Annotated in this window: 55 protein-coding genes, 2 tRNA genes and 2 pseudogenes (1 of these 59 only partly in view); 36 read left to right on the top strand and 23 right to left on the bottom strand. The window is 48.5% G+C overall.

Going from position 1 to position 57,671, the window contains the following annotated elements:
- Positions 1-103: 103 nt before the first annotated feature.
- Both tnpA and M2277_RS16970 read left to right on the top strand, forming a co-directional pair.
- Positions 104-573, top strand: a pseudogene (tnpA, locus tag M2277_RS16975) (IS200/IS605 family transposase).
- A gap of 572 nt (positions 574-1,145) precedes the next feature.
- The gene (locus tag M2277_RS16970; RefSeq protein WP_006209126.1) at positions 1,146-1,334 is read left to right on the top strand and encodes a hypothetical protein; all 189 of its coding nucleotides are present in this window, start codon (positions 1,146-1,148) and stop codon (positions 1,332-1,334) included.
- 92 nt (positions 1,335-1,426) lie between these two features.
- Here the strand turns inward: M2277_RS16970 and M2277_RS16965 are convergent, their stop codons facing one another.
- The 3 genes from M2277_RS16965 to M2277_RS16955 all read right to left on the bottom strand — a co-directional run bounded on the left by M2277_RS16965 (position 1,427) and on the right by M2277_RS16955 (position 4,315).
- Positions 1,427-2,632 (bottom strand): MFS transporter, encoded by a 1,206-nt coding sequence (locus M2277_RS16965; protein ID WP_006209127.1) that lies wholly within the window; start codon positions 2,630-2,632, stop codon positions 1,427-1,429.
- Between the two features lie 110 nt (positions 2,633-2,742).
- Complete coding sequence (locus tag M2277_RS16960; RefSeq protein ID WP_063479000.1) at positions 2,743-3,360, bottom strand: TetR/AcrR family transcriptional regulator; 618 nt, start codon at positions 3,358-3,360, stop codon at positions 2,743-2,745.
- A gap of 190 nt (positions 3,361-3,550) precedes the next feature.
- The gene (locus tag M2277_RS16955; protein ID WP_036638018.1) at positions 3,551-4,315 is read right to left on the bottom strand and encodes a polysaccharide deacetylase family protein; all 765 of its coding nucleotides are present in this window, start codon (positions 4,313-4,315) and stop codon (positions 3,551-3,553) included.
- Positions 4,316-4,500: 185 nt separating this feature from the next.
- Here M2277_RS16955 and M2277_RS16950 point away from each other — a divergent pair, with 185 nt between their 5' ends.
- The 4 genes from M2277_RS16950 to M2277_RS16935 all read left to right on the top strand — a co-directional run bounded on the left by M2277_RS16950 (position 4,501) and on the right by M2277_RS16935 (position 6,235).
- Entirely contained in the window at positions 4,501-4,686 is a 186-nt protein-coding gene (locus M2277_RS16950; protein ID WP_280755228.1) for a hypothetical protein, read from the top strand.
- A gap of 153 nt (positions 4,687-4,839) precedes the next feature.
- Positions 4,840-4,925, top strand: a tRNA-Leu gene (locus M2277_RS16945).
- Between the two features lie 208 nt (positions 4,926-5,133).
- A complete protein-coding gene (locus tag M2277_RS16940) occupies positions 5,134-5,820 on the top strand; it encodes a uracil-DNA glycosylase (protein ID WP_040680506.1) in 687 nt (228 codons plus the stop codon).
- A gap of 19 nt (positions 5,821-5,839) precedes the next feature.
- Positions 5,840-6,235: a hypothetical protein gene (locus M2277_RS16935; RefSeq protein ID WP_006209132.1), complete on the top strand. Its 396-nt coding sequence runs from the start codon at positions 5,840-5,842 to the stop codon at positions 6,233-6,235.
- 97 nt (positions 6,236-6,332) lie between these two features.
- On the opposite strand, the gene M2277_RS16930 is transcribed toward M2277_RS16935, so the two are convergent.
- Both M2277_RS16930 and M2277_RS16925 read right to left on the bottom strand, forming a co-directional pair.
- Positions 6,333-7,409, bottom strand: a complete 1,077-nt coding sequence (locus M2277_RS16930) for an AI-2E family transporter (protein WP_036637956.1) — start codon at positions 7,407-7,409, stop codon at positions 6,333-6,335.
- A 100-nt stretch (positions 7,410-7,509) separates the two neighbouring features.
- Complete coding sequence (locus tag M2277_RS16925; protein ID WP_036638025.1) at positions 7,510-7,848, bottom strand: L,D-transpeptidase; 339 nt, start codon at positions 7,846-7,848, stop codon at positions 7,510-7,512.
- 176 nt (positions 7,849-8,024) lie between these two features.
- On the opposite strand from M2277_RS16925, the gene M2277_RS16920 reads away from it, so the two are divergent.
- The 11 genes from M2277_RS16920 to M2277_RS16870 all read left to right on the top strand — a co-directional run bounded on the left by M2277_RS16920 (position 8,025) and on the right by M2277_RS16870 (position 29,717).
- Complete coding sequence (locus M2277_RS16920) at positions 8,025-9,848, top strand: cache domain-containing sensor histidine kinase (RefSeq protein WP_063479003.1); 1,824 nt, start codon at positions 8,025-8,027, stop codon at positions 9,846-9,848.
- Positions 9,841-11,352 (top strand): response regulator transcription factor, encoded by a 1,512-nt coding sequence (locus M2277_RS16915; RefSeq protein ID WP_036637960.1) that lies wholly within the window; start codon positions 9,841-9,843, stop codon positions 11,350-11,352. Before M2277_RS16920 ends, M2277_RS16915 begins: the two co-directional genes overlap by 8 nt.
- 127 nt (positions 11,353-11,479) lie before the next feature.
- The gene (locus tag M2277_RS16910) at positions 11,480-12,958 is read left to right on the top strand and encodes an ABC transporter substrate-binding protein (protein WP_006209136.1); all 1,479 of its coding nucleotides are present in this window, start codon (positions 11,480-11,482) and stop codon (positions 12,956-12,958) included.
- 139 nt (positions 12,959-13,097) lie between these two features.
- Entirely contained in the window at positions 13,098-14,027 is a 930-nt protein-coding gene (locus M2277_RS16905; RefSeq protein WP_164481452.1) for an ABC transporter permease, read from the top strand.
- 53 nt (positions 14,028-14,080) lie between these two features.
- Positions 14,081-14,977: a carbohydrate ABC transporter permease gene (locus M2277_RS16900; protein WP_036638029.1), complete on the top strand. Its 897-nt coding sequence runs from the start codon at positions 14,081-14,083 to the stop codon at positions 14,975-14,977.
- 26 nt (positions 14,978-15,003) lie between these two features.
- Entirely contained in the window at positions 15,004-17,301 is a 2,298-nt protein-coding gene (locus M2277_RS16895) for a glycoside hydrolase family 3 N-terminal domain-containing protein (protein WP_063479004.1), read from the top strand.
- A gap of 3 nt (positions 17,302-17,304) precedes the next feature.
- Positions 17,305-20,427 carry an alpha-mannosidase gene (locus M2277_RS16890; RefSeq protein ID WP_280755227.1) on the top strand — a complete coding sequence of 1,041 codons (3,123 nt, stop codon included), beginning with the start codon at positions 17,305-17,307 and terminating at the stop codon, positions 20,425-20,427.
- Positions 20,428-20,449: 22 nt separating this feature from the next.
- On the top strand, positions 20,450-21,769 hold the full coding sequence (locus M2277_RS16885) for a glycoside hydrolase family 125 protein (protein WP_280755226.1): 1,320 nt from the start codon (positions 20,450-20,452) through the stop codon (positions 21,767-21,769).
- A complete protein-coding gene (locus M2277_RS16880; protein ID WP_280755225.1) occupies positions 21,766-24,906 on the top strand; it encodes a beta-galactosidase in 3,141 nt (1,046 codons plus the stop codon). Before M2277_RS16885 ends, M2277_RS16880 begins: the two co-directional genes overlap by 4 nt.
- A 21-nt stretch (positions 24,907-24,927) precedes the next feature.
- Complete coding sequence (locus M2277_RS16875; RefSeq protein ID WP_280755224.1) at positions 24,928-27,663, top strand: alpha-mannosidase; 2,736 nt, start codon at positions 24,928-24,930, stop codon at positions 27,661-27,663.
- Between the two features lie 137 nt (positions 27,664-27,800).
- Positions 27,801-29,717 (top strand): beta-N-acetylhexosaminidase, encoded by a 1,917-nt coding sequence (locus M2277_RS16870; RefSeq protein WP_280755223.1) that lies wholly within the window; start codon positions 27,801-27,803, stop codon positions 29,715-29,717.
- Between the two features lie 67 nt (positions 29,718-29,784).
- On the opposite strand, the gene M2277_RS16865 is transcribed toward M2277_RS16870, so the two are convergent.
- Positions 29,785-29,946 carry a hypothetical protein gene (locus M2277_RS16865; RefSeq protein ID WP_006209143.1) on the bottom strand — a complete coding sequence of 54 codons (162 nt, stop codon included), beginning with the start codon at positions 29,944-29,946 and terminating at the stop codon, positions 29,785-29,787.
- 152 nt (positions 29,947-30,098) lie between these two features.
- Between M2277_RS16865 and M2277_RS16860 the strand changes: the two are divergent.
- Positions 30,099-30,483: pseudogene (locus M2277_RS16860) on the top strand (VOC family protein).
- 50 nt (positions 30,484-30,533) lie between these two features.
- Here the strand turns inward: M2277_RS16860 and M2277_RS16855 are convergent.
- A complete protein-coding gene (locus tag M2277_RS16855; RefSeq protein ID WP_228030151.1) occupies positions 30,534-31,001 on the bottom strand; it encodes a L,D-transpeptidase in 468 nt (155 codons plus the stop codon).
- A gap of 469 nt (positions 31,002-31,470) precedes the next feature.
- On the opposite strand from M2277_RS16855, the gene M2277_RS16850 reads away from it, so the two are divergent.
- A complete protein-coding gene (locus tag M2277_RS16850) occupies positions 31,471-32,256 on the top strand; it encodes an ABC transporter ATP-binding protein (RefSeq protein WP_006209146.1) in 786 nt (261 codons plus the stop codon).
- A gap of 1 nt (position 32,257) precedes the next feature.
- Positions 32,258-33,889, top strand: coding sequence for a hypothetical protein (locus tag M2277_RS16845; protein WP_280755222.1), 1,632 nt, complete (start codon positions 32,258-32,260; stop codon positions 33,887-33,889).
- A 56-nt stretch (positions 33,890-33,945) separates the two neighbouring features.
- Here M2277_RS16845 and M2277_RS16840 read toward each other — a convergent pair whose 3' ends face one another.
- The 6 genes from M2277_RS16840 to M2277_RS16815 form a co-directional block, all read right to left on the bottom strand.
- A complete protein-coding gene (locus M2277_RS16840; protein ID WP_063479012.1) occupies positions 33,946-34,239 on the bottom strand; it encodes a hypothetical protein in 294 nt (97 codons plus the stop codon).
- A gap of 168 nt (positions 34,240-34,407) precedes the next feature.
- The gene (locus M2277_RS16835; RefSeq protein ID WP_280755221.1) at positions 34,408-35,544 is read right to left on the bottom strand and encodes a M20 family metallopeptidase; all 1,137 of its coding nucleotides are present in this window, start codon (positions 35,542-35,544) and stop codon (positions 34,408-34,410) included.
- Between the two features lie 16 nt (positions 35,545-35,560).
- Complete coding sequence (locus tag M2277_RS16830; RefSeq protein ID WP_006209151.1) at positions 35,561-36,379, bottom strand: ABC transporter permease; 819 nt, start codon at positions 36,377-36,379, stop codon at positions 35,561-35,563.
- Positions 36,376-37,239: an ABC transporter permease gene (locus M2277_RS16825; RefSeq protein WP_280755220.1), complete on the bottom strand. Its 864-nt coding sequence runs from the start codon at positions 37,237-37,239 to the stop codon at positions 36,376-36,378. The genes M2277_RS16830 and M2277_RS16825 overlap by 4 nt, the downstream gene beginning before the upstream one ends.
- Positions 37,240-37,242: 3 nt before the next feature.
- The gene (locus M2277_RS16820; RefSeq protein WP_280755219.1) at positions 37,243-38,343 is read right to left on the bottom strand and encodes an ABC transporter ATP-binding protein; all 1,101 of its coding nucleotides are present in this window, start codon (positions 38,341-38,343) and stop codon (positions 37,243-37,245) included.
- Positions 38,344-38,379: 36 nt separating this feature from the next.
- Positions 38,380-39,480 (bottom strand): extracellular solute-binding protein, encoded by a 1,101-nt coding sequence (locus M2277_RS16815; RefSeq protein WP_148247814.1) that lies wholly within the window; start codon positions 39,478-39,480, stop codon positions 38,380-38,382.
- A gap of 230 nt (positions 39,481-39,710) precedes the next feature.
- Between M2277_RS16815 and M2277_RS16810 the strand changes: the two genes are divergently transcribed.
- The 6 genes from M2277_RS16810 (at position 39,711) to M2277_RS16785 (ending at position 43,219) form a co-directional block, all read left to right on the top strand.
- The gene (locus tag M2277_RS16810) at positions 39,711-40,466 is read left to right on the top strand and encodes an IclR family transcriptional regulator (protein WP_036637990.1); all 756 of its coding nucleotides are present in this window, start codon (positions 39,711-39,713) and stop codon (positions 40,464-40,466) included.
- Between the two features lie 717 nt (positions 40,467-41,183).
- Positions 41,184-41,861: a hypothetical protein gene (locus M2277_RS16805; protein ID WP_006209156.1), complete on the top strand. Its 678-nt coding sequence runs from the start codon at positions 41,184-41,186 to the stop codon at positions 41,859-41,861.
- Complete coding sequence (locus tag M2277_RS16800; protein ID WP_280755218.1) at positions 41,803-42,351, top strand: accessory gene regulator ArgB-like protein; 549 nt, start codon at positions 41,803-41,805, stop codon at positions 42,349-42,351. Before M2277_RS16805 ends, M2277_RS16800 begins: the two co-directional genes overlap by 59 nt.
- The gene (locus M2277_RS16795; protein WP_280755217.1) at positions 42,329-42,469 is read left to right on the top strand and encodes a cyclic lactone autoinducer peptide; all 141 of its coding nucleotides are present in this window, start codon (positions 42,329-42,331) and stop codon (positions 42,467-42,469) included. Before M2277_RS16800 ends, M2277_RS16795 begins: the two co-directional genes overlap by 23 nt.
- A gap of 281 nt (positions 42,470-42,750) precedes the next feature.
- A complete protein-coding gene (locus tag M2277_RS16790) occupies positions 42,751-42,957 on the top strand; it encodes a hypothetical protein (RefSeq protein ID WP_006209159.1) in 207 nt (68 codons plus the stop codon).
- Positions 42,947-43,219 (top strand): hypothetical protein, encoded by a 273-nt coding sequence (locus tag M2277_RS16785; RefSeq protein ID WP_006209160.1) that lies wholly within the window; start codon positions 42,947-42,949, stop codon positions 43,217-43,219. The genes M2277_RS16790 and M2277_RS16785 overlap by 11 nt, the downstream gene beginning before the upstream one ends.
- A gap of 107 nt (positions 43,220-43,326) precedes the next feature.
- On the opposite strand, the gene M2277_RS16780 is transcribed toward M2277_RS16785, so the two are convergent.
- Complete coding sequence (locus M2277_RS16780) at positions 43,327-43,491, bottom strand: hypothetical protein (protein WP_006209161.1); 165 nt, start codon at positions 43,489-43,491, stop codon at positions 43,327-43,329.
- Between the two features lie 24 nt (positions 43,492-43,515).
- Positions 43,516-43,725: a DUF5316 family protein gene (locus M2277_RS16775; RefSeq protein ID WP_006209162.1), complete on the bottom strand. Its 210-nt coding sequence runs from the start codon at positions 43,723-43,725 to the stop codon at positions 43,516-43,518.
- A gap of 327 nt (positions 43,726-44,052) precedes the next feature.
- Here M2277_RS16775 and M2277_RS16770 point away from each other — a divergent pair, with 327 nt between their 5' ends.
- Positions 44,053-44,547 carry a hypothetical protein gene (locus tag M2277_RS16770; protein ID WP_280755216.1) on the top strand — a complete coding sequence of 165 codons (495 nt, stop codon included), beginning with the start codon at positions 44,053-44,055 and terminating at the stop codon, positions 44,545-44,547.
- Between the two features lie 277 nt (positions 44,548-44,824).
- Here M2277_RS16770 and M2277_RS31665 read toward each other — a convergent pair whose 3' ends face one another.
- Both M2277_RS31665 and M2277_RS16760 read right to left on the bottom strand, forming a co-directional pair.
- Positions 44,825-45,595 carry a hypothetical protein gene (locus M2277_RS31665; protein WP_348537787.1) on the bottom strand — a complete coding sequence of 257 codons (771 nt, stop codon included), beginning with the start codon at positions 45,593-45,595 and terminating at the stop codon, positions 44,825-44,827.
- 403 nt (positions 45,596-45,998) lie between these two features.
- Positions 45,999-46,071 (bottom strand) — tRNA-Val (locus M2277_RS16760).
- A 135-nt stretch (positions 46,072-46,206) separates the two neighbouring features.
- Here M2277_RS16760 and M2277_RS16755 point away from each other — a divergent pair.
- Both M2277_RS16755 and M2277_RS16750 read left to right on the top strand, forming a co-directional pair.
- On the top strand, positions 46,207-46,470 hold the full coding sequence (locus M2277_RS16755; RefSeq protein ID WP_280755215.1) for a hypothetical protein: 264 nt from the start codon (positions 46,207-46,209) through the stop codon (positions 46,468-46,470).
- A gap of 353 nt (positions 46,471-46,823) precedes the next feature.
- Positions 46,824-47,267 (top strand): GNAT family N-acetyltransferase, encoded by a 444-nt coding sequence (locus tag M2277_RS16750; RefSeq protein WP_006209172.1) that lies wholly within the window; start codon positions 46,824-46,826, stop codon positions 47,265-47,267.
- A 96-nt stretch (positions 47,268-47,363) separates the two neighbouring features.
- Here the strand turns inward: M2277_RS16750 and M2277_RS16745 are convergent, their stop codons facing one another.
- Together M2277_RS16745 and M2277_RS16740 are read right to left on the bottom strand one after the other, a co-directional pair.
- Positions 47,364-47,597, bottom strand: a complete 234-nt coding sequence (locus M2277_RS16745) for a DUF3892 domain-containing protein (RefSeq protein WP_063479015.1) — start codon at positions 47,595-47,597, stop codon at positions 47,364-47,366.
- A 64-nt stretch (positions 47,598-47,661) separates the two neighbouring features.
- The gene (locus M2277_RS16740; RefSeq protein ID WP_036636527.1) at positions 47,662-48,399 is read right to left on the bottom strand and encodes an MBL fold metallo-hydrolase; all 738 of its coding nucleotides are present in this window, start codon (positions 48,397-48,399) and stop codon (positions 47,662-47,664) included.
- 249 nt (positions 48,400-48,648) lie between these two features.
- Here M2277_RS16740 and M2277_RS16735 point away from each other — a divergent pair, with 249 nt between their 5' ends.
- Together M2277_RS16735 and M2277_RS16730 are read left to right on the top strand one after the other, a co-directional pair.
- Positions 48,649-49,203, top strand: coding sequence for a hypothetical protein (locus tag M2277_RS16735; RefSeq protein WP_006209175.1), 555 nt, complete (start codon positions 48,649-48,651; stop codon positions 49,201-49,203).
- A 90-nt stretch (positions 49,204-49,293) separates the two neighbouring features.
- The gene (locus tag M2277_RS16730) at positions 49,294-49,605 is read left to right on the top strand and encodes a DUF1292 domain-containing protein (RefSeq protein WP_006209176.1); all 312 of its coding nucleotides are present in this window, start codon (positions 49,294-49,296) and stop codon (positions 49,603-49,605) included.
- Positions 49,606-49,669: 64 nt separating this feature from the next.
- Here M2277_RS16730 and M2277_RS16725 read toward each other — a convergent pair whose 3' ends face one another.
- Together M2277_RS16725 and M2277_RS16720 are read right to left on the bottom strand one after the other, a co-directional pair.
- Complete coding sequence (locus M2277_RS16725; RefSeq protein ID WP_063479016.1) at positions 49,670-51,145, bottom strand: aminotransferase class I/II-fold pyridoxal phosphate-dependent enzyme; 1,476 nt, start codon at positions 51,143-51,145, stop codon at positions 49,670-49,672.
- Between the two features lie 260 nt (positions 51,146-51,405).
- The gene (locus M2277_RS16720) at positions 51,406-52,029 is read right to left on the bottom strand and encodes a DUF1054 domain-containing protein (protein ID WP_280755214.1); all 624 of its coding nucleotides are present in this window, start codon (positions 52,027-52,029) and stop codon (positions 51,406-51,408) included.
- A gap of 264 nt (positions 52,030-52,293) precedes the next feature.
- Between M2277_RS16720 and M2277_RS16715 the strand changes: the two genes are divergently transcribed.
- Positions 52,294-52,890: a hypothetical protein gene (locus M2277_RS16715; protein ID WP_006209179.1), complete on the top strand. Its 597-nt coding sequence runs from the start codon at positions 52,294-52,296 to the stop codon at positions 52,888-52,890.
- 198 nt (positions 52,891-53,088) lie between these two features.
- On the top strand, positions 53,089-54,498 hold the full coding sequence (gndA, locus tag M2277_RS16710) for an NADP-dependent phosphogluconate dehydrogenase (protein WP_006209180.1): 1,410 nt from the start codon (positions 53,089-53,091) through the stop codon (positions 54,496-54,498).
- Between the two features lie 22 nt (positions 54,499-54,520).
- Here the strand turns inward: gndA and M2277_RS16705 are convergent, their stop codons facing one another.
- Positions 54,521-54,853, bottom strand: a complete 333-nt coding sequence (locus M2277_RS16705) for a hypothetical protein (protein ID WP_280755213.1) — start codon at positions 54,851-54,853, stop codon at positions 54,521-54,523.
- 219 nt (positions 54,854-55,072) lie between these two features.
- Between M2277_RS16705 and M2277_RS16700 the strand changes: the two genes are divergently transcribed.
- Complete coding sequence (locus tag M2277_RS16700) at positions 55,073-55,576, top strand: shikimate kinase (RefSeq protein WP_040680510.1); 504 nt, start codon at positions 55,073-55,075, stop codon at positions 55,574-55,576.
- Between the two features lie 111 nt (positions 55,577-55,687).
- Here the strand turns inward: M2277_RS16700 and M2277_RS16695 are convergent, their stop codons facing one another.
- A complete protein-coding gene (locus M2277_RS16695) occupies positions 55,688-55,996 on the bottom strand; it encodes a rhodanese-like domain-containing protein (protein ID WP_006209183.1) in 309 nt (102 codons plus the stop codon).
- A gap of 169 nt (positions 55,997-56,165) precedes the next feature.
- On the opposite strand from M2277_RS16695, the gene aroA reads away from it, so the two are divergent.
- Positions 56,166-57,458, top strand: coding sequence for a 3-phosphoshikimate 1-carboxyvinyltransferase (gene aroA / locus M2277_RS16690; protein ID WP_148247739.1), 1,293 nt, complete (start codon positions 56,166-56,168; stop codon positions 57,456-57,458).
- A 50-nt stretch (positions 57,459-57,508) separates the two neighbouring features.
- Positions 57,509-57,671, top strand: partial view of a CoA-binding protein gene (locus M2277_RS16685; RefSeq protein WP_006209185.1) — the 5' end (the start) only. 260 nt of this gene lie beyond the right edge of the window; 163 of the gene's 423 nt are visible here — the first part of the coding sequence; the start codon lies at positions 57,509-57,511; the stop codon falls past the right edge of the window.

Genomic DNA, 57,671 nt, shown 5'->3' with positions numbered 1-57,671 from the left:
GGGTTCAGGAAAGCTTATTGCTATGAGTAAAATTCCCTTGAACTTCATGATAAGATGGTGCCGGTCTGAGGGCCGCATCATCAAGATCAAGGAGGACAAGGGAATGGATAAAAGCAGTCTAGCACATACACGATGGAACTGTAAATACCACATCGTATTTGCGCCGAAGAACCGCAGGCAAGTGATTTATGGGAAATTAAAAAGAGAAATTGGGAAAATCATTCGAGAGTTATGCGAGCGCAAAGGAGTAGAGATTCTGGAGCGGAGGCATGTGTAGATCCTATTCACATGCTGATGAGCATACCACCGAAGTTGAGTGCATCGGAGTTTATGGGATATTTAAAAGGAAAAAGTTCACTCATGATCTTCGATAAATTTGCAAACCTGAAGTACCGATATGGAAATCGGCAGTTTTGGTGTAGAGGATATTATGTGGACACAGTAGGACGAAACAAGAAAGTGATCACCGAGTACATTCGGAATCAACTAACAGAAGACAAGAACTACGAACAACTCACGATGAAAGAACTGTTCGACCCGTTTACGGGTGAGTCGGTAGGAAAGGGCAAATAAAAAAGCCCCTTTGAGGGGCAAGCCTGAGAATACCCGCGGTTGGCAGACTTTCAATGCGCCTTATAGGCGCTTGCTAGTACCATGCCCTTATAGGTCTGATGGAAGCCACCGGCTAAGCCGGTGGTTATGACTTGCTGTTTATATGGCTGCAGCCATAAATGATCATAGGTCGAGCGTGCTGCTTGGTATCAGTTTAACCATCTGATGATCAAGCGGGGGATATAAAGTACAACATCGAAGATCAAGGATATAACACCACCGGAATGCTCTAATTGGGTTCTTCCCAACTTCTTCATACTTCTTGTGCACCTCCATTTTGTAAGGGTTGTTGCTGCTGCCTTAGTTCTTCGTTTGTCACGAATGACGAATCAGATCATCATGTTTTCACGAAAGGTCCTTTGAAACAATACGCCCAAATCTCTCCGTGGTTTCAACATGTTCTCCTTGGGGAATTTGTAATCGCAGGCGACTTGCGTTACATTTTAGAGGAGCCGTTAAAGACCAGACGTAATCCAAGGGCTGCGGCTGGTTGGTATGTCAGCTCATTTTAGTACATAGGACGGGGGATCATAGTGTCAGAATGGGTATTGAATCAGTCCTGGGGACTGCCTGTGTTGCTTGCCTTTTTGGTGATTGTATTCGTGTTTGAATCGAGAAAAGCCTTCAAGGCTTATAAAGAAAAAAGACGCTTCGAGTTGGGCTGGGCACTTTTATTTGCGCTTGTGGCTCTATTGGCAATCATTGTCCTGGTGGCTTATTAAAATACATAGCAAAACAAGCGCCCGTCAGATGCTGACGAGCGCTTGTTCCATGTTATAAAGATATAGCGGTAGGGGGATCGTTTCCCTGTTCGTCAACGTTCATTCATGACGGCTTCGGTAGCGGACCAGGCTCTGCCGGCACGCATGGCCAGGAAGAAGCAGAGAATGAGCACGATGGAGGCAGCGATGTACGGATAATTGATATCCAGGTCAAACAAATACCCGGCCACAAGCGGGCCTGCGATATTTCCAAGGCTGGTGTAAGCGGAGTTTAAGCCGGCAACATAGCCCTGTTGGTCCTTGGCCAGCTTGGACATTTGCGTACCGATAGCAGGACGCAGGATGTCAATCGACAGGAACACCAGGAAGGTTACGAGGAATATCAACCAGTACTTATGCACAAACAGAGTTAATAGTATACATATCCCCGCGGTTAACAAACTGAGTGTGATGACTCTTTTCTCCCCAAACCGGTTCAGGATCCATCCGAATATTGTGGCCTGCACAACGGCGCCGGCAATCGAACCAAACGTTATGATCATGGCAATATCTTTGGGGGTAAAACCGAATTTATGATCCACGAACAATCCGAACACAGTCTCATAATTGGCAAGACCGAAGGAGAGAACAAATACAATGACCAAACTTAAGAAATAGGGCTCTCTGAAGGAACGCGCCAGCTGGAGAAACAGACTCTCCTTCTTCCGTCCCAGTACGGTAGGCGCTTCTTGTTTGGCTGAAGATTCGGGCAGCAGAATTAACGTTACCAAGGCAGCGATACCGCCCGCGACCGCGGCTGCATAGAAGGGAACCCGGATCCCAAACTCAGCAATGAAACCCCCGATTCCCGGCCCGATAATGAATCCGGTGGTAATCGCAGCATTTATGAAGCCCATGCCTCTGGCACGCTCCTCATTAGAAGTCACGTCAGCCGTGTAGGCCATAATGGCAGGCATGATGAGTGCGGCGCCTATGCCGCCAAGCATTCTGGCTGCAAACAGCAGCGTCGGCGTGCTGGCAGCCCCGAACAGCCATTCCGATAAGGCGAATACAATCATACCGGAGATGATAATTTTTTTACGTCCTACGGAGTCGGACAAGCGGCCCGCGAGTGGCGAGAACAGCAGCTGCGTTAATGAAAAAGCAGCCACGAGCATGCCCACGGTACTGCCGTTAATATTAAGCTCCGTCATATAGGTGGGCATAATGGGTATGACCAGACCGATACCGGTAAAGACTAAAAATATATTGAACATGAGGAGCAGGATCGCTCCATTATTACGCAGCAGTAATGACATGATGATTCCTCCAAAAATAAATGACGATCCAACGTGTTGTCGTGATTTACATGTTTATATAATTGCATACTGAACGTTCGGTTTGTAACATTCCACAAAAAATGGAAAGTTTATCTGCCGTTATTCATGCCAGGTTTCTTGGCGATACCATACAAGAGCACACGAATGGCGGAATGATAAAGCGCGAGCACATTGTCGAGCTTAGCCATTTGAGACATCTGGCTTAAACCCGCGATCAAGCTTTCAAATATAATCGAGAGATGCTCCACGTTATGGTTCTCAAATTCACCCTGATCAATCCCTTGCTGCAGCAATTTCTGATTAAATTCGAGTCGATTCCGAATGATCTGGGTAATCCGCTGTTCCACATCCTCGCTCATACTCTCGTTGCTGTTCAGAAATTCATCCAGTGCTTTGGAGAACGGGTGGTTCAAATCATCAAACACCAATTGATCAGCGATGCCGTACAATTTGTCCGTGATGGTGGTATATTGATGTTCTTTGCTGCTCCACTTTTGCTCCCATTCCAGATCCCATTCCTCGATGAGATACAGAAACAGCCCTTCCTTGCTTTTGAAGTGGTAGTAAATGTTACCCTTACTGCTTCCTGTTGCTTCTACGATTTCCTCAATCGAGGTCGACTTGTATCCTTTTTGCATAATGAGGGCTTTGGCCGCTTCAGCGATGCGCCGCTTGGTGTCTTCGCTCTGCTGTTGTTTTTTGTTCATTAGCGCCCCCCTTATACGTATAGATATTGTCATTATTTTTCTATACTGAACGTTCGTTCTGTATCTTATCAAATGGATTTAAAATATTCAAGTGGGAGTTTGAATGTCCGAAATAGCGAGAAATCAGCTGATAAAAAATAACCGTTACCTCCTGCAGGTAGCGGTTATTTTAGCATTGCAATGGGATGAATCAGTGGTTTACTTCAATAAACTTATGCGATTTATCATGATAGGAGAGCAGCTCGGATACAGTAACAAATGTGAAGCCACGCTTTTGCAGCTCCGGCAAAATCACGCTGAGCGCCTCCACCGTCTGTGTACTGGTCGGGACAAAATCGTGCATGAGCACGATGTCTCCATTGTGCGCGTTATCCAGAACCTTTTTGACGATCCGGTTGACGCCGGGCTTTCGCCAATCCAGCGTATCCTGGTGCCATGACCACAATACGGTCAGCATACCGATATCCTTGCTTGTCCTTACAATGGATTCATTGTAACTTCCACCGGGCGGGCGGAACAATACGGTTTTACTGCCTGTCGCTTTGAAAATCGCTTCCTGGGTCCGGTTCAGTTCACTGGTTAATTTGCTGGCGTTGATATTGTGGAAGGAAGGATGAGTGTAGGAGTGGTTTCCTATTTCATGCCCTTCGTGAAGCTCACGTGCCACGATATCGGGGTGTTTCTCCACCCGGTTGCCCACAACAAAGAAAGTCGCCTTTGCGCCATATTGTTTTAACAGATCCAGAATTTCAACGGTCGTATGTGCATCCGGACCATCATCAAAGGTGAGGGCAATCACTTTGCTGGGTGTGGGCACTTCCCATACGATCTCTCCGCGTTCCTCATAGTAGTCTCTTCCCTTGGAAGCAGACGGCACATGATCTGCATCAACATGCTCGTTAAGGCACAGGGAGAGGGAGAGAGTAAGCCATATAACAGTTGAGAGCTTTTTCATGGTGATCATTATCCTTTTCTCTGCTGTTCTAGTCTTGGCATGTGACATGCAAGCTTATTTATCATTTGGTGAACACGGTAAAATTATTCCTAATGTCTGGCTCAGACGCCGTTCGACATTAAACACCGATCGGCACAAGCATGCTCCGCATGCAGAGCATGTAATGGTAGAAAGGAGTGATCCAGATGCAATCACGTAATCGTTCGAATGCCCAAGGGATTGACGTGAGCCGCTACCAGGGGGTGGTGGATTGGGCAAAGGTAAAGGCTTCCGGTAAAGCATCGGACATAACGGAGCAGCGCGATCGAATCGATGAATTAGAGCAGCGACTCGGGGCAATCGAGAAAAATGGGGGATCGCATTCAGGGTGATGCGAAAAAATATGAGTTTCATATATTGACATCATATGGTTAGACATGGTATTATCGATTTTGTCGCCAGAACGAAAAGAATCGCAAAATTTTCCGTTAATCGGTATGAATCCCATATGGTGATTTGAATAGAGCGAATCTAAGATAAAATATGCCGGGGTGGCGGAATTGGCAGACGCACAGGACTTAAAATCCTGCGGTAGGTGACTACCGTACGGGTTCGACCCCCGTCCTCGGCATTATAACAGCGTCTGGTAAGATGCAAAATAAGTCGGCCCCCTGTATGGGTGCCGGCTTATTTTTTAAATTGACAAGAGGTCAATTTTTTTGACGAAGGCTATTATCGGAACAAACGGAATGGAAGACGTTAAAGTCCTTTCTATAAAAATCGCATTCTTTTATAATTCCACGCTGACCTGTGTGAGGAGGAGGGGGGGAGAGATGCGGATGTTTAACAATGATTGGGACGTTATCCTGAACGGAGAGATGGATAAGCCTTATTTTGAAGCGTTGATGGAACGGGTGGACGAGGAATACCGGCGCAGCACGGTGTATCCTCCTAAGGAAGATATATTTCGAGCTCTTCACCAAACATCGTATGAATCCACAAAAGTCGTTATTTTGGGACAAGATCCCTATCACGGACGAAAGCAGGCACAGGGATTAAGCTTTTCCGTTTCACCCGGAGTTACGATTCCTCCGTCTCTGCGCAATATACATAAGGAGCTGGCATCCGATTTGGGTGTACCTGTTCCGCACCATGGCTCTTTACAGTCATGGGCTGATCAGGGGGTGCTGCTGCTTAATGCGGTTCTTACGGTACGCGAAGGTGAGCCCAATTCGCATAAAGGAATCGGGTGGGAGCGATTCACGGATACCGTTATTGCAAAGCTGAATGAACGCGATCAGCCAATGGTGTTTATATTATGGGGCAGTTACGCACAGAAGAAGGGTTCTTTCATAGACCGAAGTCGGCACAAGGTGCTTGAGTCCAGTCATCCGAGTCCATTTGCAGCGCACAAAGGTTTTTTCGGCAGTCGTCCATTTTCAGCATCGAATGCTTATTTAATGCAAAAGGGTATGGATCCGGTGAATTGGGACATCCCAAGCACATCGGGCGATGGAGTTGAATAATCCGCGAGAGGTGACCTTCATGAAGCATTGGATCGGTCGTCATGTTGTCATTCAGCGTTTAGACGGGGCGAAAAGCACGGTTGAAGGTGTGTTGAAATCATGGGACCCCATTCAGGAGAAGGTCATTCTTGGCCCGGGGGAGCTTGTCATCCCGTTTCGCTCCATTCATAGAATAATGCCGAGAAATTCTTCTCCGGCTCTAAACTCTATCGGTTATGTCGTGAATCATACGATTCAATTTGATAATGCAGTCTACTTTGGATCTTGTGTGATGGTATGGAGGGGCAATCAATTGGTCTCCTCTCAGGCCGTTCTTGCTTCTCATGATGAGGAAACGGTCACGCTGTCAAATGGAATGATTTTGCGTAAGGACGAGCATTATTTTGTCGTTCGGTCCTTGCGGGGCAATGCGTAATTATTTGAATAAAGGATGTCCCCAGCAGCCATCGTAAAGTTGGCGGGGACATCCTTTTTTTGTTTGAATGAAGGATAAGCAGAATTCCTTGAAGCGTTTAAGCCTCCTCTACTTTTTCAGCAAGGAAGAGTTCGTAGATCCGCACCACGAGAATTTTAATGATCATATAGGCAGGAATAGCGAGCAGGATACCGAGGAGTCCGAAGAAATCTCCACCTACCAGAATAAGGACCACCGTGGTGAGAGGGTGAATATCGAGCTGTTTGCCATAGATTACGGGGGTCAGAATATTATCTTGAATTTGCTGTGCGATCACAATGACTACGACAGACCATATGGCGATGGACGGAGCTTCAATGAACCCGACGATAACGACAGGGATGGTTGCAAGCAGCGCACCGATATACGGAATGAAATTCAAGAAGAAGGAGATCACGGTTAACAGCAAGGAATAGGGCAGTCCAATAATTAAAAATCCGATATAAATCAGAACGCTAAGTATAAGATTAAGGATGACTTTGCCGATAATAAAATTGCTGAGTGCGGAATCAATCTCACCCAGCACTTCCTGACCGTCACGGCGGAATCGTCTAGGCAGAACGCTGAGCAATCTTGGCGGCAGCTTGTTGCCCTCCTTGAGCATGTAGTACAGAATGATGGGAATCGTAGCAATAATGACAACAACACCGGATACAACGGTAATCAGGTTGTTGATGGAGTTGCTAATCCAGGTAATGATACGATTCATATATTCCGTGAGCGAAGTGGTCAACTCTGATTCGGTTGGTATGAAGCGGGACCAGTACGGATTCTGCTGCAGCTGGTCAATCTGTTCCTGGACGCCCTCCACTAGGAAAGGGGCGTTGCTTATGAAAGTCTCCATCTGTTCCCGAAGTGTCGGCCACACCACGATGCCAAAGATCGCACAGAGTCCGGCAAACACGAAATACAGCATCAAGACGCCAATGGAGCGTTTGATTTTCTGGCGTTCCAGGTAATCGACAATTGGCCGAAGCAGGTAATAGAAGAAGCCGGCCATCGCGACAGGAACAATCAACATGTTGAACATGGAGACGATTGGGCGGAACAAAAAGCTGATCTCGGATCCTAGATAAATGATTAAGAGCAGCGCGATTATACCGAAGCATGTCCTGAAATATTTGCTCTGCATCATGGGCAATCCCTCCATAACAACGAATAGGTAAATACGTAAGTACCATATAACATTTGTATTTAACCAATTTGGAGGGATTTGAAATCACCAGTCTATGTTATTAGTTTCGTATGGTGACCTGGGTATGCAGGGGTACGAGCGAAGCAAGCTGCACAACATCCTCATTGTACATCCGAATGCAGCCATGGGAAACGGATCTGCCGATGGATGAAGGATCATTCGTGCCATGGATGCCGTAGTGCGGTTTGGACAAACCTAACCAATAAGCTCCGAATGGTCCGCCTGGATTGGGCTCTTTGGTGACGATTGTGTAATTGCCGGGAGGGGTCTGCGTGGCCATTTTGCCTACAGCAATCGGGTACGTATGTACCACGGCGTCACCGTCCAGCAAATGCAGCTGATAGTTGGCCACATCGACAATGATGCGGTACTTGGGCATCATCATCCACCTCCTTTTTCATCCATGTTATGAATCGGGGAAGGCATTCGACCCAGAATCGGCCTAAAATAGGCAGATTGCACCTTCACGGTTTGGAAGAAATTTCATCCGTTGATAAGGGCGGGTCGATGTTATATTTAATAATGAAAAGCTTTACATCAGGAAGGGGATAACCGATGTCTCCTGTTGGGTTTTATCAAAAATACATCAAAAATAATATGTTTACCAAAATGCTGCTCTTGATTTCCCTGATTGCGGTGGTCACCATCGTAACTTTATCTTTTCTAATGTATTATTTCTTGTTTCAATCCGCTGTTCGCAGCGAACTGGATATCCAGCGCAGCGGAGTTGAACGGGTGGAGCGGCACGTTAATCAAAAATATGAGAATGTACAGTCCTACGTGAATGACTTGTATCGCAATGGTTCCCTTGGCCTTGACACCTCCTACTTTCTCATGAACTCGTTTAATGAATATATTGCCAAGCGGATGAACCGGATTGTGGGCAGCGGACAGTCCAATACGGACAGTGTGCTTGCATACTTTAAGCAGCGGCTGGATGATGATCCGGATATTGAGAATATTATGCTGTACAGTGCCGAGAAGCAGTATGTGTATGTATATAAACAGGGCAGCATGACCCGGCTCTATCAGGCGAACGCTACGCATTCTTACATACCCGATGTTATGGCCATGGAAAGCCAGAGCGTCACACTGCCGAATTTCTGGGTTCGCAAGCTGGCTGGAGATGCCGCTGTACCGCTATTCTCGATACGGAGTCCGATCAATGATATGACCACCTACAAGAATCTGGGGCAGCTGCTTGTTTTATTCCGGACGGAAGCGCTCGCAACCGTGCTGAACAGCAGCGAGGATGAGATGAAGGGATCTGTAATGGTCCTATCGGGTGATGGCAGCGTAATGTTTGATTCTGGTGGCAGATATTATGGAGAGAAGTATCCGTATGCGGAGCGGCTGCTCAATTCCAAAGAAACCGTATTCTTGGACGAGGAGTCGTATGTAACCATATCGGCTCACAATCAGGCGGGCTATACGGTGGTAGGGATTACTCCGAAGCGCGAGGTTGCGGAATCCCTGCATGGCTTGCAGAGCACGATTATTATTGCAGCCTTGTTATGCATTGTTGTTGCCGTTTCCATTCCGGCCCTGATGATTGTGAACTACTCCAAGCGGACCGATAACATCATCCGATTCATGCGCAAGGTGGAGAAGGGCGAGTTTGTTGCCCGGATGCAGGATACCAAGGAGGATCAGCTGGGGCAAATTGCCGGCAGCTTTAATGAAATGCTGGATGAGCTGACACGATATATCGATAAGGTATATAAAGCGGAGATCAACCAGAAGAACGCGGAGCTGTCCGCGCTGCAGGCCAGAATTAACCCGCATTTTCTATATAATACGCTTGAAGTGATACGAATGAGAGCTCTCTCTCAGGGCGCTCAGGATGTTGGTGATATGATCTACAGCTTATCGATGCTGTTTAAGAATATCGTACAGCGCAAGTCCAACTACACGTTGAAGGATGAGCTGGAAGCTTGCCGGCTCTATCTGGAACTGTTCCGTATTCGCTATAAGGACAAGTATATTTATAAAATGTTCTGCGAGGAACCAATCAAGAGTGTGCCGATGATGAAAATGTCGCTACAGCCGCTCATTGAGAACTATATTGTACATGGATTGCGGAGCGACCAGGATGATAACTGGCTATCGATCACCGCTACGCAGCAGGACGGTGAGGTCTGCATTGTGATCAAGGATAACGGGAAGGGAATCGAACCAAAGCGGCTTGAGGATATCCGTGCAAGACTGCAGATGGCTGAGTCCAACGGAGAATCCTTTGGGCTGCGAAGTGTGAATGAACGGTTAAAGCTGACGTTTGGAAGTTCTTACGGGATGGACATCGAGAGTGAGCCGGGTAACGGAACGACGGTGACCGTCAGATTTCCGGTGACAGAAGGGAAGTTGGATAACAATGTATAAGGTATTTATCGTGGATGATGAACCGTTCATTATAGAAGGATTGGTAGATGTCGTGGATTGGTCCAAGTATGGCATTGAGGTGGTGGGTCACGCAGGAAACGGTCGCCAGGCATTGGAGAAGATGGCGGTCGTCCCCGTTGATATCCTCATAACGGATATATCAATGCCTGTGATGACAGGACTTGAATTGATAGAAGGCGCACGCAAGCTGAACCGCAATCTGAAGGTGATCATCCTCAGCGGCTTTGACGATTTTGCCTATTTGAAGGAAGGTATGCGTCTCGGGATCGAGAATTATTTGCTCAAGCCGATCAATCTGAAGGAACTGGAAGAGACCATTGCCAGTACGACCGATAAGATGAACAATGCCAAGAGAGAAATGAGACTGGACGAATACGACATTAACATTCTGCGAAGCAATATTCTATACCGCTGGATCACGGACCGGATTGAGCCGGAGGAGCTGGAGGAACGCGCTAATCTTCTGGGGCTGAACCTGAATCTGCCCTATGTCATGGCATCCATACTGCGAGCTGATTTCACGCCGCTTGAGAGCTGTCTGTATCAATTGATGGAGCAGGAGCAGGGCGTTATGTATTTCCGGGACAATGACGGCGACCATGTGGTGATATTTATGATGAGGGAGCCGGATACGGAAAAGGCGAGGGCGATCAGGCTCCTGCAGCAGGTGCGCGAGCAGTGTTATGAAGAGGAGCTGTGCATATCGCTTGGGAGCATAGAGAGCCTCGGAGGAAATTATAAGGATAGCTATCTCCATGCGAAGGAGGCACAGGAATACTATCTCGTGCTGGAGCAGCCCTCCTACGTGGATTATGTTGATGTTCAGGCGAAGAAGGGCGAAGCCGCGGAATCCTACACGGTCCAGTGGCCTGAGTATGCAAAAGGCATCGCTGGCAGGGACAAGCAGGGGCTGTTTGAGCTGATCGACAGCGATTTTGACCGGCTTCGCCACACGCAGGGCATGACCCCAACGATACTGAAGAGTGTCGCGGTTGAGATGGTTGTTCGCCTGAAGCTGGAGCTTAACGATATTCAATACACGGCTGCCCCCGATTTTGTAAAAAACACGATTACCGATATTATGGAGTCCATATCGATAGACGACTTGATTACGGCCGTGAAAGAAGGGGTCGGCGGTCTGGTTGACTCGCTCAACAATGACGTGAAGAGCCCTGTCATTCAGCAGATTTTGCACCATATCCAGCAGCATTTTAACGAGGATTTGTCATTGAAGGTGTTAGGTGCCCAATACCATATTCATCCCGTGTATCTTGGGCATCTCTTTCATAAAGAAACGGGAGAGAGTTTTACGGAGTATATTAACAGGTACCGCATCGATAGAGCCAAAGAACTACTGCGAAACTCCTCTGCCAAAGTTCAAGATATCGCAAAAAATGTAGGTTACTGGGAAACGGGTTATTTCTATAAACAGTTCAAAAAGTTTGTCGGCGTATCGCCAAGAGACTTTAGAGGAATGCTCTGATTGATTTAATCAGAGTTTTTTTCTTTATTTTCACCATAATTCCTTTAATTTTTCGCCTATGTGAAACTGCTTTCATCAGATAACCTTATAGGTGTAGAGACACAAGGATTCAAAAGGGAGGATAAACATGAGTAAATCGAAAAAGAAATGGCTTCTGCCGCTTACGCTTCTTTTGTCCGCATCCATGCTGCTGTCAGCATGTGGAGGCAATAAGGAAGAGAGTGCAGGAAATGGCGGGGGAACTGCCGAGAAACCGGTAGAGCTGATCTGGTACACGATCGGAACACCTCAAAAGGATGTTGACAAGGTTGAAGAGGAAATCAATAAATACACAACTGAGAAGATTGGTGTAACCGTTGACATGAAAATGATCGACTTCGGTGACTACAACCAGAAGATGCAGGTAATGGCAGCTTCCGGCGAACCGATGGACATCCTCTTCACAAGCTCATGGGCGTTCGATTATGTGCAAAATGCACGTAAAGGCGCATTCATGGAATTGGATGCACTGATCGAAAGCCATGGACAAGGCATTAAAGACGCAATTGATCCGGCGTTCCTGGAAGGTTCCAAGGTAGACGGACACAATTACGCAATTCCGGCAAATAAAGAGCTTCCTGCTCAAGAAGCATGGCGCTTTAATAAAACGCTGCTTGATAAATACAATCTCGATATTTCAGGCGTGAAATCGATGGAAAGCCTGGAGCCGCTGCTCAAAACGATTAAGGAAAATGAACCAAACGTTGTTCCATTGGCCGTAAGCAAGGATTTCGGCCCGCTGCTTCCGTTTGATTACATCATCGAAAAGATGCCAATGGCTGTATACCTGGATGACAAGGAAGAATTAAAAGTTGTGAACTTCCTCGAAATGCCAGAAACGATGGACATGCTCAAATTGATGAACAAGTATTACAAAGCGGGATATATCTCCCCAGAAGCAGCTACAACAACTTCGACGCAAGACCTGATGACATCCGGCAACTGGTTTGCGGATCGTGCGGCAACACAGCCGTTCGCAGACAATCTGTGGAGCCAAAGCTATGGCTATCCGGTCGTATCTACGCCGGCTGGCGATGCCAACATCTTTAACTGGTCGGTTATGGGTTCCATGCAAGCGATCTCGGCTAACTCGAAGTACCCTGAGAAAGCGATGGAATTCCTGAACTTGCTGAACACGGACGTATATCTTCGCAACCTGGTTGACTCCGGTATCGAAGACGTGCATTACAAGAAGCTTAGCGAGAATGTAATGGAAAACTTGCCAGAATCGAAAAACTACGACATGCCTACCTTCGCACTTGGGAATGTTATGCTGACGTACTTGAATCCTGAAGATCCCGAGAACAAATGGGAAGAGTTCAAGAAGTTTAACGAGTCCGGCAAGCCTGCTCCGCTGCTCGGTTTCAACTTCGATCCAACCAAAGTATCCACAGAGCTCGCTGCAGTCAATAACGTAAAAGAAGAGTTCTGGGCACCGCTGATGACAGGTACCGTGAATCCGGAAGAGTTCCTGCCAAAAGCGAATGAAAAGCTGAAAGCTGCTGGCCTGGACAAGATCATGGCTGAAGCACAAAGCCAAATTGATGCTTGGAAAGCAAGCAAGTAATAACAATGCATGAAGCAGTCCGCATGTCCACTATGGGCAAAGATACCGCTTCAGCATGAACAAGGACGGGGCGGCGGATGTTCACCGCCCTTCTTTTGTTCATTCATATACTTCACGAGGAGGGGTAAGCGTGAGAGCAATCGGACAGTTTTTCAAAAATATTATGACGAATAAGGCCATGCTGTTCATGGTTTTACCGGGGACCCTATGGTTTCTCTTATTCTCATATTTGCCTATGTTCGGGACGATCATTGCATTTAAGGAATACCGCTTTAGCCGGGACGGCTTCTGGGCAAGCATCGTTAATAGTGAATGGGTAGGCTTCCAAAACTTTAAGTTCCTGTTCAGTACCAACGATGCTTACATCATTACCCGCAATACCGTGCTTTATAATTTTGTGTTTATTATTCTCGGTCTCGTTCTTTCCGTGGCACTGGCTATCGTATTGTCTGAAATCGTGAACAAGAAATTGGCCAAAATCTATCAAACCGGGATGTTCTTGCCGTATTTCTTATCTTGGGTTATTGTAGGTTATTTTGCTTTCAGTTTCCTGAGCATGGACAAGGGGATGCTGAATCAAATCCTGGGCTGGTTCGGGATGGAGCCGGTTCAGTGGTATTCCGAGGCCAAGTACTGGCCGATATTCCTGACGCTGATCAGCTTGTGGAAATCCGTAGGTTACAACAGCGTTGTCTATCTGGCAGCGATTATGGGGATCGACAGATCCTTGTACGAGGCGGCAATGATTGACGGAGCGAACAAATGGCAGCAGATTAAAGCCATTACCCTTCCGATGCTGAAACCGCTGATGACAATCTTAACTCTTCTTGCGATCGGTAAAATCTTCTACGCTGACTTTGGTCTGTTCTATCAAGTGCCAAGGGATTCGGGAACGTTGTATTCTGTAACGAATGTTATCGATACCTATGTATACCGTGGTCTGAAAACAACAGGCGAAATCGGAATGAGTACCGCTGCAGGACTGTACCAGTCGGTAGTCGGCTTTATCCTGGTTATGGTATCCAACTACATCGTGCGTAAATATGACAAGGATAACGCTTTGTTCTAATCGATCAATCTACCAAGAAGGGGGTATGTGATGTGTTCAAATCGAAAAGCAAGATGAAAGATTTCCATGAGCTTTCATCCGGGTGGAATGTCGTATTCAACCTGATAGCCGGTATTTTCTCGTTCCTGTGTGTATTTCCGTTCTTATTCGTGATGATCATCTCATTTACAGATGAAGGTTCTCTGGCCCGCAACGGATATCAGATCTGGCCGGAAAAATGGAGCCTTGAGGCTTATAAATATGTATTCCAAACCGGGGATACACTTCTTCGTTCGTACGGCGTTACGATTTTTGTGACGGTTGTAGGTACGCTGATTAGTTTGTTTATTATTTCGCTGTACGCTTATGCGGTCTCCCGCAAAGGGTTCAGATATCGTAATTTCTTCTCGTTCTTTGCATTTTTCACGATGCTGTTTAACGGCGGTTTGGTGCCGACTTATATCGTAGCAACGCAACTGCTCGGCTTGAAGGATTCGATCTGGGCTCTGATCCTGCCACTGGCGGTTAATGCCTTCTATATTATGATTCTTCGAACCTTCTACAGCACGAGTGTTCCGGATGCCATCATTGAATCCGGTAAAATCGACGGCGCGAGTGAATTTAAAATATTCTACAAGCTGGTATTGCCGCTTTCCCTGCCGGGTCTGGCAACCATCGGACTGTTTAGCACCCTCGGCTACTGGAACGACTGGTTTAATGCACTTCTCTATATTGATGATCCCAACCTGGTTCCACTGCAATCCATGCTGATGCGGATTGAGACCAGCATGCAGTTCATCCTGCAGAATTCTCAGAATTCATCTCTTAGCATGGCCGCTCTTCAGAGCATGCCGCAGGATACGTCACGGATGGCCATGGTCGTTCTGGCAACCGGGCCGATTATTCTGGCCTATCCTTTCTTCCAGCGCTATTTCATTCAAGGTCTGACCATCGGCGCGGTTAAAGAATAAATTCTTCATGTACCGGAGGGTATGAGATGACTTATCAAGATTCCAGTAAACCCATTGCGGAAAGAGTGGAACATCTTCTTGGCCTTATGACAACGAAGGAGAAGGTGGGCCAGTTGGTCCAGCCGTTCGGCTGGAAGACCTATGAGGTGAAGGAAGGCCGGATTACCTTAGCGGATTCATTTAAAGAGCAAGTGAAAGATGGCGGCGTCGGCTCCCTGTACGGGACCCTTCGCGCCGATCCATGGACCGGTGTAACACTTGAAACCGGTCTTTCTCCACGTGAAGGAGCGGAAGCCGTTAATCAAATTCAGCGGTATGCAATCGAGAATTCCCGTCTCGGCATTCCGATTCTCATCGGGGAGGAATGCTCGCATGGTCATATGGCCATTGGCGGCACGGTGTTTCCGGTACCGCTCTCAATCGGAAGCACATGGAATGTGGAGTTATACCGGGATATGTGCCGCGCCGTTGCGCTTGAGACGCGCAGTCAGGGCGGTGCTGTGACCTATTCCCCGGTCTTGGACGTTGTACGCGATCCCAGATGGGGACGTACCGAGGAATGTTTTGGCGAAGACCCCTACCTGATCAGTGAATATGCAGTCGCATCGGTTGAAGGCCTTCAAGGCGAGTCTTTGGACAGTCCGAGCAGTGTTGCAGCAACGCTGAAGCATTTCGTAGGTTATGGCAGCTCTGAAGGCGGAAGGAATGCGGGACCTGTGCACATGGGGACCCGTGAGCTGATGGAAGTGGATATGCTGCCGTTTCGGAAGGCCGTGGAAGCGGGAGCTGCCTCCATTATGCCGGCTTATAACGAGATCGATGGCGTGCCTTGCACCGTAAATACGGAGCTGTTAGGCGACATTCTCCGCAAGGAGTGGGGCTTTGACGGCATGGTGATCACCGACTGTGGTGCCATCGACATGCTGGCCAGCGGCCATGATACGGCAGAAGACGGAATGGATGCCGCTGTTCAGGCTCTATCGGCCGGTATCGATATGGAGATGTCGGGTGAGATGTTTGGGAAATATCTGCAAACGGCAATCGAGCAAAACAAGCTGGAGGCCTCCGTTCTGGATGAAGCCGTTCGCCGCGTATTGACTTTGAAATTTAAACTCGGTTTATTTGAGAGTCCATACGTTGAACCACAGATCGCCGAGGAAGTGATTGGCAGCGAACAGCACGTAGAACTTGCCAGACAGCTTGCGGCAGAAGGCATCGTGCTGCTTAAGAATGAAGGAAAGGCCCTGCCGTTACCGAAGGACGGGGGCGTGATTGCTGTCATTGGACCTAATGCCGATCAGGGATACAATCAGCTTGGGGACTATACATCACCACAGCCGCCAGCAAGCGTGGTCACGGTGCTGGATGGGGTTCGTGCCAAGCTGGGGGATGTTCCAGACCATGTATTGTATGCTCCGGGCTGCCGTATTAAGGACGATTCCAGGGAGGGTTTTGAATTCGCATTAGCTTGTGCGGATCAGGCCGATACCGTGGTGTTGGTGCTGGGCGGCTCCAGCGCCCGCGATTTCGGCGAAGGAACGATCGATTTGCGCACAGGGGCTTCGAAGGTCACGGACGACGCTTTAAGCGACATGGACTGCGGCGAAGGCATCGACCGGATGACGCTGCAGCTATCCGGCGTTCAATTGGAAATGGCCCAAGAGATTCATAAGCTTGGCAAGCGGATGATCGTTGTGTATATCAACGGCCGGCCGATTGCGGAACCGTGGATCGACAACCATGCCGATGCCATTCTGGAAGCGTGGTACCCGGGTCAGGAGGGCGGACATGCGATTGCCGACATCCTGTTCGGGGATGTGAATCCGTCCGGGAAGCTAACCTTGTCAATCCCAAAAGATGTCGGACAGCTTCCGGTTTATTACAACGGCAAGCGGTCGCGCGGCAAGCGTTACCTCGAAGAAGATTCCCAGCCGCGTTATCCGTTTGGGTATGGGCTTAGTTACACCGAATTCAGTTATTCGGATATCCAGCTATCCTCGGATGTCATTGGAATCGGCGAAACGGCAGTTGTCACCGTCAACGTCACGAATAGCGGCACTCGGGAAGGATCCGAAGTTGTTCAGCTGTATGTGAGCGATGTGGCCAGCAAATACACAAGACCAGCCTGTGAACTGAAGGGTTTCCGCAAAATATCTCTGAAGGCTGGAGAAAAACGAAAGATTGAATTTACGATAGGCGCCGAACAGCTTCAATATGTCGGTCAAGATTATAAGCAGGTTGTTGAACCAGGTCTGTTCCGAATCATGGTTGGCAGACATGTCAATGACACGCTGAGTGCGGATTTGACCGTGCAGGAGGGCTGATGGATGGAACGCATTAGGCGATTTATACGCGAATTGTCGGAGCGCCAGTGGCTTGAGTCGAGAGAACTCAAGGGGTGGGATATTACGCGGACCACTTATATGGTTCCGGGCGTGTATGAAGACTCAGCCCCTTTTGCCGAAGGACATGACTTCAACAGATTTCCGAGCACGCAGGGCACAACCTATTTCTTTCGAATGAGCCTTGAACTGCCCCCGCAGTGGGCAGATGGCGTGATAGGGCTTCTGTTTCAGTCCGGAGGCGAAGCTTTGCTGCGCGTTAACGGAGCTTCGTATCAGGGTTTGGACCGCAATCATACGTTTGTAACGCTTGATCCGAAGCGCACCGGCATGAACATGGAGCTGGAAATCGAATTATACGATCCGATTCCAGAGCCCGTGGATCCGCTCAATCAGCAGGCTGTCATTCAGCCTCCGATTACCCGAGTACAGAGTCTGCTTGTCAACGTGAACGTGCCTGTTCAGAGTCTGATGTACACTGCAACTGTTATCAGGGATTCGGTTATACTGCTGCCGGACAACGATATGCGGCGCATCCGATTGATGGAGGCCTTGTATCAGGCGATGGATCGTTTTGTAAGTCTGAATGAGGCATCGATCATCGCAGGTGAAATGGTGACCGCGATTGAGCAAGAGCTTGTGCAGCAGGTTACAGCCATTGGCGGCCATGCTGAAGGAACCGAGCACATGGTCGGACAGTCTCATATCGACATCGCCTGGCTGTGGCCGGTCCGGGAAACCGTTCGAAAAACAAGCCGGACCTTCTCCACGGTGGACGCGCTGATGAATGAATACCCGGAATACAAATATGCGCAGAGCCAGCCTTTGCTGTATCAATTCCTGAAAGATCATGATCCCGAGCTGTACGAGAGAGTGAGGGCTAGAATCATGGAGGGACGCTGGGAACTGGTCGGCGGGATGTGGGTCGAGCCGGATTTAAACATTCCGAGCGGAGAGTCCCTCATGCGCCAGATGCTCTATGGACAGCGCTTCTATCAGGAAGAGTTCGGTTTGACATCACATATTGAATGGCTCCCGGATACGTTCGGATATTGTGCATCACTGCCCCAGATATTGAAGCATGGCGGCATTCGTTATTTCATGACAACAAAGCTCGGCTGGAATGATACGAATGTGTTCCCGTACGACTTATTCCACTGGGTAGGCATTGACGGAACACCGATGCTCTCCTATCTTAATCATGGCGTGAACGAGAACACACTGCCAAAAGATGTTCACGAGCATTGGCAGTCTTACCGGCAAAGACCCGTCCATCCGGAGCAGATGCTGCTCTATGGACACGGTGATGGCGGCGGGGGTGTGACTCGCGAGATGCTGGAATATATCAATCGGGCTGAGCTGATGGTTGGGCAGCCTGCCAGCAAGTACAGCACGGCCGCCGAATTTTTCGAAGGGATTGACGCCGCTTCGCCAAAGCTGCCGAAATGGCGCGGGGATTTATATCTTGAGCTGCATCGAGGAACCTACACAACCCACGCACGGAACAAGCGCTTTAACCGCAAGGCGGAAATCTTGTACCGTGAAGCCGAGTTATGGAGCTCGGTTGCATTTCCGTCGATGGGCGGTGGGCAGAAGCAGGAAATCGTCAGCGAGCTGCATGAGGGCTGGAAGCTGATATTGCTTAATCAATTCCATGATATTATTCCGGGCTCTGCCATTACGGAGTCTTATGTTACCTCTGAGAAGGAATATGCCGAGGTGTTCCGGAAGGGGAATCGCAGTCTCTCCCAAGGGCTGCAGGTATTGGCCGGTCAGGCCGATACAGAAGGGGGAGGTCTACCCTATGTCATCTTCAATGGACTTGGATGGGAAAGAAATGCGGTTATTTCGATTGAGGGCGGACCGGAGCTTGTTAGCCACGCTCCCTATGATTCCGATGGAGCGCTGCTGCAGTATGATGTTCGGACCTTAGAGAGCGGCGAAGCCTTTCAGGGCTTGAACCTTTATGTTCAAGGCATCCCCGCGTTTGGTTACAAAACGATTTGGCTTAGACCCTCGGCAGGAAACGAGGCAGCGGCGGAGAAGTGTTCTACTGGACTTTCGGATGGCTGGGAAACGGAGTTTTATAAGGTCCGCTTTAACGCGCAGGGCGAAATCGTGAGTCTGTGGGACAAAGATGCGGAGCGGGAAGTGATTAAGCCAGGGGAAGCCGCAAATCGCTTCCACTTCTTCCATGACCGTCCGACCCTGTGGGATGCATGGGATATCGATACTCGCTATGAGGAGCAAATAGCCGATCAAGCGCAACTGATCGAGATGAGGCTGCTGATGGCGGGTGAAGTACAGGATGTGCTTCGTTTCCGTTGGCGCATCCATAACTCGGAGATCACGCAAGATTTGATTTTTTATCATCATGACCGGCGGATCGACTTCAAGACCTTTGTCAGCTGGAACGAATCGCACAAGCTGCTGAAAGTCGGCTTCCCGATCGCTGTTGTTGCCAATAAGGCAACGTATGAGATTCCGTTCGGTACTATTGAGAGACCGACCCATCGCAATACGAGCTGGGAGCAGGCGCAATATGAGGTCTGCGGACACCGCTTCGCCGATGTATCGGAGCATGGATACGGCGTCAGCCTCATCAATGACTGCAAGTACGGGTACGACATTCAGGACAGCACGATCCGGTTGTCCCTGCTGCGAGCGCCGAAATGGCCCGATGTTACAGCAGACCTGGGAGAGCATGAATTCACATATTCCCTGTATCCGCACGAAGGAGACTGGAGAAATGCCGGCATCGTTCGTAAAGCTGCCGAGCTGAATCATGAACTGCCATGCGTGCGAACAAGTTCGAAGCAGGGCATTCAGCCCTCTGTTCATTCTTTGATCCCATTCGAGAGCCAGCATGTTGTGCTGGATACGGTTAAACCTGCAGAGGATGGAACCGGTTATATTCTGCGATTCTATGAATCCGCCGGGGGTAGAGACGAAGTGAAACTCACTTGGCCTTATCCTTGCGAAACGGTCCATCTGTCCAATGCAGTTGAAGAGGAACTCGAAAGGCTGTATACAGCAGAAGGAAGGTTAACCCTTCATTTCCTGCCGTATGAGATCAAGACCATCAAATTGACTACACAACATACCTAATCAAAAGGAGCCAGAACAAAACATGGAACAATTCAGACTCCCCAAAATACCAATGCCGGAGCTTGAGCTGCCGCAATCGATTCAGGCGGTTCTGCAAGAGGCCGAAGAAAAATTAGCACATCGTCCCAAGCTGCTGCAGCTGTTCAAGAACTGTTTTCCAAACACGCTCGAGACCACAACGAAGCTGATGGAGGACGGGACGACATTTGTTATTACCGGTGACATTCCGGCTATGTGGCTTCGTGATTCCGTAGAACAGGTGATTCATTACATTCCGTTTGCGAAGAACGATCCAGAGCTTCAGCGTATACTCAGCGGATTGATCAAGCGCCATTTCCAATATATTCATATCGATCCTTATGCCAATGCCTTCAATGAATCGGCGAACGACTGGCACTGGAACACAACGGATGAAACCGAGATGTCGCCATGGGTCTGGGAGCGGAAGTTCGAGATCGACTCACTCTGCTTCTCTGTCCGCCTGGCCTACCTGTACTGGAAGGAAACTGGCCTGACGGACGTATTTGATGCAAACTTCAAGTCGGCGATGATCAAAATCATCGAGCTGTTTAAAACCGAACAGCATCATTTCGAGAAATCACCTTACCGTTTCACGCGGGATAACGGCATACCTACCGATTCCTTGCGCAACAACGGATTCGGCATGCCGGTTAACTATACGGGCATGATCTGGTCCGGCTTCCGTTCAAGCGATGATGCCTGCGATTTCCATTACAATATTCCAGGGAATATGTTCGCCGTTGTAGCCCTTCGTCAAATGCAGGAATTTGCGGAATGGGTATTCCGTGATATGAAACTGCTTGATGAGCTGAAGCGCCTTACAGCCGATGTGGATCACGGGATTCAGTTATACGGTATTTACCGTCATCCGGAGTTTGGTCCGATTTACGCTTATGAGACTGATGGTTATGGGAATTACTGTCTGATGGATGATGCAGGCACGCCCGGTCTGATGTCTATTCCGTATCTGGGTTATGTGACTGCAGATGATCCGATCTATCAGAACACCAGACGATTTGCGCTGAGCAAAGAAAATCCTTTCTATTACGAGGGGGCAGTTGCCAAGGGAATTGGCAGTCCGCATACGCCGCCGGATTATATTTGGCATATGGCATTGTCCATGCAGGGAATTACGGCGCAGACGGCAGAAGAGAAGCTGGAGATGATCGCGCTGCTGGAAGCGACCGATGCGGATACCGGCTTCATGCATGAGGGCTTCCATGTCGATGATCCTAAAGTCTTTACCAGATCATGGTTTGCCTGGTCCAACAGCCTGTTCTCGCAATTGGTGTACCAGGCGATGAAAGCAGGGATTCTATGAGTGAACGCCTGATTGTATTCTATGATCCGTCCTTTCCGGCAGCTGAAGCTGCCGGACTGCCGGTATCGGCAGCCGGTCTGGATATGTTCGATTCCGTGTGCGGCGCAGAGAACTTGGCTGAAACGCTGGCAGCAGCAGGGGGACAAGGCGTTAGCTTTGTCAATTTACACGCTCCGTACTTTCCGAAATCCGCCTGGAGAGCCATCCTGGACTTTCTGAGAAATGGCGGCGGCTTGGTCAGTGTTGGGGGTGCCCCATTCAAACGTCCCGTCCGCATGGAGGACGGTGCCTGGGTGGTAGAGCATGAACAGACGGCATATCATCAGCAGCTGAACATTCATGAGGCGCTGCCTGTGGATTGTGGGCGCGTGAATGATTTGATCGCGAGTGAAGATATTCCGCTGATGGAGAACAGTCACAAACGGTTTACCGTTAAGGATACATGGAACTTGGTTCCGCATGTTACCAAGAGCAGCGATCTGCCTCACCAGATGGGCTCGGCAGGACCGATGGATACGCGGATTTATCCGCTCCTCAAGGGATGTACAGCCAAGGGAAGGCAAGTCGCTGCTCCTGTAGTTCTGTGGGAGAACGTTGGCGGGCCGTTTCTGGGAGGTCGCTGGTTGTTTGTAAATCAACCTCTCTCCGCCTCCTTCTGGGAACAGGATGGGGGAGAAGAGGTGCGCCGGTGGGCGGCGTTCTGCGCCAAAGGGATTACCGAGCTGTGGATCAAGCCGAATTATGCAACCTATGAGTCCGGCGAGCGCGCGACCCTGACCCTGCAGGCACAACGGATGGGGCGGAATCTGCCTGTCCATGAGCCGCAGAGCTGGACGTTCCGCATCTCGGTTCAGCATGACCTGGATGAAGCTCCGGTATGGAATCATTCCGTAATCGTTGATGTAACTGGACAATTTCATGTACAGCGCATTCCGGTTGCGCTTGATATCAAGCCGGGATCTTATCGGGTGTTGTGTGAAGCCGAAGGTCCGGATGGAGAAATCCGCAGGCTGAGACAAGGCTTCTGGGGAGCTGATCATGAGCTTTTGGAGACTGGAACGCCAGTCACCTGCAACCGGGATTACTTTATCAAAGATGGCCGCCCGCTGCCTGTTGTCGGGATGACTTACATGACGTCCGATGTCGCGCGTAAGTTCCTGTTCCTTCCGAATACGGATGTGTGGGATCGCGATATGGCGCAAATGCGCAATGCCGGCATCAATTGGATTCGTACCGGGATCTGGACCGCTTACCGCAATATCATGCAGGTGGACGGGCATGCATCCGAAGAGGTTTTGCGTTCGATTGACGCCTTCCTGTTAACGGCGAAGAAGCATGATCTACAGGTCACGTTTACGTTCTTCTCCTTTACACCGGAGACTTGGGAAGGACAGAATCCTTACCTTGATCCGCGAAGCGTGGAAGCGCAGAAGCGGTTTATCCGCTCCATTATCACAAGGCATAAAGCTACGAAGAACGTGGACTGGGATTTGATTAACGAGCCTTCCATGTTCGATCCGCCGCAGATCTTCTCGGACGGTCCTCGTTCAGCTAAGGATTCGTTCGAGCAGCAAGCGTATATCGATTGGCTGAAGAAGCGTCATGGCTCGGTTGAGTCTCTGCAGGAACGCTGGAACATGACTTCCGATCAGCTGCCGGCATTCGAGTCTGCGGTTCCTCCGGGACCTGAAGCCATTAATTTCGACGTTCAAGATATGCATCAAGGGAAAAAGGGCACCCAGTGGCTCGATTATGTTCTCTTCTCGATGGACATGCACAACCGCTGGGCGAAGGAACTATATGATGATATCAAAGCGGTATGCCCTGACCATATGGTTACGGTTGGACAAGATGAGGCCTTAGGAGCACAGCGTCCATCCCCGTTCTTCTATGCGGAGGCTGTGGACTATACAACGGTTCACTCCTGGTGGTTTAACGACTATCTGATCTGGGACGGCATATTTGCCAAAACGCCGGATAAACCAAACCTCATTCAGGAAACGGGCATCATGTACGTGGAAACACCGGATGGCCGGGCTAAGCGGAGCGAAGCCGAGCTTCGGAACCTGCTGGAGCGCAAATATGCGTACGCCTTCTCAACAGGCGGTGCAGGCGCCGTTCATTGGATCTGGAACACAAACTTCTACATGGATAATGCCAATGAATCGCATATCGGAGCTGTCCGCGCTGACGGGACGGAGAAGCCGGAAGCGGATGTGTCGTATGATTTTGGTGCATTCATGGAGGGCATCCGGGACTTGTTTAAGGGACGGAAGCTTGAAGAGACAGCGGTCATTTTCCCATACTCGAACGATTTCTCGAACCGGAAGTTTGCTTTTGAAGCAACAACGAAGGCGACACGCGCCCTGGCTTACGAGCTGAATGTGCCTTTCCGCGCGGTTGGAGAGTATGATCTAAGCTCGCTGCGGAGACATCCGGTGAAATTCATCGTTCTGCCGAGTGCTCATAATATAGATGACCGGGCGTTTGCCGAGTTGGTGGATATCGTAAAAGAAACGGGAGCCACGCTCCTTCTGACCGGACCTGTCGGTCTGGATGCTTATTGGCATCCGGTCGAGCGAATGACGGCAGAGCTGGGACAGCGCAAAGTGGTGAATGTGCGCCGGGAAGAGAGCTTGCGCATCGGGGATGCCACATGGCCCGCGTCATACGGTCATCGGAAAATCGCCGAGCTTAGTAAGGAAATTGTGATCAGCAGCGACGTACATTCAACCGATGAGGCTGGCGACGCCGTCATCGAGGTCAAGCTCGGTGCCGGACGCCTTCTCTGGAGTCCGCTTCCCGTTGAGTTGAATGACCGGATCGATACCCTATCTGCACTGTATCGATACGCATTGGAGTTATCTGCTGCCGACACGGGGCTGATCTGGAGCCAAGGTGGAGACCATTCCGGCGTATACGGACGCAAGGTAACGTTTGAAGAAGGGGCACTCTTCGTATTCGGTTCAGAGCAATCGTGGGATACGAATGTCGAAGTGAAGGATCCTTCAACAGGTCTTATCTATTCATTTATGCTTGAGGCGGATCGCTCGGTACTGTTCGCAGTGGATGCAAGCGGGGACCTGTTATCGGTGTACCGCCCGGATGAGGTTGGAATTACCGTATCGAAAGGCTAATATAAGGGGGACTACGTAGAGATGGATCAATCCAGAAAAGCACATATTATTTCTCATACTCACTGGGACCGCGAGTGGTATTTACCGTATGAAAAGCACCATGTACGGCTGATCGAGCTCATGGACAGCTTGCTCGAGACGATGGATAAGGACTCGGAATACCGCAGCTTTTTCCTGGATGGTCAGACCATTATTATTGAAGATTATTTGCAGGTAAGACCCGAGAAGAAGGAGCAGCTTGAGAAGCTGATCACGGACGGACGCATCATCATCGGGCCTTGGTACATTCTGCAGGATGCGTATCTGACAAGCAGCGAAGCCAATGTGAGAAACATGCAGATTGGGCACCAGGATGCCGAGCGTTATGGCACGGTTGCCAAAATCGGTTATTTCCCAGATACGTTTGGACTTACGGGCCAAATTCCGCAGCTGATGCAACAGTCCGGTATCGATAACGCCTTCTTCGGCCGGGGCGTGAAGCCAACTGGCTTTAACAATACCGTTTCCGATAGCGGTTATGAGTCCTCGTTCTCCGAATTGATGTGGGAAGGTCCGGACGGCTCCAAGGTGCTGGGCATCCTGTTTGCCAACTGGTACAGCAACGGCAACGAAGTTCCTGTTGATGAAGAAGAGGCGAAGAAGTTCTGGGACCGCAAGCTGGCGGATGCCGAGAAGTATGCTTCCACGCCCGAACTGCTCTATATGAACGGTTGCGACCATCAGCCGATTCAGACGGATCTCCCGGAAGGCATCCGTACGGCGAAGAAGCTGTATCCGGATGCGGAGTTCATTCACTCCAATTTTGATGATTACCTGAAAGCGGTTCGTGAGAAACTGCCGCAGGACCTGTCCTCCGTAACAGGAGAGCTGCGCAGCCAGCGGACGGACGGCTGGGGAACGCTTGTGAATACCGCCTCGGCTCGTGTATACCTGAAGCAGATGAACCAGCGCGGCCAGACCCTGCTGGAAAAAGTGGCCGAGCCGCTGGCGTCGTACGCAAGCCTGCTTGGCAAGGAGTATCCGCATCATCTGTTCACTTATGCCTGGAAAACGCTGATGCAGAATCATCCGCATGACAGCATCTGCGGCTGCAGCGTGGACGAGGTTCACCGCGAGATGGTCACCCGCTTCGAGAAAAGCGCCCACATGGCTGAAAATATTGTGGATGACAGCGTCCGCGTGATCGCGGATGCGGTTGACACAACCGGATTCGAGCAGTGGGGCTCTGATCCGCTGCCGCTGGTCGTATTTAATACGACCGGATGGACACGCAGCGGTACGGTCAGCATCGAGCTGGACGCTAAACGGCTCTATTTCCGGGAAGGCTACTCTTTGGAAGAAACGAGCCGCCGGATGAAGGAAATCGATTTGTCCGGCCGCGTTCTGGTTAACGCGCAGGGTGTATCGGTACCGTGTACCGTTGAAGATCTTGGTCTTCAGTTCGGATACGATCTCCCGGATGATCGGTTCCGCCAGCCTTATATGTGCCGCAGGGTCAGACTGACATTCGAGGCAAGCGAAATTGCAGCAATGGGTCTGACAACCTACGCATGGGTGAAAAGTGATAATAAGCCAACTCCGATTAAATCCCTGATCAGCCAATCCAACGTAATGGAGAACGAGCTGCTCAAGGTTGAGATCGAAGGGGACGGTTCCTTCACCTTAACGGATAAGAAGAATGGACAGGTATACCGCGATCTGGGCGTCTATGAGAATACCGGGGATATCGGTAACGAATATATGTATAAACAGCCGGATGGCGAAACGGCATTGACTACAAAAGGCCAAACCGCCAAAATTTCGGTCCTGGAGGATTCACCATACCGCGCTTCCATCGAAATCGTCCATAACTGGTCCATTCCGGCTATGGCCGACGGCAAGCTGGACGAAGAGCAGCATGAACTGGTGTATTACCCGAACCGCAAGGCCCAAAGATCAAGCGAGATGGTGCCGTTGTCCATACGTACCGTGCTCAGCCTGAACCGTTGCGGCAAAGGTGTCGAGATCGAAGCCACGATGGATAATCAGGCGAAGGATCATCGGGTGCGTGCGTTGTTCCCAACGGATCTGCAGGCAGCGTCTCATAACGTGGATTCCATGTTCGAAGTGGCGAAGCGGGACAACGAGCCGGCTGCCGAATGGGAGAACCCGAGTTATACGGCTCATCAGCAGGCCTTCGTGGATGTTACCGCGGCTGCAGCAGGCTTGACGGTGGCGAACCAGGGCTTGAACGAATATGAAGTGCTGCGTGACGGTCGCAACACGATCGCGGTTACACTGCTGCGCTCCGTCGGTGAGCTCGGGGATTGGGGTTACTTCCCAACGCCGGAAGCTCAGTGTATCGGCGTTCATACGGTTCGCATGGAAGTGATTCCGCACCAGGGCGACGGCATCGCTTCCGGCGCTTATGCCGAGGCTTACCAGTTCCAGATCCCATGGACGGTTGCTCAGACCGGAGTTCATGCAGGTACCGTTGCATCGACCTCCGAGCCGCTTGGATGGAGTCATGAAGAGCTTGCCTTCTCTTCCCTGAAGGTGAACCGGAAGACAGGCGATCTGATGCTGCGCTGGTTCAATATGGCAGGCACGGATGCAGAGCTGAAGTTTCAATCTTCCCTGCCAACCCAGGGCGTTTATAAGAGCTCGATATTGGAAGAAGAGGGATCCGTTCAAAGCTTGGATGACAAGGGAAGCTGCACGCTGCCAGTCAAGCCATATGAGATTGTGACACTTGGTGTTAAAGTTTCGGCCGAGTAAGAAACCTAATATATAGGCTGGGAAGGATATTAGCTTCTCGCCTTGGTAAAGCCCGATTCCAAGATGAAGGGATCGGGCTTTGCTGTTTCACACAATGATAGACAGCATCTCAAAAATGGGATCATGGAGGGAATGACATGAAGATTCATTTTGATCACCTGTCTGGAAAACTGCTTGAAGGGATCAGCGAGCTTTCAGACATATTGGACATCTCCATTACAGACGGAGAAGGGATCAAGATTCGGGTCGTTCAGATGGAAGGTCCGATTCAGGTGGCGCTGAAGGATGGGCAGGGACTGATCCGTTACCAGGAGAGCATACACTTTTTCCGTGCGCTCGGTTTGTTTCTGGAGCAGGCCAGGGAAGGGGCTTTATTCGAGCTGACGGCGGAACCGAAGTTTGACTTTAACGGCACGATGCTCGACGTTTCCCGCAATGGCGTTCTCAAGGTGGCGGTGATCAAACAGTTTATCCGTTATATGGCGCTGATGGGACTGAACGGACTGATGATGTATACCGAGGATACGTACGAGGTAGAAGAGCAGCCCTACTTCGGATACATGCGCGGCCGGTATACAGCTTCGGAACTGAAGGAGTGCGACGATTATGCGGATTTGTTCGGCATCGAGATGATTCCGTGTATTCAGACCCTGGGGCATCTGCAGCAAGTGCTAAAATGGGGGTATGCGGCAGATATGAAGGACCATGCCGATATTCTGCTCGCAGGCGAGCCGAAGACATATGCTTTCATTGAGCAGATGATCACAGCCGCATCCGGCATGTTCCGTTCCAAGCGAATTCATATCGGCATGGATGAGGCATTCCAGGTAGGTCTTGGAAATTATCTGAAATTGAACGGGGTTCAGGACCGTTTCCAGATCATGAATGACCATGTCAACCGGGTGCTTGCCATCACCGATCGTCTCGGACTCGAGCCGATGATCTGGAGCGACATGTATTTTAATTTGCTGGCGAATGATTATCAAGGGGCGCTGTACAATGTAAATGCGGATTTCTCGGATGACAATATGAGCCGAATTCCAAAAGGCGTTCAATTTGTGTATTGGGACTATGGACGCCGTGATGAAAACGGATATGAACAGTTATATGAGAAGCATATGAGGCTGGGCTCCAAGCCGATTTTTGCCGGCGGCATCCATATGTGGAACAGTATCTGTCCCAACAACGGCAAGACATGGATGACCAGCCAGCCTGCCCTGCGTGCTGCCAAAACCAAAGGCATCCGCGAGGTGATTGCTACCGCCTGGGGAGATAACGGCAACGAAAGCAATCACTTGGTCATTCTTGCCGGTCTGCAGCTGTTTGCCGAGCATGGATATGGCGATGAGGTTGATGATAAGCTTCTTACAAGGCGGCTCGCGGCCTGTACGGGCATCGATTTGTTTGAATCGCTGAACGCCCTGAAATATATGGATGAGGTTCCCGGCGTGTCGGAGGGCAATCACTGGATGGCGAACCCATCCAAATATTTATTGTGGCAGGATCCCCTGCTAGGGCTGCTGGACAAACATGTGGAAGGTGAAGCGGAAGCTGTGCTGCCCCAGCATTACGCTGGACTGGAGCGGAGATGGCGGCAATGCAAGGAGCAATTCCCGGCACCGTTCAGCCGTCTGTATGAATTTTATGAACGATTGGCATCGGTGCTTGTTATTAAAAGCACCCTCGGCGTTACGCTGAAAAAGTGGTATAAAACGGGACAAAAGGATCAGCTGGCTGAGCTTGCAGCAGCACCGGATTCCCCGTTGCTCGTGCTAAAGCAGCGCATCGAGGCGCTGCGGCTCTCGCACCGTGCGCTCTGGATGAGCACGTACAAGCCCTTTGGCTGGGAAGTACTGGACCTCCGCTACGGGGGGCTGCTGGCACGAATCTCTTCCACACAGGATCGGCTTGCCGATTATGTGGATGGGCATATCGAAGAGATTGAGGAACTGGAAGCCGAGCGGCTGCCGTTCGATCAGAACGGACTTACCGGCAGAGCGCTAGAGGTTAACGTGACCTATCAGGCAGCAGTGACGGCGTCCTGCTTCATCTAAAGAAAAGCTGCTCTTCCAGAGTCTATGCGGACTCATGGAGGGCAGCTCTTTTTTGTGCAGGGTTTGTTTATGGTGTATCCTCTGGACCTTGTTCTTTCTCGTAAGCAATCAGTGTGATATCTTTGCCTGTGAGCTCGGCGATCTTCGTCTCGGCATCTTCAATCGCTTTTAAGGTGCCTTCATTTCCATTCAATGATGCGATTTTGTATTCCTCGGAATGGATATCCATGGTGAAACTCCCCCCTTAAGTGGTTGATTCATGTTATATAATGTATAAGGTATCCTTTAGAATGGAGATACATACCTCGATTCAAATGAAGTATGATAAGGCTGGCAGACCATCATAAAGCATTTATTCCGCTTACAAGTGAGGTGTGATACATGATTCAATATGTAGGACTGCACCATGTCAGTTTGGCCGTTCGGGATTTGGAAAAAGCCAAGGTGTTTTACTCGGAAGTCCTTAAGTTTCGCGAGCTGCGGCGTCCGCCGTTTACATCCAAAGGGGTCTGGTACGCGGTGGGGGATCAGCAGCTCCATCTGCTGGAGCATCCGATCAGCGATACGCTTCGCGAGCGCGGAATCGATACGACGGACGGGCATTTTTCCATCTGGGTGAAGAGCTACCGCGAAACCAAGGAATTGGCTGGACCGAATGGGTGTTGAATATACTGCCAATCCCGACAGCGTTGCAGGTTTTGCGCAAATTTTCGTGCTGGATCCAGATCGCAACATTATAGAGTTTGGAGCTGCGTATGGCTCATAGAAATTAAAAAAGCCAAACACCATCAAGTGTTCAGCTTCTAAGCTTTTGGATTATTTTTGGATGAGGACAGGGGTGTTCATTTTAACCTTGTCGTAGAGCCAGCGCACGTCCTTATTATGCATGCGAATACATCCGGCGGATACGTATTTTCCAATCGAATTCGAATTGTTGTTCCCGTGGATCGCATAGGCGTAACTGATCCTGCCGTTGACCTTCACGTTAATGCCCAGCCAGCGGTCCCCCAGCGGATTGCGCGGATCTCCGCCCTTGATGCCTTCCTTGTAGTAAGGTCTGTTTTTTACCTTTTCATGGATTTTGAACAGGCCTTCCGGCGTGTAGGAGGGCTTTTTGCCTGTGGCGACGGGGAATGTTTTAATGACCTTTCCCTTCTCGTAATACGTCAGCTTGTTGGTGGATTTATCAATGACGATAAATTGTGCATACGAAGCGTATTTACTGTCCAGTTTCTGCCCTGAGGCGGCATGGGTCAGGTTAGGGAGAAAGAAAACCAGCAGCAAGGTAAAAATCAGTATGCGGTTGATGCCCTTTATGATGTCCGATCACCTCTTTTCGTTCTCCCCCATATATATGCGGTTATTCGCGAATGTTGACGAAATTGTTCACCCTTCGAAAAATAGAACAAGTTGTTTTCAAAGAGGGCTGTAGAGGGCAAGGCGGGACAATCTATTTAAATCTGGTAGCGAGCTTGGCTGTGACACAAGACCTTTGTGAGACAAGCTCAGTGCATGATCGAATCTTGACGATAAGAATTTGTGTTACCCTTTCATGATAAAGTTGTCAAGCTGTATGAATGGATCGGCTTGTGCATGAGGGCAGCTCCAGACAGAGCTTGTACCGGGTGTTTGGCATGATATTTTGCATATGGGGGTTTTGCAGAGCGAATATGAATGAAAGGTTGATTTTCCTGAGCTCCCATAATAAGGTAGGTATGTGAAGACAATGAGAGAATAGGAGAATTCGTATACGATGTCTACAGATGAAGTGTTATCGATTCAAGATCTGCGCATGAAATATGATAATCGTTATGTATTGAACGGCATTGATCTGGAAGTGCGCCGCGGCGAGATGATTGGTTACATCGGTCCGAATGGAGCGGGAAAGAGCACAACGGTTAAGATTATGCTGGGACTGGTTGAGGGTTACACGGGGACCGTTCGCATTTTCGGGCAGGATATTTCCGATGGAAATATCGACTATAAACGGAGAATCGGGTATGTGCCGGAGGTCGCGGAATTGTACGATCAGTTAACGGCAGCCGAATATTTGACTTTTACAGGTGAATTGTACGGACTTACATATGATACTGCGGATTATAAGGCCAAACATTTAATGGATTGCTTTGGTCTGGACAAAGCTTATCACTCGCGGATTGCTACATTCTCAAAGGGGATGCGGCAAAAAGTACTGCTGATCTCGAGCCTGCTGCATGACCCGGATTTGTTATTCCTTGATGAGCCCTTAAGCGGGCTGGATGCGAACAGTGTCATGGTGGTTAAAGAGGTTCTCGCCCAATTGTCGGCTCAAGGCAAGACGATCTTTTATTCCTCGCATATCATGGACGTTGTTGAGAAAATCAGCAGCCGCATCGTTCTGCTCGCCGATAGCCGGGTCGTAGCGGATGGAACGTTCAAGGAGCTGCAGCAGCATTCACATGAAGGCTCCTTGGAAGAGGTATTTAATCAGCTGACAGGTTTCCATGATCATGCCCAGATTGCTGAGCGGTTCGTATCGATCGTTCGGGAGGAGAGCTGACATGCCGGGGCCGGAATCAACCTTTCGAATGCTTAAGATTTTGGACCGATTTCAAGGCGTGATCTCCAGAACGGGTGTGGACTATGAGGTCCTGCGCCGTATATTACATGTCAAACTCATCATGGACTCAAGGCGGGCCCCTGTCATCTTGTCCTCAGTCAATCGGAAGAAGGAGGAGCAGGACAAGAACCTGTTTGTCAGCTCTCTCTGGATGTACGGCTTGATCGGGCTCGTCCTGACGCCGTTTGTGTTCTGGAGCGATCCGGAATATCTACTGCCGATGAGCCTTTTATCCGCAATCTTAATGTTTCTGATTATGACCTCCATGATTTCGGACTTCTCCTCGGTGCTGCTGGATGTGCGCGACCGAAGCATACTGATGACCAAGCCGATCGACGGTCGAACGGTCGGTCTGGCCAGATCGATTCATGCAGGTATTTATTTGCTTCTTTTAACCGGGGCTCTTTCGGCCGGCTCCCTGGTCGTTGGATTGATCAAGCACGGCGTTGGATTCTTTTTAATCTATATCCTTGAGCTGATCCTGATGAATATGCTCATCCTTGTGAGTACTTCCATGATATATCTGGTGCTGCTGAAATATTGGGACGGAGAGAAACTGAAGGATCTGATCAATTACGTGCAGATTGGTCTGTCCGCCACGCTGGCCATCGGGTATCAGTTTGTGATTCGTTCCTTTGATCTGATTGATTTCAGTCTGGTGTTTACACCGGCTTGGTGGCAAATCCTGCTTCCGCCAGTATGGTATGCGGCTCCTTATGAGTGGCTGTTTGGCGAGGGGGGCGGGTGGCTGATTCTTCTCTCGGCATTAGCCGTATTTGTCCCGATTCTGCTTATGATGATATATGCCCGCTTGATTCCGTCATTCGAGTTGTATCTGGAGAAGCTGGCTCACAGCGAAGCGGGAAAAGGGCGGGAGCGTGGAAAGTTTGACCGGTTCTTGGCCAGATGGGTATGCCGATCGCGCACGGAGCAAGCCTGTTTCCGGTTGTCTGCCAGCATGCTTAAGAACGAGCGAGAATTTAAGCTTAAGGTGTACCCTACTTTAGGGTTAGCCGTGCTGCTGCCTTATTTATTCTTTTTCTCCACAATCCGTAATTCCTCATTCGCGGAAATCGGCAGGGGATCATCCTATTATGTGCTGTATGTTATGCTCATCATGGTTGCTACGGTCGTGATGATGCTGAAATACTCGGGCAAGCCCAAAGCCTTCTGGCTGTTCGGGTCAGCCCCGATGCCGAGCATGACCCCCTTGTACAAAGGGGCTTTAAAGGCGTTTGCCATCAAAATATTCCTGCCGCTGTTCGCTGTGAATGCGGTGGTGTTTGTCATCATATTCGGTATGCGAATCCTGCCGGATATTCTCATTGTGCTGCTTACCGGATTGATGTTGATCCCGTTATCAGCCAAGGCTATGCTGAGGACTCCGCCATTCTCCCAAGCGTTTAATATGGCTCAGCAGAAGGAAGGCTGGTGGGTTCTGGTCTACTTCATTGTTGTAGGCGGATTCATCGGTTTGCATTATGCAAGCAGTACCATTGCTTATGGCATTCCGGCCTATATCGTTGTATTGCTCGCTGTGAATGGATGGGTATGGACCAAGCTGTACAAGTAAACAGCGGAATGTTCGGGTAACGATCCGAGACTGGATGAAGCGGGCTTCGGGCTGCGTTACGAGGACAACATATAAATCAGCTGCCGGGCAATATAGAACACAGGCTGCAGGGCTGCATGAAACAATTCGGTCAGTGAAGACGAGTCCAGGCTGACTCCCCAGTCACCTTGACTCCACCTGTCTGGCATATATGGAGCCGTAGCTTGGGTCGAAGGAGCCTCAAGATCATAGGATTCCCGTAATCGATCCAACGTTTGCTGGTCGAGTGGACTGTCGCTATTTGCATAGGTGGTTAACCAACTCAATGTAAGGAATAGAACTGTTAAGTTTTGCAGGATTTTGGTTCGCATGGCGTTTCTCCTTAGGCTGTCATTTCCAGTCAAAACTAACATACACAAAAACAGACCTGCTCACAAGGCTCTAATCCTATTGTAGGACTGGAGACGGCAAAGGAGAGGGGCATCCGAGATGGATGCCCCTTCTTTGATTTCCTATGTATCGTACTAGATACCGCTATTTTATACCCGGACCAGTATGCCGGCCAGAAGCGCAGCGCGTTTAGGGATATCGGCAATCAACACATATTCGTGAAGGGCATGGGCCCCGTCGCCGCGGGCGCCCATGCCATCCAGTGTCGGCGTGCCGCATGCGGCAACAAAGTTGCCGTCGCTGACTCCGCCCGTGCTGGTATCCGGCAGAGGCAGATTCAGTTCTTCCTCGGCAACCTGTTGTGCCAAATGATACAGATTCATAATCGCCGCCGTTCGTTCCATGGGCGGCCGATTCATCTGCCCTTCGATCTGCAGGCGGATCTCCGGGTGGATTGGAGCAAGCTCTTGCATTTTATGTGCCATTCGGTTGAAATCCTCCATCGTTTCTACCCGGATATCGATGTAGGCTTCCGCCTGGGGGGCAACGACATTGGAGCCGATTCCTCCGTTTACGATGCCGACATTGACATGTATGCCGCGCTTGTCATCACTCAGTTCCTGGAGGCTCAGAATGTGGCGCGCCATCTCGTGGATCGCCGATACGCCGGCAGCCGGATTAACCCCGGAATGAGCGGCACGACCTTCGATTTGGAGATGGTAGCGACCATTTCCTTTGCGAGCCGTTTTGACGGCGCCTTCGGGTTCCATCGGCGGCTCCAGCACAAAGGCGGCCTGGCTGGAGCGGGCATGCTCCTCGATCCAGAGGCGGGAAGAAGGGCTTCCAATTTCCTCATCGCTGTTAATCAACAGAATAAAGGTAACATCGGCAGGGAGCCTTCCCATCTCCTGCACCACCTTTAAGGCAAATATGGCTTGAATGATCCCGGCCTTCATGTCCAGAACCCCCGGACCGTAGGCTCTGTCTCCCTCGATACGAAACGGCCTTTGCGCGCATTCGCCTGCGGGCCACACCGTGTCCGCATGTCCAATGAGCAGGATGCGCCGCTGCCCGCTGCCGACATGAATCTCCAGGCGGTCGGCATATTCTTCGTTTGGAACCCGGATAGCCCTGGCATCCAGATGTGAGAGGCATATTTCTTCATACCAGTCGATCATTCGGTCGGTTAAGTCTTTACGCTGGGAAGGCGAATCCATGTTGACGCTTTGCTCTAGCAGCCGGAGCATTTCCGGGAGCAGCAGTTCCAGTCGGGTTACCCATTTCATATCCGTTCTACCTGCCTTAATGAGCGTGTGAGTTGGAGCCAAACAAACGATCCAAGCCGTATACGCGCTCTAAGATGAAAATAAATACCAAACTCAGCAAGATCACGATAGAGGATATCGATGCAACGAGCGGAGTTAACGATTCTTGCATGTAGTTGAAGATAGCCATCGGCAATGTTGTTGTGGACGGCGAGATCATAAAGAGTGACACGGTGACATTATCGAATGAGGTCAGAAACGCAAACACACAGCCGGAGAGCACCGCTGGGCGGATCAGTGGAAACGTAACGTCCCAGAAGGTCCGCAGCGGGTTTGCCCCAAGAATGGATGCGGCCCGTTCCAAAGTATAATCAAAGGTGCTGAGTCCCGTATAAACCAGTCGTACAACGTAAGGCACAGAAATCAGAATATGGGACAATAGCAGACCGAGGAACGTGCCTGCAAGCCCAATGCGTGTGAAGAACAGCAAAGCCGCAATGCCGATGATCAGTGCCGGAACCGTCAGCGGTGATAACAGCAGGGAACTGATGACGCCTGAGCCGCGGGGCTTGTACTTGTGCAATGCCAGTGCAGCCAGCGTACCGATGACGGTTGCGATAACGGCGGTAATGATAGCAAGCTGCAGGCTGAACCCGAACGACTCGATGAACTCCGGACGGTCGAATATTTTCTCATACCACTGGAGCGAGAACCCCTGCGGCGGGAACCGCAGGACACCCGTCGACGTAAACGACGTCGGGATGATGATCAGCAATGGGGAGATGACCATCAGCACGACAAAGAACGTGATGATGCCAAGCACGGAGGGTCTGCGAGATTTTTTTTCACGAATCATGATGAGAACACCTCCTTATAACGCTTCGTTTCCACCAGCTTGGTAAATAGCGTGACCAAACCGATGGTTGAACCGAGAAGCAGGAATGCAATGGCAGCTCCAAGGGACCAATTGAGTGATGCCATCATCTGCTCATAAGCCAGCACCGGCAGTACTTTTACTGAGGTGCCACCCATAAGGGCTGGCGTGACGAAAGAGCTCATAGCCAGGCTGAACACGAGTGTTGTTCCGGCAAAAATGCCGGGAATGCTCAGAGGCAGCGTGATGCTGAAGAATTGTTTGAATCGTGTTGCGCCGAGAATGCCGGCTGCCTTGTACAGGGATGAGTCAACAGCATACAGGCTCGTGGAAATGGCCAGGACCAAATAAACGATCAGCGAATCGGATAATCCAATCACAACACCAAGCTCATTGTACAGCAGCCGCAGTGGTTCGGAGATGACATCTAGCGACATTAACGTATTGTTGATAAAACCGTTGTTGCCCAATATCACGACCCAGCCGAAGTTGCGGATGACTACGCTGATCAGATGAGGGGAGATGATGAGAAATGTTATAAGACCCCGCATTTTCGGCGTAGCCTGAGCCATGTACATGGCAACCGGGAAGCCAAGGACGAGACAAACGCAAACCGTATACAGACTAAGCCTTACGGTTCTCCACAGTATCTGCACATAATAGGTATCTTTAAAGAGATGCGCATAGGATGCCAGTGTCCAGGCTCCTTGTCCCATGTCCTCGCGCAAGCTGATCATTAACATGTAGAACATAGGCAGGATGAACACACCTAGAATAATGATAAGTCCGGGTACCAGCAGCAAGGTGGCAATGAAGCCCTTGGATCGGAGCAGGGAGTTCATAGGCTATGCCTCCTTTGCTGGAAAAGCACTCACATGCCGGGAGTCCCAGCTTAGCTGGACGAATTTATTTTCAACCAGGTGAAGGTGCGGAGCGATGCCGGTTCGAACGGTGATCAATTGACCATGGCACTCTACGATAACTTCAACAATCGAACCGAGGAAGGAAACCAGCCTCACGATGCCAAACACGGTATTCATGCTGGAGGGTGGAGCGTCTCCCACCACTTCCTGTATGACAATATGCTCAGGTCTGACATAAGCCACGGCAGCATCTCCTGTTAACTCCTGCCGCGAATGGCGGTCTGCCTGCAGGAGGATCCCTTCCTTAGTTGCAAAATGCCACAGGTGTTCGTCTGTAGCGGCAAGCTTGACCTGAAAGCGGTTGGACTTGCCTACGAATTCGTGCACGAAGGGTGAAGCCGGCCTCTGGTAGATTTCTTCCGGTGTTCCGATCTGCTCTACCCGTCCATGATCCAGGACAACGATCCTATCGGACATGTACATGGCTTCTTCCTGGTCGTGGGTAACAAAAATGGTCGTGACTTTGAGCTCCTGCTGGAGCCGTTTCATCTCTTCGCGCAGCTCTTCCCGGAGCTTGGCGTCGAGGTTGCTCAGCGGCTCGTCAAGGAGCAGTACCGAGGGCTCGGTTACCAAGGCGCGGGCAATCGCAATACGCTGGCGCTGGCCGCCGGACAGCTGTTTGGGATAACGATCAGCCAGGTGGGGAAGCTTGACCAGCTCCAGTACTTTGTTCACTCTGGCAGCAATCTCGGATTTGGGGATTTTTCGCAATTTCAAGCCATACGCCACGTTTTCTGCAACTGTCATATGCGGAAACAAGGAGTATGTTTGAAACACCATGCCAAGATCACGTTTATTTGAGGGAACACCGTTCATCGGCTTGCCCTTGATCGTCAGGGTGCCTCCGTCAGGCTCCAGAAAACCAGCCAGCATATTCAATGTTGTTGTCTTGCCGCAGCCGGATGGACCGAGAAAAGTGACACATTCCCCGCGCTCCACCTGAAGATTAAAATCGTCTACCACCACGGTGCTGCCGAAGCACTTGCGGATCTGATGCAGTTCAACGTCATACTCCTTCGTCATCTGTGTTTCCTCCGATTCTGAATCTTCGTATCGAACTTATTTGCCTACAAGCGGAGCGATGTCTTTATTGAAGGTTTCCAGCCAGGCTTGCTTGTTCTCGCTGATTACACCGTAATCGAAATTCACAATTTTGCTCTTGTCAAAATTGATCAGACTGCCGATGTCGTCCGGAAGCGTAACGTCCATGACCGGGTTGTAATACAACTTTGTGGCAAACAGGGTTTGAATCTCATCGGTCAGGATAAAATCGATAAATGCCTTAGCCGCTTCAGGATTCTTCGCTCCCTTTACGATGGAAGCAACGGTTGGCACGATGTTTGCTCCTTCTTCCGGAATGACAAATTCCAGGTCGACACCCGCATCCTTCTGCACGATGCTGCGCGCCATGGTCCAGGCGGTGTATGCAGCTGTCTCATCCTGCAGATTCTGCTGGATTTGAGCGGCTGTTTTGGCGAATGTCGGCATATAAGAAGCAATCGTTTTCAATTGTTCAAACCCTTGCGTCATATCGGCTTCCGAGCCGCCGTTGGCATATGCCAGCATGATCGTTGCCGAACGGCCGAAATTACTCGACATTTCGGTAAGCGTTATATTGTTTTTCATTTCGGGGAGAGTCAGATCGTTCCATGATGCTGGAACGGGGAGGTTCTTACTCTGAATCAGCTTGGCATTGTAAGAGATCCCCATCGGGGTGTAATTGATGGTCACGCCGCTGTTCTCTGAGACTCTGAAGCGGTCATCGATTTTGGACATATTCGGGATTTCGTCCGCATTCAAGGCTTCCCAGAGTCCTTCAACGCGACCTGCTTCTTGTTCGCTGCCCTCAATAAATGCAATATCAATTTGGGAGGAACCCTGCTGAGCTTTCACCTTGGCAACAATGTCCGTCGCGACGCCGGCCACGTAGGTTAGTTTGACATCCGGGTATTTTTCATTGAATTTCTTGAAGATTTCATCTTTGAACAGGGATTCTACCGTTGCACCGTTGCCGGCAAAAACCAGTTCACCGGAGATGGTGGAACCTTCCGCTGACTCGGCACCGCCGTTTGAAGCCGTTTTTGCGCTTCCGCATGCGGATAACAGCGAGGTGGAGAGTGTTAAAGCGAGAATGATAGAAGCAAGGCGACCTTTTTTCACAATGATTCCCCCTTATTATTTGTTCACTATTAGAGAACGATGTTTTATAATAGTGAAATATTGTTTTTGATTTTAACATAGCAACATGGTATATTCAATCGTGTTTACAATGAAATATCTCACATGAAACCAAGTTTTTTTGATAGACTGTTTCGAACATGATTGACATATAATCAGCGCGTCAAAAACGATCTCATATTAAAACGGAAGTGGCTGATAGGAGGCTAAAGATGGATCAGTTGTTGACATCCGTACAAAAAAGCTGCAAATTGCTGAAGTTATTTCTCCGCGATCAGAAGGAGTGGGGGATTACCGAGCTTAGCAAGGAGCTGCAATGGTCCAAGGGGGCCGTACATAAAATGCTGGCGACCTTAGAGAGTGAAGGGTTCATTAAGCAGAATAGGCTGACACGGCAGTATTCGCTTGGGTATACATGTCTGGAGCTTGGAAACCGGGTTAAACGGAATAATGATTGGGTCAGCGTTGCAAGGCCTTATCTGGAGCGTATTGCCAAGCTAACCAAAGAATCGGTTTGTCTATGTGTGCGTGAAGGGAACGAAGCGATCTATATGGACAAAATCGATTCTCCGCTGCCCATACGATTTATTATTGATGCATACCGCCGGTTTCCCTTGTATGCCACGAGTGCTTCGCGGGTCATACTGGCATTCAGTCCTGAAGGAGTGAAGGAGCAGATTATGATCGAGCCGCTGGCTGCATTTACGGAGCACTCGATGAAGAGTGTGAAGGAACTGCGCGAGCGAATCAGCCGCATTGAGGATCAAGGATATGAGATCAGCTCGAATATGAGGAATGTCGGAGTAACGGGTATAGCAGCACCGATATACGACAGCGAGGGTCAGGTGAATGCTTCGATCAGTCTGGTTGGTCCAAGCGATCGTATCGATCAGCATAAAGAGGATTGGATTCAGGAAGTATTACAGGCGGCAGCTGATATATCCAATCTGGTAGGGTATCATCCGTAAGCGATACCTGTGCTACTCTCATAGAAAGGATGTCCCAACATCTTGGAAGATGTTGGGACATCCTTTTTTATCGTGGGAGGTAGATGTCAGAGATAAATGGTTTAAAGTGCTCCAAAGCAATTGAACAGGAACAAAAGTTCGTATATAATATAGATATAACTAATTAACTCCCTTCTTTCTCATCACACTTCATTAATCCATCATGGATTCCCCCACATTTGTATTTAATTACCTGTTGTTATGCCTATTAGGCCTTATATAATCGACTTAGATGATGATGTCAGGATCGCAATAGAATGACCAGAGTTATTCTGGATTAGTCATGTTCATAGGGTCGTGGATACTTGATAACTAAGGCTTGGTTTTAGTTTTCTGGATATAATTTAACGTTGCTGTGCTTTGATGCCCAGGGGTGTTTAGCGTTTTGAATCGATTGCGTTTAAGACTTCTTAAACCTGATCCAGAGCTGTAACACCGTTTGATGTTGTTTGTATTTTCCAACAGAGTTTCCAGACATATAAGAAGTGGCAGCCGCCTTCTGATGACTCCAAGAACATGCATTCTTTTAGGATGACTCGATTGATTCCATAAGCTAATGGACTGTCGGAATACCATCTGATCAAGGCGTTATGACTTTCCAATGCAATCAGGGTAGATCGGGAAGCGGCGTAGTACACATCAAACCCATTTCTTATGGCATAGGGAGGAAATCTTTGAATGCAAGCCATTTGGTTTATGTTGTTTTCAACCTTTGAAACACTGGCGATTTATTCACTGATTATGACATTGCTTAGATTTAAAACCAAAGAGTACATATGGCAGGCGCTGGTGATCATGATCCTTGCCAACTTACAAAGTTTCATCATGCGAAATGAACTTCAACTGGACTTTCTGGCTCCTCTCATTACCGTGCTGATTTTTGTTTTCTTGTTCTCAGCCATTATTAAGATTCCTGTTATCTGGTCGGCTATTTGTACCATCATCGGGTACATGCTGTATGCTTTGATTCAGAGTGCTTATTTATCCGTTTTCTTCGGTTCTATTGACACACTTCAGACCAATCCTGCCAATGGTTATATCCTTCAATTATTGTCGGGCGCGACTGGATTATTAATTTCTTGGGTCATGTATAAGTTTCGGATAGGGTTTAAATACGATCTTGAGAAATTGCGCATTAAATCTGAACATATCCTGTTGATTGCGTTAATCATCGTTGTTTTGATGTTGATGGCAATTCTGTTTTACCTCAATCGTTTATGGCTGCATCTTCTTTTCTTTGGGATAACGTTTGGAATCTTCTTGTATTATGCCATCAATACAGAGGAGCGGGGTTCTTATGATCATAGAAGGATTGTCAAAGCGGATAGCGGAAGTGATAAAACGACAGATACCTGATCATAATTCTTCTATTTCTGTTTTACAGCACGCCGCTGCTATTCTATTGAACGTGATGCTCACGGTGATCTTCACGCTGCTCATTTCTGCTTTCACCGGTAATGCGAAGCAGGCCCTTATAAGTATGATAGGTTTTGCGGTGCTGAGGCAATTCTCTGGTGGCTTCCACCTTAAGACGGGAGCCGGTTGCATCGCTTTCACGACGGTTCTTTTTACCCTGGTATCTTTCGTGGACGTCAATCATGTCACGGTGCTGGTCATGAACGTTCTCAGTCTGCTGCTGATTATGATGTTTGCTCCCAGCCGAATCGAGAAGCAGTCACGAATACCGAGGGAACATTATTATAAACTTCGCTTGATTAGCTGTTTTATCGTTATGCTTAATTTTGGACTTCAGTCCCCCACATTGGCTGTCATATTTTTTATCCAGGCGCTCAGTTTAGTACACTGGAAAGGAGGACAAGCTCATGGTATGGATCAGCAAGGTTAGGCATCAGTTGTTTTCATTTATCGCATCTGCTCTGACGATGGTAGCCGTATTCGTAGTTAATACCGCAAGTCCCGTATTTGTGTACAGTGGAGAGACACCGGAAGAACTTCTGAAATAATTGCTGTGTTGATATGTGCAGTAAGGGGACTGAGGGACTCCAATTTAAGATAAGCTGCATGAATGATGATGAAATCCGGTGCCGTCTAGGTGCCGGATTTCTTTTTGCGTGAAGATGGGGAGGAAACAATTGAGCGGCTGTATAAGTATGGATAAGGAGCTATAGGCAGCGGCAAATTTGTGGATTTTATCTGCAAGATAATCAGGGTAAAATTGTTATTGATAAAGAACGAATGTTCGCATATAATACAAACAAATGTTCTTATTAGAGGCGGTGGCGTAATGTTTGAAAAATACCTGGAACAAACCATCGAAATCATTTACGAGGATCAGAAGGGTAAGATCACCCAGCGTAAAATACAGATCCATAGTGTTCGGGATTCGCGCATTAGGGCAACATGCCTGGAAACAGGTCAACCTCGTGTATTTAATGTAAACAACATTCTGTCCTGGAGACATGAGAAAGGAAGGGGTTCGCATGCTTCATGATCTGGAGGTCAAGCTGCTCAAGATATTGATTACCTATCAGGCTCATCGCAGCCGTGTCCCAACCTTGAGGCTGCTCAAATATCTTACCGGCCGGAAGGCGGTTGAAATTTTGGAAGGTATCGAATCATTAGAGCGGCAAGGTTACATTAGGTTTAATGTCTGGCGGGATATGCAAAGCCTAATTGTTCTAGAAGAGGAGTTACTGACTATAACGGAATGGAGAGAGGTGCCGTATTCTGGACAGCTCATTGAAATTCGATAGGCGAGGCACCCGTAACCATTGTTGGGATGATGCAATTCTGCTCTCCCCATGCCCAAAACTGCTGCAGCGTCAAAATCATCTGCTGGAGTTGGATAGATAGAGATAGGTTAATCTGAGATTTTCAATTTCATTAAATGAACATATATTTCGTTCCTGAATGTTTCGATTGCGGGGACCCTTCTCAATGTACAAATAGAGAGCAGGGAGATCAGCACATATTGAACCCTCTTAACTTCTATTCCATGATCTTCGTTGCTAACAAAATCACTCATGAAGTCCCTCCTAAAAGTAAAGTATTAACGTAACAGAAGATGCACCGCGCCACCAACTGCAAGCAGTAAAACACCGGCTAAAAAGAACCAATTGGCTGCTTTCCTTTTAGAAGTCCGGTTCACCTTCGATTCAGCATAGAAATTCCCTCTCTGCTGGTCTCCTGTAGTGAATGCTCCAGATAAGAGTCCTGTAACCAAGAGACAAACAATTCCTGCAATGATAAGCAGATTCATCTCGTGTTCCTCCCATCCATTTTGGGCTTATAGTTAGAACGCATCCAGATATACAAAAGTTATTTTTGGTGATGTTGGAAATAAGTGAGACCCGTCTTGCAAATGAAAAAGCTCATTATTTTGAGTATTATAGGCAATTAGTTAAGAATCAATAGGCGTCAATAGACTGGTTTTTATTTTACATGTCATTATTCGACAATTCAAGATACTAGTTTACATTAAAATGTATTTAAATTGTATCATATGTATTATATTACAATATTTAGGGATCATGTTACAATAGAACCAATCGGCCGATTACATAATTAGAAGAGAGGCGGAATACCTTTGAAAATGAAAAAACTGTTCTCTATCTTACTAATTTCTGCAAGTCTTATGACTGTTTCGCAATCTGTTTTTGCTGATAGTCCCGTTAATGAAGTGGAAGTAATTCCTTATGTCATAGGTTTAGGAGATACTAAGACTCAAGCCGTAGATATTTATGATGGACAAGAATTAAATTTGTTCTTACAAAGCGCTGAGGATGAAGATTGGTTTAAATGGACCAATAATACCGGAAAAGGACAGTTTACTTATGGATTCCTTAACAATCTGGGACCCGAGAACACAGTAGCATTAGGAATAGTAATTCAGTACACTCCTAGTCGAGAATCTGAATTGCTAATTGCTGAGCCCACTCAAAAAGGTAATCCAAACTGGTCATCAAAAATCAGGAATGTATATGTACCTGACGGTGCAACACTATATTTAAGAGTAAAGGCCGATGAATATGTAAACTTGGAACAATATATGCTAAGTTTTGGATATTATCATCTTGACTAAAGGATTAATGAGAAGCACCCCTAAATGGGGGTGTTTTTTTATTATTTTGGAATCTGTATTTCCTTATTAAAGGTGGTGTACTTCATTATTGAGGGGCTGTACTCCTTTAGCCGGTATTAAGGGGAATGTTCATTTTTCATGGTGAAAAAACAAGAAAAAAAACCTAACATCGTAATGCCGATTAGGGCTTTTTACGATTTCAAGTGAAGAAAAAAACGCCTTTTCGCGAAAGTAAAGACCCTGCCAATTTTGGTAGGGTCTATTTCTCAGGTATGAGCTATAAAGAATACTCATTCACTTCAAAGTGGAGAATTTTATCAAAAATCACGTAATCCGTTCTCTTATTAAATGGGCCTTTATTGTTGTTGTACTTGTTAATTGCAAATTTAGCAGGGCCCAAGCCAGTATCTCTTAGATCGTACCAATTAAGAAATGCATTAACATCGGCCATCGGAAGATCATATTCTTTTTCTAAGCCAGTTGTCACCGTAATTACTAAAATAGCACGATCACCATTCGGCTGTGGTTCCGGTTCAGGATTTGGTTCAGAAGGAGGAGTGAAAGTATCAAATACATCAAGTTCACTAATATTCACATCTTTTGTAGAAACAAATTTTACGTATCTTACGTTATGCATTGTTTCATTTCTATCTGTTATGGTTTTAAAGGTTCCATCAGCCCCATTAGGGTAAGCCCAACCTCCATGGGTACCTATTCTAGTCCAGATCAATGCCTTGTTGGAATCATGAAAGGATAAATACATTCCGTTTGAACCACTGTCATCGGCTTTAATTTGAAACGCAGAGATGTTGTAATCACTTTCTAAATCGATCTCTAAGTATTGACCAGCCTTTAGTAAAAAGGAAGTATTCTCATTGTTGTCTGTCATTAGCGTTGTTCTATTAATTTCAGGTCCCAGCTCAGAGTTATAAATAACGGCAATCTTACCATTAGCAAGCCCCCCGGTATATGCTTGGACAGATGATAATGGGACGATCAGAGCGAATAAGAGGATAACACTCATAATATAATATAGTTTCCTTTTCATAAGTTATACTTCTCCTTTGGTATATTTTGTAGATTGATAATAAAACAAATAAAAAGGAATGTCTAAACATTTATGTCTAAAATTGGGATATACTGTTGTTTGAAATAAAGTGGTTTATAAAACAGACAACTTCATGGAATGATGTGGTGGAAGGTAAACAGATTTGATTGTTGACAATTGAACTCCTATTTGCGCTAGGAATTATTAATTGAAGGTTGGGAACTAGTTTGGGTTTTAAGAACAAGAGGGGGTTGTACTTAGAAAGGCCAATGATTCATGTTAAATTGCATAGAGTATCGGCTTTTTTAGGTCAATTTTGTGTAACAGTAAAAATCACAAAGGTTCGACATATTTCTAAAATAGGAAAACCCCTGACGCCAACGGCATCAAGGGTTTTCAGTTATGATCTGTAGTGGGCTCGAACCACTGACCCCTACCCTGTCAAGATAGTGCTCTCCCAGCTGAGCTAACAGATCATGAAATATTTAAAAAGGTAATTCATATATTACCAGCAGACATTATGGCTGTCAATGGTTTTCTCGTTATAAAAAATCATGTTCCGGTTCACACTACATAGAGCATGATTTTTCCATTAGAGGAGCGTGAATGGCATGAGAGGTGGGAAATCCCAGCGTTTCAAACAAGCAGGGCTGCTTCTTTCATTAATCGTAATATCTACTCTCGGGAGCGGGTGCAGTATCCCGGAGAGAACGTCGGTGCAGCTTGAGCCGCTGCATGCTCCGGCAGCACCTGTGCTGCTTGATGTTTACAGCCGTTCTGTTGAGCAGGATGTATACTCCAAACCGGGAAGTGGGTCACTGGAGCCGGTATCCCCGATGGATTCGGAGGATACGTTACACGATCTGAATCCGTAACAAGCTGTAAGGACGACCCGTGCTGGATCGAATTCCGCGAACGGTCCGTACTCTTGCTCGATCAACGAGCAGAGCAAACCGCCGGCTGGCAGGCTGGCGGTTTGTCGTATACCGGCCGATGCTATTCCTCATCCCATTTGCGGGAATACCCTTTTTTAATAGCCCAAAAGACGGGGTAGATGATCAGGACGGCTATGATAATCGCCCAAAATATCGTAGCTCCCATGCCCATAGAGGCAACGCTCCTTTCAAGAAGACAGTAGCTTCTACTATACAGGAAAACGAATATTTTGTATAATATCTCGACCTGCAGAAATCACAAGAAATTGATTCTACATAAAAGAGGTGTTGAAATGGCAGCAGAAATCATAAATGTATCAACCGAAGAGCAATTGCAGCAGGCGCTGGATATTCGCAAGGACGTGTTCGTGCTGGAGCAGAAGGTGCCCATTGACTTGGAGATCGATGACTACGACAACCTGGAATCGGATGCGCATCATGTGCTGATCAAGTCCGAAGGGCAGTTTGCGGCAACGGGCCGCATCACGTATTACAATAAAGATTCCGCCAAAATGCAGCGCATTGCGGTTCGCAAGCCTTTTCGTTCCAAAGGGATTGGCCGGGTACTGATGATGGCGCTGGAAACGCAGGCGCGTGAATTGAAGCTGCAGTATTCCATCCTGGATGCTCAAGTGCAGGCAGAGCCATTTTACCGCAAGCTGGGTTATGAGACGATATCGGACGAGCCGTTTGATGATGCCGGCATTCCCCATGTCCGTATGAAAAAGGAACTGTAGACGGTTTCGGTTTAATTATACGAAAATGCCGAACATCCAAATTGGTTATATAGATAAAAAGACCCCGAGTTGAACTCGAGGTCTTTTTTTTGTTGATTAAAACGTCGGCAGATTGTCCAGGTTGTTGCTGGGATCACCATCCGCATTGGAACGAAGGTGTTCGTCGCCGTCACGTCCACGGAAGACGTTCAGGTTCTTGATCTCTTTATTTTTGACCATGTGTTGAGCTGTTTTGTAGTCAACGACAGTTCCGTTATCCAGCTTAAGTTCGATGATGTCGCCGTCGCCATTTTTGCGTACGCCTACGACTTCTTGTTGTCCATTGTCCATATCATATCGCCTCCCGAGTTTAGTATTCCCGGGAAGCCTTACAATCTATGCATGATATATTGATCTACAATTCATATACCCGCTGCTGCTCTACAAATTCCATGGTGCCGGTCTTGCCAATGAACGCTTTAACGTCATCGCTGTAATGCATGAGATAGGTACGCTCCTGAATCTCTTCAGGAAGACTTAGCAGTTCGTCAAGCGTAGTATGAACCTCGCCGGGACCCTGCAGCTGGCATTCATGCAGAATAAATTCACAATCCCGCTCGTTCACCAGCTTGTGGAGCAATGCAGGATCAAACACCATATCCGCGCTGTAAAAAATCCGGTCATTCAAATAGAGGGAATAACTATCCTTCCCTGGAATATGCTGCGTATGAATCAGCTCTACCGAGATTCCCGAAGAGATATCGGCTTTCACCCCAGGTTTCAGGGGACGAACGTCAAATACATCCTCCAGGGAGGAGATATGTCCTTGCTGGTATAATCCGCCCTTGAGAGAATGCTCCCATATCGGTTCGACCAGCGCTTCAGCGATGTAGAGCGGGATTTTGCGATTGTATTTCATTTTCATAATAAATGCGAGCTCCTCCATACCGCCAACATGGTCAGCATGGATATGCGTGATGAGCAGAGCATCCAAATCATCGAACGTCAGATCTAATTGATGGAGTGCCATAGGAGCCGTAATACCGCAATCAATGAGCAGCGTGAAATCCCCGTCGTGGAACAGTGCATTGTTGTTGTAGTAGTTCTTGGCAAACGCACTGCCGGTGCCAAGCATTTGCAATTTCAGTGTCAATGGATGAAACCTCCTGATGAAATGATGTTAGTCCAGTAAGCTAATGTATATTTTAACGAATTATATGTAGATTTACACCGAGTTTATGATAGAAACACCCCGAAATTGCAGTGAAAATTAGGATAGGCACAGGCCGAAAGGCATGAGGAAAAAATTTTACCACAAAGTGCAAAATTGTCCGCAACTTGTTTTTTGACATGTAGTATACACATATAACAACATGATGAGCCAATGGAGGGAAATGATAAAATGAAGTGGAAAAAAGTGATGGCATGTATGCTCGTGCTTTCTTTAATGGGTAGCAGCACCCTTTTATTTGCAGATTCCGTCAATGAACGGGTTCGTGTATGGATGAACGGACGTGAATTAAAAGATGGCGGGTATTTAATTGATGGCAAAACCTATGTGCCGGTGAGGGAATTTGACGGTGCGGTGGATTGGAATTCTTCCAATGGACAAGTTCAAGTCATCAAGCCGAATGTGCATATTTTTCTGTTTAAAGGAGATACTGTATTCGGCAACGTGAACAAAGGCAAGTTGAAGTTCAATGTATTCAGTCAGGTAGACAGCTTGAACAATGACATCCATGCAGTGAAAGTCGCCATCGAGGATCCTTCGGGTAATATAAAAGATATCCAGTCCCAGGAAGTGAAGGACCGCAAGGATAACTTCTGGTTCAGAACCTATGATTTTACGTACGATTTTAAAACAACCGGCAAGTATTCCGTTGGCTTCTATGTAAAGGTCAAATCGGATACCGGATTTGTGAAAGTTGCGGAGAAAGTGATCACTGCACTTAACTAATGAGAGCGTCCCTTGGGGAAATTGACCTGAAGAAGCTATCCGTGATACGATACGAAAGTATGATAATTTAACCGAAGTGAGGTTTTTTCAATGAGTGAACACAAACATGAACACGGAGATGCTTGCGGTCATGACCACGACCATGAGCATGAAGAGTTTGTGCTGACATTGACGGATGAAGAAGGAAAAGAAGTAGAGATGGTTCTTGTTGAGACATTTGATGTCGGCGAGAAGCTTTACGCGCTTTTGCTTGAACGCGAAAATCCGGAAGCGGACGGCGTCATTCTACGTATGGAAGAAGAGAACGAGGAAATGGTTCTTTACAATATTGAGGACGAAGAGGAATGGAATGAAGTAGAGGCGGTTTATAACGAACTGGTCGCTGCTGCAAACCAGGAATAGTACGCCTTAACTGAAAATCCCGGTGCGAACCTCTCGCATCGGGATTTTTTGTGTGTACAGGTATTTAGAAGATCGGATTGGTTTCCACGATGACCTTCACATTTTGGATGCTGCGGTCCTCAGGACCTTTAACCGGAAGTCCTACATCGACATGATCAATGATGTAATCAATGTTTTCCTGGGAAATAACTTCACCCGGAAGCAGAATCGGAATTCCTGGCGGATAGACATAAATAAATTCAGCAATAATGCGTCCTGCTGATTCCTTGAAAGGAACAACCTCGGTATCCCCGTAGAAAGCATCGCGAGGGATAAGCGACAATTGCGGAATTTCCGGCGTTTTTACAATCAGTTCGTTAATTTCATTCACATGCATGTATACGTCCGAAAGCTCACGGAGCGCCGTCAGCAAAATGTCGATCGTTTCCTGGTTGTCTCCTGGTGTAATGAGGCACAGAATATTGTACATATCGCTGAGCTCTACTTCAATATTGTAGTGATCTCGAAGCCAGTTCTCGGTTTCATACCCCGTAATGCCGAGATGGCGGACATGGATCGTCAGCTTGGTTGGATCAAAGGAGTACGTTGCTTCACCGCCTAAAATTTCTTCACCAAAGCTGTACAAGCCTTCGATCTTATTGACCTCATCACGTGCATATTGTGCCAGCTCAATCGTTTTTGCAGCCATCTCACGGCCATGAAGAGCCAGGCTCCGGCGCGAAGTATCCAGCGATGCCAGCAAAATATAGGAAGTTGACGTTGTTGTCAGCATACTGATGATGGTCTGTACGCGGTAAGGGTTAATGTAACCGTTCTTGGTATTCACGTTCAGCACGGAGCTTTGGGTCATCGAACCGCCGAGCTTGTGAACGCTGGTCGCTGCCATGTCCGCGCCTGCTTCCATAGCCGACATCGGAAGCTCCTCATGAAAGTGAATCAATACCCCATGCGCCTCATCCACCAGAACAGGCACGTTATAGCTGTGCGCCAAATCGACGATTTCTTTCAGATCTGCGCTTACGCCAAAATAGGTCGGGTTGATGACCAATACAGCTTTTACGTCAGGGTGACGTTTTAACGCTTTCCGAACCGAGCTGATGGTGATCCCGTGGTCAATCCCTACATTATGATCCTGGGCAGGCGATACGAATACGGGCTTGGCGCCGGTAAAAATGATGGCGGAAAGCACGGACTTATGAACATTCCGCGGTACGATGATTTTGTCCCCAGGCGAGCAAACCGACATGATCATGGTCATGATCGCTCCGCTTGTCCCTTGTACACTAAAATAGGTATGATCAGCACCAAATGCGTCAGCAGCCAGCTTCTGGGCTTCCTCAATTACGCCTGTAGGCTGATGCAAGTCGTCAAGCGGCGCAATATTGATCAAATCTATAGAAAAGGCATTATCCCCTATAAATTCCCTAAATTCGGCATCGGTGCCGAGGCCCTTCTTATGTCCCGGAATGTGAAATTGCACGGGGTTTTTGGCCGCGTGTTCCTTAAGTGCGGTGAAGAGCGGTGTACGACTGTGGTCCATGGACGTTGTCACAACCTTTCCTTGTCTGTATTTTCATATGATTTGTTGAATACGGTTATTATATAAACAAAATTGAGTATAGCAAAATAAAGGGGGAATGCAAGGAGAATGTACGGCTTTTCTTGCTTTGTACACGAACCCTTCAAACTTTAGACATATTAAGGAGGAAACTTGAGATCTTCATCTTTCCTTCATTAAAGTATCACCCATAAAAAAAGAGCCGCTCAGGCAGCCCTTTCCCCTTTTGATTGCTTTCTCGCTTAAAATGCCAATTTATAAAGCGGCAGCAGCGTCTCAAACGTCTCCTGCACCTTCTTAACCAGCTCGTCCCCGTCCAGCTTGACGGCTTCCTCGCGCGGAATCTGCAGACCGCATAAGACCTCGGATTTTTTCACCTGCTTCAGCTTATGAATCAGTGAGGCGAACTCCTGCTCATTCATATCCTGATGAGGCGTGCCAGCCGGGTTCATATGATCCGTGGACCAATAGAAGCTTTTAGGGAGTGCCTTCGCTGTTTTCTTCAATTTGGCTTCCAAATTGCTTGCAAACACGGTTTTGTTCGGGCTCTCGTATATGACCGCGAAGATAATAAACAGATGTGTGCCGAACATGCCCACCTGAAAATGGGGCAGAGCTTTGTAACCCCGCTTGCTGGCAGCCCAAGCGACCCAGGTGTCGATGGGAGGGTTGACGGTGCGTCTTGCATGCTTGGCCACGTGCACAAACATCTCTTCACCGGCCAAAGCGGATACATAAGGCGCTATCTCGGCACCCAGCGTCTCCAGCTTGGGTCTTACCCGTTCAATGAGAACCTCCATACGGGCTTCAAGCCCGGGAACGGAGAATACTTCGAAATCTTTATCTGTGAATCCGGTAACCGTCATGGATGTGATGGCCTCCCTGTTGTTGATTTAGATAGAACCTAAACTCGGCTTTTGAATAACTTATTATACCATAAGGCCAATGGACGTCACGCATCGCCCACGAAAGCTTCACCGGATTTTCATGTGGGTTAAAAATAGTCAATAAACCAAGTTACCGTTACATAAGATGGAGTATAAGATATAGATAAGACAACGTCAAAAGCAGCCATTGGGGAATCTTCACCGTCGTCTAGTGATCGGTAGTAAACCGGAGGAGGGAGTGCCGTGAATAAGAGCGAGGAAGTGGAGTATTGCAACCTGGAGCTCCGGTTTGATCGCCGGCATATCCAGGACCTAATCAAGGAATTGATCCAAGAAGGATATTCGCTTTATTGGAGCGAGAATGATACGCAGTTTGTCATTTCAATCCGGACAGGGCGCAAGCTGGTAAAGCTGCGGTTTCAACGCACGGGCAGCGGATTTAAGCTGGTAGGTGATTATATGATTCGCGATCCCAAGCTGGCTGAATGGATGGAAAAATTAATCGAGAATACCCGTGGGCACGCTGTCGTCAAACGTTTCAAGGACCGGCAAATATTGATTGAGAATATTTTGTTCGGTGAGGTCATAAGGCTCGTGGAAATATCCGGCTACCGCCAGCGGGTTTTATTCCAGAAGGGGACGCCGATGACGGAGCAGGAAATGCTGCGGTTGTTCGAGTCGGATGTGGGGGAACAGCGGCTGCTGTTGTCCAGACTGGAAACGGACGATGAGCTTGAAAAGCTTCATGAAGCGCTGCAAGAGGGGAACCGGGATAAAGTCGAGGCGTGCAAGCAAAGATTACTTGAGCTTTCCTTAGAGCTGATGAGGTTGGAGTGGTAAACCTGACTTCACTCGCAGATACAAGTTTAAAGCACGAACAACACTCCGAAACAAAATAGGGGTGTTTTCGCGCGTGTTCTGATTTTGTGACAGGGGTTCACTTGTCAAATGAAAAACGTTAATATAAGATTATTGCAAATCATCTCGGATAGGGATGGGTTGTTTAAAAATATATTGGAGCAAAGGATGGAGAACCAGATGTCAAAACAACAAATCGGTGTCATTGGCCTTGCTGTAATGGGTAAAAACCTGGCCCTGAACATCGAAAGCAAAGGCTTCACCGTTTCCGTATATAACCGCTCTCCGCAAAAAACGGAAGATATGCTGAAGGAAACCGAAGGCAAGCAAGTGAAGGGGACGTTTACGATTGAAGAATTCGTGGATTCCCTTGAAACTCCTCGTAAAATCCTGATCATGGTTCAAGCGGGACAAGCTACTGACGCTACCATTGAACAGCTGATTCCACATTTGGATCAAGGTGATATTATTATCGACGGTGGTAACGCTTATTTCCCTGATACCCAGCGCCGCAGCAAGGAACTGGCTGAACAAGGCTTCAACTTTATCGGTGCTGGCGTTTCCGGTGGTGAAGAGGGTGCGCTGAAAGGCCCTTCCATCATGCCGGGTGGACAAGAAAGTGCATACAAGCTGGTTGAACCTATTCTGACAGCCATCTCGGCTAAAATTAACGAAGAACCATGCTGTACATATATCGGACCAGACGGTGCCGGCCATTATGTAAAAATGGTTCACAACGGTATCGAGTATGGCGATATGCAGCTGATCTGCGAAGCTTACCAACTGCTCAAAGACGTATTGGGTCTGGATGCGAAGGATCTTCATGGAATCTTTACGGAGTGGAACCAGGGCGAACTCGACAGCTATCTGATCGAGATTACAGCTGATATTTTCTCCAAATACGACGAAGAAACCGGCAAGCCGATGGTTGACGTTATTCTGGACACGGCTGGTCAAAAAGGAACAGGCAAATGGACAAGCCAAAGCTCGCTGGATCTGGGCGTGCCATTGTCCATGATTACGGAATCCGTATTCTCCCGCTTCCTGTCCGCCATGAAAGAAGAGCGCGTAGCAGCAAGCAAAATCCTGAACGGTCCTAAAACGGCTGCATTTGACGGCGACAAAGCCGAGTTCATTGAAAATGTGCGCAAAGCGCTGTTTGCAAGTAAGATCGTATCTTACGCCCAAGGCTTCGCACAGCTTCGTGTCGCTTCCGACGAGTACGGCTGGAACCTGCAGTACGGCAACCTCGCTAAAATTTGGCGCGGCGGCTGCATTATCCGTTCCCGTTTCCTGCAAAACATCACCGATGCATATGAGAACAATCCTGAGCTGAAGAACCTTCTGCTGGATCCGTTCTTTACCGATATTATCGAAACCTATCAAGATGCATGGCGTAAAGTTGTCGCTTCCGCGGTGTCCCTGGGTATTCCGGTTCCTGGTTTCTCCAGTGCGCTTGCCTACTACGACAGCTACCGCACAGCAAACCTGCCAGCAAACCTGCTGCAGGCACAGCGTGATTACTTCGGCGCTCACACCTTCAAACGTGTGGACAAAGAAGGAACGTTCCACTACAACTGGATGGACTAAAACCTCAGATGTAGGACAGAGGTCAATCGGTGCTGGCTTGAGAAGGGGAGATCGCTTCCTGCAGCTCAGCGAGTCCGTGCATGGCTTCTAACAGACAGGTGCGAATGTCGTCGCTCTTTGTGTGGACGTGGTTTCCGCTTCCGAGCAAGAGCAGCGCAGCTTCGCTATAACTGTTGAAATTTTGCAGTAACCGTGGCTTTGAAAGATCCAGCAGCGCCGGATCCTTCAGAGCCACTTTTTTTTGCACAAAATGAAGCACCCAGATCACGTCTTCACGACATAAGGGATAGGATGGGTCGAGTATTCGGCGGATGCGTATGGACGAGGAGGTCAGACCGGTCGGATGGAAAGACATGGATGAGGTTCACTCCTTTCTTTGAGTCTGGTGAGTCTGGTATTCTTGTAATGATTATATGATCCAAGTGAACGAGATAGACTCGCTAAAATAGGAGTTTTGCCTGCTGCAGATGTAGGATTTAGAGAGTCAGGTCCATTGTCGAAAGATTTGGGGCTGTGGTATGATATGAACAACCTTTACAGTGAAGCAGCAAATGGGGTGTGATACTTGGATAAGATGGGTAAGAACATCATTCTGATCGGGATGATGGGCACGGGGAAGTCGACCGTAGGACGCCTCGTGGCAGATTCGCTTGGATATACGCTAATAGATTTGGATACCGAAATCGAGAAGCTGGATGGAAGAACCATCCCCGAGATGTTTGAGGCAGATGGAGAGTCTTATTTCCGTGAAGCGGAATCTGCTGCACTTCGCAGTGTTCTGCTCCGGAAGGGAATTGTTGTTGCATCCGGAGGCGGAGCTGTCCTGAGCTCGGAGAATTGTGAAGCGATGAAACAAGGCGGCTGGGTTGTTGCGCTGACCGCAGATGCAGCCAGTATCGTGGAACGGGTACGGGGCGATGTCAATCGGCCGCTGCTTGCGGGAGATGTAGAGGAGAGGGTCGGGCGCATTCTGGATGAGCGGAAGGATAAATACCTGTTTGCGGACGTCATGCTCGATACTGTAGGCCGTTCCGCGGAAGAAGTGGCGACTGACATTTTAACGCATTACCGCGGCTAAGATGACAAGAGATCGGCCTGCTGCTTGCGTAATAAGGCATGACGTGAATAGTATTATGCAAAAAAAAGGCGGGGATGATCTTCATCCCGCACCTTCAACTTGATGGAATTCCTATTCTTCATCGTCATGCCATTGCAGCATGCCGCCCTTCATGTTAGTTACATTGTCCAAGCCCTGGTGACTCAAAAATTCGCACACATGCTGACTGCGTCCGCCGCTGCGACAGATAATGATTACTTCTTGATCGCGCGGGATATCATCCAGGCGATTCGGAATGTCGCCCATAGGAATATGCTTGGCACCGCTGATCATGCCTGCCGCAACTTCCTCGTCCTCGCGGACATCAATCATGTACACATTTTCGCCGTTTTGAAGCCGGCTTCTAAGTTCCGAAGTTTCAATCTGAGGGATCGGTTTCATCATATAGACCTCTTTTCTAATCATAAAAATTTAAGATCATATCGATCTTTAGTTTCTGGTTTCATATGAACTATGATAACCAAGCGGTTCTTCCTCTGTCAATTTATCCTAATGGATGATTCAAGTGAGGATATCCGCATCATAATATATACAAGGAGAGATACATACCATGGACGTAATCGTCAGGCCGACACCGAAATTGAACGGAGAGATTGGAGCTCTGTCCTCCAAGAACTATACCACTCGCTACTTGCTTGTAGCTGCGCTTGCGGAAGGGACCAGCACGATTTATTACCCTGCTCACAGTGAAGATAGTGATGCTATGAGACGCTGCATTCAGGATCTCGGAGCCGTGATCGAGGAGGACGAGGAGAAAGCGGTCATTACAGGTTTTGGCAAATCTCCTCGCGATGTGAAGGAATTGAATGTGGGCAACGCTGGGGCCGTTCTGCGCTTCTTGATGGGCGTCACCGCATTGTCTAAAGAAGTAACTTTCGTAAATACCTATCCCGATTCCCTTGGCAAACGCCCTCATGATGATCTTATTGAGACGCTGGGCCAACTGGGTGTGGAAGTGGAGCATAATGAGGGCAGACTGCCCATCACGATACGCGGCGGACATCCGAAAGGCGGACAGCTCACCGTATCAGGGGAGGTCAGCTCGCAGTATTTAAGCGCACTGCTGTTCTTGACCCCACTGCTTGCCGAGGATAGCGAGATTACCGTAACCGGTGATCTGAAATCCAAGGTGGTTATCGGTCAGACTCTGGAAGTGCTGGAGCAGGCGGGCATCACCATAGACGCAGCAGAGGATTATACGTTCTTCCGCGTTCCTGGCGGACAATCATACGAAGCGAAGACCTACACGGTTCAAGGGGACTATCCGGGATCTGCGGCTGTCCTGGCGGCTGCAGCGGTAACGCAATCGGATGTTACGATCCGCAATCTGTCGGAGGACAGCAAGCAAGGCGAGCGTGCCATTATCGATGTTCTCCGTAAGATGGAGGTTCCCCTTACGCATGAGAACGGGAACGTTCATGTGGAGGGGAACGGTACCCTGAAGGCGCTCGAATTTGATGGAGACGCAGCGACAGATGCGGTTCTTGCCATGGTGGCGGCAGCCGTATTTGCCGAAGGGACCTCCCGGTTCTACAATGTGGAGAATCTCCGCTACAAGGAATGTGACCGGATTACCGATTACTTAAACGAGCTGCGGAAAGCGGGAGCCAATGTGGAAGAACGTCAGGCTGAGATCATCGTGCATGGTCGGCCGGAAGGAGTCGAGGGCGGCGTGGAGATCAATGCCCATTATGATCATCGCGTCATCATGGCCCTGACGGTGGTTGGTCTTCGCGCGCAGCAGCCGATCCGCATAAAGGACGCGCATCACGTAGCGAAGTCGTACCCGCAGTATTTTGATCATGTGAGGGCGCTTGGCGCCGATGTGGAATGGGTAAAATAGAGGGGAACTCCGCTACGCATATCAAGGGAATGGAAAGGTGGTCATAAACCATGGCGTTTGAAAATCCGACACGTGAAGAAATCGCGGATATTTTGCGTAATGCAGGCAATATCGCTGTTGTAGGTCTGTCTGACCGGCCGGATCGTACATCCCATATGGTATCCGCTGCAATGCAGATGCGCGGATACCGCATCATCCCGGTTAATCCTGGTG

It is taken from the genome of Paenibacillus sp. LBL (assembly GCF_029893715.1).
Taxonomy (GTDB): Bacteria; Bacillota; Bacilli; order Paenibacillales; family Paenibacillaceae; genus Paenibacillus_AQ; species Paenibacillus_AQ glucanolyticus.
The sequence above is the reverse complement of the archived record's forward strand: the minus strand, read 5'-3'. Positions and strand labels throughout refer to the sequence as shown.

Coding starts and splice junctions, on each gene's coding strand:
- M2277_RS16915 (WP_036637960.1), top strand. CDS start 9,841: ATGTATAAGGTATTTATCGTGGATGATGAACCGTTCATTATAGAAGGA.
- M2277_RS16800 (WP_280755218.1), top strand. CDS start 41,803: ATGATCATAGAAGGATTGTCAAAGCGGATAGCGGAAGTGATAAAACGA.
- M2277_RS16795 (WP_280755217.1), top strand. CDS start 42,329: ATGGTATGGATCAGCAAGGTTAGGCATCAGTTGTTTTCATTTATCGCA.
- M2277_RS16850 (WP_006209146.1), top strand. CDS start 31,471: ATGTCTACAGATGAAGTGTTATCGATTCAAGATCTGCGCATGAAATAT.
- M2277_RS16810 (WP_036637990.1), top strand. CDS start 39,711: ATGGATCAGTTGTTGACATCCGTACAAAAAAGCTGCAAATTGCTGAAG.
- M2277_RS16790 (WP_006209159.1), top strand. CDS start 42,751: ATGTTTGAAAAATACCTGGAACAAACCATCGAAATCATTTACGAGGAT.
- M2277_RS16730 (WP_006209176.1), top strand. CDS start 49,294: ATGAGTGAACACAAACATGAACACGGAGATGCTTGCGGTCATGACCAC.
- M2277_RS16900 (WP_036638029.1), top strand. CDS start 14,081: ATGAAAGATTTCCATGAGCTTTCATCCGGGTGGAATGTCGTATTCAAC.
- M2277_RS16870 (WP_280755223.1), top strand. CDS start 27,801: ATGAAGATTCATTTTGATCACCTGTCTGGAAAACTGCTTGAAGGGATC.
- M2277_RS16840 (WP_063479012.1), bottom strand. CDS start 34,239: ATGCGAACCAAAATCCTGCAAAACTTAACAGTTCTATTCCTTACATTG.
- M2277_RS16785 (WP_006209160.1), top strand. CDS start 42,947: ATGCTTCATGATCTGGAGGTCAAGCTGCTCAAGATATTGATTACCTAT.
- M2277_RS16880 (WP_280755225.1), top strand. CDS start 21,766: ATGAGTGAACGCCTGATTGTATTCTATGATCCGTCCTTTCCGGCAGCT.
- M2277_RS16920 (WP_063479003.1), top strand. CDS start 8,025: ATGTCTCCTGTTGGGTTTTATCAAAAATACATCAAAAATAATATGTTT.
- M2277_RS16960 (WP_063479000.1), bottom strand. CDS start 3,360: ATGAACAAAAAACAACAGCAGAGCGAAGACACCAAGCGGCGCATCGCT.
- M2277_RS16700 (WP_040680510.1), top strand. CDS start 55,073: ATGGGTAAGAACATCATTCTGATCGGGATGATGGGCACGGGGAAGTCG.
- M2277_RS16955 (WP_036638018.1), bottom strand. CDS start 4,315: ATGAAAAAGCTCTCAACTGTTATATGGCTTACTCTCTCCCTCTCCCTG.
- M2277_RS16965 (WP_006209127.1), bottom strand. CDS start 2,632: ATGTCATTACTGCTGCGTAATAATGGAGCGATCCTGCTCCTCATGTTC.
- M2277_RS16745 (WP_063479015.1), bottom strand. CDS start 47,597: ATGGACAATGGACAACAAGAAGTCGTAGGCGTACGCAAAAATGGCGAC.
- M2277_RS16825 (WP_280755220.1), bottom strand. CDS start 37,239: ATGAACTCCCTGCTCCGATCCAAGGGCTTCATTGCCACCTTGCTGCTG.
- M2277_RS16845 (WP_280755222.1), top strand. CDS start 32,258: ATGCCGGGGCCGGAATCAACCTTTCGAATGCTTAAGATTTTGGACCGA.
- M2277_RS16895 (WP_063479004.1), top strand. CDS start 15,004: ATGACTTATCAAGATTCCAGTAAACCCATTGCGGAAAGAGTGGAACAT.
- M2277_RS16935 (WP_006209132.1), top strand. CDS start 5,840: ATGAAGCATTGGATCGGTCGTCATGTTGTCATTCAGCGTTTAGACGGG.
- gndA (WP_006209180.1), top strand. CDS start 53,089: ATGTCAAAACAACAAATCGGTGTCATTGGCCTTGCTGTAATGGGTAAA.
- M2277_RS16735 (WP_006209175.1), top strand. CDS start 48,649: ATGAAGTGGAAAAAAGTGATGGCATGTATGCTCGTGCTTTCTTTAATG.
- M2277_RS16930 (WP_036637956.1), bottom strand. CDS start 7,409: ATGATGCAGAGCAAATATTTCAGGACATGCTTCGGTATAATCGCGCTG.
- M2277_RS16875 (WP_280755224.1), top strand. CDS start 24,928: ATGGATCAATCCAGAAAAGCACATATTATTTCTCATACTCACTGGGAC.
- M2277_RS16950 (WP_280755228.1), top strand. CDS start 4,501: ATGCAATCACGTAATCGTTCGAATGCCCAAGGGATTGACGTGAGCCGC.
- M2277_RS31665 (WP_348537787.1), bottom strand. CDS start 45,595: ATGAAAAGGAAACTATATTATATTATGAGTGTTATCCTCTTATTCGCT.
- M2277_RS16820 (WP_280755219.1), bottom strand. CDS start 38,343: ATGACGAAGGAGTATGACGTTGAACTGCATCAGATCCGCAAGTGCTTC.
- M2277_RS16865 (WP_006209143.1), bottom strand. CDS start 29,946: ATGGATATCCATTCCGAGGAATACAAAATCGCATCATTGAATGGAAAT.
- M2277_RS16890 (WP_280755227.1), top strand. CDS start 17,305: ATGGAACGCATTAGGCGATTTATACGCGAATTGTCGGAGCGCCAGTGG.
- M2277_RS16695 (WP_006209183.1), bottom strand. CDS start 55,996: ATGAAACCGATCCCTCAGATTGAAACTTCGGAACTTAGAAGCCGGCTT.
- M2277_RS16940 (WP_040680506.1), top strand. CDS start 5,134: ATGTTTAACAATGATTGGGACGTTATCCTGAACGGAGAGATGGATAAG.
- M2277_RS16775 (WP_006209162.1), bottom strand. CDS start 43,725: ATGAATCTGCTTATCATTGCAGGAATTGTTTGTCTCTTGGTTACAGGA.
- aroA (WP_148247739.1), top strand. CDS start 56,166: ATGGACGTAATCGTCAGGCCGACACCGAAATTGAACGGAGAGATTGGA.
- M2277_RS16720 (WP_280755214.1), bottom strand. CDS start 52,029: ATGACGGTTACCGGATTCACAGATAAAGATTTCGAAGTATTCTCCGTT.
- M2277_RS16925 (WP_036638025.1), bottom strand. CDS start 7,848: ATGCCCAAGTACCGCATCATTGTCGATGTGGCCAACTATCAGCTGCAT.
- M2277_RS16835 (WP_280755221.1), bottom strand. CDS start 35,544: ATGAAATGGGTAACCCGACTGGAACTGCTGCTCCCGGAAATGCTCCGG.
- M2277_RS16780 (WP_006209161.1), bottom strand. CDS start 43,491: ATGAGTGATTTTGTTAGCAACGAAGATCATGGAATAGAAGTTAAGAGG.
- M2277_RS16805 (WP_006209156.1), top strand. CDS start 41,184: ATGCAAGCCATTTGGTTTATGTTGTTTTCAACCTTTGAAACACTGGCG.
- M2277_RS16755 (WP_280755215.1), top strand. CDS start 46,207: ATGAGAGGTGGGAAATCCCAGCGTTTCAAACAAGCAGGGCTGCTTCTT.
- M2277_RS16750 (WP_006209172.1), top strand. CDS start 46,824: ATGGCAGCAGAAATCATAAATGTATCAACCGAAGAGCAATTGCAGCAG.
- M2277_RS16705 (WP_280755213.1), bottom strand. CDS start 54,853: ATGTCTTTCCATCCGACCGGTCTGACCTCCTCGTCCATACGCATCCGC.
- M2277_RS16885 (WP_280755226.1), top strand. CDS start 20,450: ATGGAACAATTCAGACTCCCCAAAATACCAATGCCGGAGCTTGAGCTG.
- M2277_RS16725 (WP_063479016.1), bottom strand. CDS start 51,145: ATGGACCACAGTCGTACACCGCTCTTCACCGCACTTAAGGAACACGCG.
- M2277_RS16830 (WP_006209151.1), bottom strand. CDS start 36,379: ATGATTCGTGAAAAAAAATCTCGCAGACCCTCCGTGCTTGGCATCATC.
- M2277_RS16910 (WP_006209136.1), top strand. CDS start 11,480: ATGAGTAAATCGAAAAAGAAATGGCTTCTGCCGCTTACGCTTCTTTTG.